Consider the following 57671-nt stretch of genomic DNA (forward strand, 5'->3'; position numbering starts at 1 on the left):
GCACCATCGCCCTGGTCATCACCGTCCCCAGCCTGCTGTTGGCGCTGTTGCGCTACATCTTCGTGGACCGCCTGGACATCTTCGATCAGATCGGCCTGATGCTGCTCGGCATCTTCCCCTTCACGTCGATGTTTCTCATCACCAGCGTCGCCATGCTCCGCGAACGCGTCAGCGGCACCCTCGAACGCCTATTGAGCACTCCCCTGCACAAACTCGACCTACTCTTCGGCTACGCCATAGCCTTCGCCGCCCTCGCCGCGGTCCAGGCCAGCATCGCCTGCGCCATCGCCTACGGCCTGCTCGATCTCCGCACCCAGGGCAACATAGCCACGGTCCTGCTCATCGCGGTCAGCACCGCCATCCTCGGCTGCTGCACCGGCCTCCTGACCAGCGCCTTCGCCCGCACCGAATTCCAAGCCCTGCAATTCATGCCCGCCATAGTCTTCCCCCAAATCCTGCTCTGCGGCCTCATCTGGCCCCGCGCGGACATGTCCACCCCCCTCCAACTCGCCAGCGACATCATGCCCCTGCGCTACGCCGCCGAAGCCATGAGCGAAGTAGGCACCTTCCCCCTCCCCACCACCACCCTCTGGCTCGACCTCCTGATCCTCGCCCTCTTCGCCATAGCCACCCTCCTCGGCGGCGCCGCCACCCTCCGCCGCCAAAGCAACTGAACCGAAAGCACGTCAGCGGACCCAGAGGGCGGTGATCGGGAGTTGGCCGGGTATCAGGCCTCGGCCGCCGAAGCGCGGTCGGGACATACATCCCAGAACGCGAGTTCGTGGTGCATGCCGGTCAGGAATAGTTCCTCCGCGTTGTGCCCGCCCGCTTCGTCGAGCATCTGGGCGCAGCGGGCGGTGAGTGCTGCGAAGCCGGGGTCGGCGTAGGTGTCGATCCAACGTCGGTAGCGCGGGTCGGCGGGCGGGTTCGTGGCGAGGATGGCGCCGAGTGTCGAATAGCCCCACATGCAGGGGTAGAGGGCGGCCAGGCCATCGGCGTAGTTCGCGGCCGAATCCAGCAGGAACGCAGTGTATTTCGTGCACGGCTCGCCTTTGACGGCACCGTCGAGGTCGGCATCGAACTCGGCGGCCAGTTCGCGATGCAGCGAGAGCTCGTCGTGGAAGGTTCCGTGCGCGAGGTCGACCAAGTCACCGAGGTGGGCGGCGGGGGCCTGCCAGGCGAGGCGAGAGAAGACGCGAACGTAGTCGAGCAGGAACAGGTAATCCTGTTCCAACCAGGAGCGGAACACCGGCTCGGCGAGGTCGCCCTTCGCGATTCCCGCCACGGTCGGGTGCGCCAGTTGTTCCTCGACCAATGGTCGGCCGAGCTGCTCCAAACGTGCGGCAAGACTCATGCGAGAGGTCCCTCTTACTCTGTCGTTCACGGTGGCAGCGGTGCTCCGGCTGCCGGGGTCGGCACCCATTCTTGCCGGAATTGGGGGCATGACCGCGCCCAGGGCACCTTGCTACCCTCACGACTCATCGCAGCCACGTGGAGGAACTTTGTACCGTCCCATGCTGAATGTCATTGTCGGCGGCGCGTTCGCAGCCGCACTCGCCCTGCAGCCCGCGCTCGCCGCGGCCGCACCCACCGGGCTCCCGGCAGCACCCTCGACCACCGCCTCGACCCAGATCACCAGGCCGTTCGACCCCATCTGCCCGCTCTGCTTCGTCCGCGAATTCCTCGAAAGCGGTTCCGCGCGCTGACAATCCGTCCGCCGGTGCACGACACGGCTTGATGCCGGACAGCGGGCTGTCCGGCATCAAGGGCATCAGGATCGTCGGGGCAGCAGGAGGGCCGGGATCAGGGCCAGCGCCATCAGGCCCGCTGCCCAGCCGTAGGTGCCTCGGAAAGCATCTGCGAGTGGTTCGGCAATGGCATCCCGATCGGCGTTCGACACCGAATCCAGTGTCTCGCCGGGCAGACCGCGACTCATCGCCGCGGTCAGCAGGACCGAAATAGCCGCTGTTCCAATGGAGTTGGCGACCTGCTGCACGATATTGATCGCGGTGTTGGCGGCGGGGAATTGAGCGGGGTCCAGGCCACGCGACGCGGTGGTGATGGTCGGCATGATGGTGGACCCGACACCGATACCCATGACGACACCGGCGAGCGCGATCCGCCAGTACGGGCTGTCCGCCTGAATCTGGGTGGTCATCGCCGTGAATCCGATTGCCGCCAAGCCGATTCCGCCGAGCACGATGCGGCCGGGCGGGATGCGGTCGATGAGCCGTCCCGCGATCTGCATGGTGATCCCGGTGGCCAGGATCTGCGGGATACCGAACAGCCCAGCCTCGGTGGCCGAGTGCCCCCGCACCAGCTGCCAGTACAGCGGCCCGAGCAGCATGGAGCCGAAGTACGCCCCGTTGAACAGCATCAGGGTCAGTGTCGCGGACCGGAAACGACTGCGGCGGAACAGATTCAGATCAATCAACGGGTTGTCCACCCGCAGGGCACGCACCGCGAATCCGATGATCAGCAGCGCACCGGCGAGGGCGGGCACCAGGGTGGCGACAGCCGTGAAGTCAGCGCGCTCACCTCCGGTGGCGATGCCGTAGATCAGCAGCGCCAGACCGGGCGAGAGCATGGCCACGCCGGGGATATCCAATCGCCGCGAGGGTTGCGGCGCTTCGTCAGGCAGGACGCGCACCGCACCGAGCAGGGCGATGATCGCGACGGGCAGATTGATCAGGAAGATCCACCGCCAGCCCACCTGATCGACCAGCCAGCCACCCAGGACCGGCCCGGCCAACGGTCCGACCAGCACCGGGATTCCCAGTAGCGCGGTGGTTCGCCCCATCCGCGCCGGATCGGCGGCCCGCATCATGATCGTCATTCCGATCGGCATGATCATGCCGCCGCCGAACCCCTGAATCACGCGAAAAGCGATGAGGGAGGGCGCGTTCCAGGCCAGTGCCGCCAGCACCGAGCCGAGCGCGAACACCACGATGGCGGTCAGGTACAGCCGTTTGGTGCCGAATCGCCCCATCCCCCAAGCGGTCAAGGGTATGACCGTTGCCAGCGCGAGGGTGTAGCCGGTGCCGACCCAGGCGATGGTCGCCAGATCGGCGTGGAACGCACCGGCAAGGTGGTTCAAGGCCACATTGACGATCGTGGTGTCCAGCACGGTCATGAGGGAGGCGGTGATCACGACCGCCGCGGTGGCGGCCAGCGACGGTGTGCCCGCCGAGCGGCTCGCCGCGGACGGGGCATATGTCGTACTCATGGCGATGACGCTATGGACCGGGCGCCCCCGCTCTCTTCTGTCGAATGACCGGGTTCGCCCCCGCCACCGCGACCCCGGTCATTCGACAGAAGAGAAGGACCCGTCCTCGTTCCTAGCGTGAGTTCTCGTTCACTCAGCTTGTCCGAGAAGGAGAATTCCGATGTCTTCCAGCCCGTTGCGTGCGGCCGTCATCCTCGCCAGCACCCGTGAGGGCCGCTTCGGTCCCACGGTCGCGCACTGGTTCACCGATCGCGTCGCGGCCCGCACCGACTTCACCGTCGACCTCATCGATCTGGCCGAGCATCCGATGCCGGCTGTGCTGACCCGCGAACCCGCCCCCGAAATGGCCGATATCACCGCGCGATTGGACGCCGCCGACGCATTCGTGATCGTGACGCCCGAGTACAACCACAGTTTCCCGGCCTCGCTCAAAACGGTGATCGACTGGCATTACACCCAATGGCAGGCCAAGCCGGTCGGATTCGTCTCCTACGGTGGTTTAGCCGGTGGTTTGCGTGCGGTGGAGCAGCTGCGCCCCGTTTTCGCCGAGCTGCACGCGGTCACCGTTCGGGACACCGTCAGCTTCCACAATGCGTGGGATAGGTTCGGTTCCGACGGCGCACCGCTCGACCCCGGTCCCGAACTCGCCGCCAAGGCCATGCTGGATCAATTGCTGTGGTGGGGACGAGCACTGCGCCAGGCCCGCACGGCAGCGCCCTATGCGGCCTAGACCGCGCTGCTGATGATTTGCCCGCTCGCGTAGAGTTCCGGACCGTGCTTTACGGTCGTGCGCGGGAATCAGCTGTCATCGAGGAACTGCTCACCGGAGGTAGGGCTGGACGCGCCGGGATTCTCGTACTGCGGGGCGAGGCCGGAATCGGCAAGACCGAACTGCTCGGCCAGGCCGCGGCGCACGCGGGTGAACTCGGATATCGGGTGCTGCGGGTCGCGGGCACCGAGGCCGAGAGCGAATTGCCGTTCGCGGGTTTGCATATGCTGCTGGGGCGAACCCGCGACCGGATCGACAGTCTGCCGCCGGGACAGGCGTGCGCACTACGCGCGGCATTCGGTGACGAGGCGGCGGGTGAGCCGAACCGTTTCCTGGTCGGCGCGGCAGTACTGACCCTGCTCGCCGGGCTGGCCGAATCCCAGCCGCTGCTCTGCCTGATCGATGATGCGCAATGGCTCGACCGAGCCTCGTTCGACGCGCTGCTATTCCTCGCCCGTCGTCTGGACGCCGAACCGATCGTGCTGATCATCGCGGTACGCGACGGGCACCTCGCCGAACTGCACGAACTGCCCGGGCATCAGCTGGAACTGGAACGCCTCGACTCCGCCGCGGCCGCGGCACTGCTGGCGGACGGCCCGGTCGAGCTGACGCCCGCCGCCACACAGTGGATTCTCGGTGAGGCGCAAGGCAATCCGCTCGCGCTGTCGGTACTTCCCACCTTGCAACGCTCCGATCGCATGTACGCGTCGCCCTACAGCCATGGTGAGTTCCGAACGCAATATCGGATCCAGCAGGCGTTTTCGGACCGCATCGCGGCACTGCCGGAAACGACCCGGCAGCTGTTACTGATCGCCGCGATCGACGACAGCGGCGATCCGGCGCTGATCCTGGCGGCGGCCGCAGGTTCGGCAGCCGGGCACACCGATATCTCCGTCGCCGAGGCCGCCGACGTGCTCCGCGTCCAGGATGGCCGGATCGCGTTCGCCCATCCGCTGATTCGCACGGCCGTTCAGGGTGCGGTGTCGGCGGCCGAGCGCCGCGATGCCCACCGCTCCCTGGCCGCGGCGCTGCTCGGTGAGCCGTTCGGAGATCGCCGGGCCTGGCATCTCGCCGCCGCGGCCACCGAACCCGACGACGAGGTGGCGTGCCTGCTCGATCACGCCGCCGAGCGGGCGGCCGCGCGCGGCGGCGTCTCCGAGGTCTGCGCCACCTATCGGCGCGCGGCGGATCTGAGCGTGGACTCGGCGGGCAAATGCCGTCGGCTGATCGCGGCCGCGCAGGCGGCGGTCGATCTCGGTGATCTCGACCAGGCCGCGCAACTCACCGAGCAGGCCGTGCCGCTGACAACCGACCCCGGACTCCTGGCCACCCTCACCGCGCTGCGCGCGCACATCTCGCGCGAACAGGACCGCCCCGATGTCGCACACCAATCCCTACTTGCCGCAGCGTCTTTCGTGACCACCCAGGACCCGGAAACCGCGGGCAGACTGTTGTACCTGGCCGCAGACGCGGCGTGGGGAGCGGGCAACCTACCGGCGGTCGACCGCACCGCCGCCCACGCCGAATCGCTCGGTCTGCCCGGCGCGGACCGGGTGCGCGCCCTGGCCGAACTCGCGCACGGCGTCAATCCCGGCCCGGACATCAGCGCCGAGCAGGCCACCGAGGCATTGCGATTGCTGCTCGCCGCAACGCCTTCCGACCAACTGCGGGAGCGCTCGGACACCGCGTACTGGCATCTGATGCTCGCCGACATCACCGCGGCGAACGACCTGTCCACCGCCCTCGCGGCCGATTGCCGTGGCCGCGGCGCGATCGGCGTCCTCGCCCGGGCTCTCATGCTGCGGGCGCGCGCCGAATTCCTGCTCGGCCGATTCACCGCCGCGACGGCCACCGCGACCGAGGGACTGCGGCTGGCCGCCGATACCGGCCAACGCTTCATCGTCATCTACCAGTCGGCGACCCTGGCACTGCTGGCCGCCGCGCGCGGCGACGAACCGGGCTGTGCCGAATACGCGAGCGAACCCCTGGCTCGCGGCATAGCGCCCGGCAACGTCCATGCGGCCGTGGCACTGAGCCTGCTCGATCTGGGCCTGGGCCGCCCCGATGCCGCCGCCGATCGTCTGCTGGCCATGCTGGCGGGCGCCAATCGCAATGGAATCACTTCCGCCATACCGGATCTCGTCGAGGCCGCGCACCGCGCCGGACGTCTCGACGAGGCTCGCGCGGCCTTCGAGTGGTATTCCGCCTGGGCCGAGCACGTCGGCCAGCACTGGGTGGTGGCGATCGCACATCGGTGCCGAGCACTGCTGTGCGCCGATTCCGTGGACGCCGAGGACCATTTCAGCACCGCCCTACGAATCCACAACGGCCACACCGACTTCGCGTTCGAACGTGCGCGCACCGAGTTGCTGTACGGCGAATGGCTGCGCCGCGGCAAACGGCGTATCGAGGCGCGCACCCACCTGCGCACCGCCGCGGAGACGTTCCGCCGCCTCGGTGCCGAGGCCTGGGCGGATCGTGCCGACGGTGAACTCCGTGCCAGCGGCGAGACCTTGACCGCGGCCCCCGCGGCGTCCGCGGTTCTGGACCGGCTCACGCCGCAGGAGCTGCAAACCGCGCGCCTGGCAGCGAATGGACTGTCCAACAAGGAGATCGGCGCACAACTGTTCCTGAGCCCTCGCACCGTCGGGTTCCACCTGTCCAATACCTATCCGAAACTGGGCATCACCTCCCGTCGCGAGCTGGCCGCCGTTTTCCGCGACTGAGCGGTTACCACAGCATCGATGCCGGACAGTGGGCTGTCCGGCATCGACTGGAGTTATTCGGCTACGGGTTGACGACCGCTCGGGCACGGGATTTTCGAGCGGTGTATTTGCCATGTAGGTGGAAGTACAGCTTGATGTACTGGCCCACCAGAATGGCGTTGATGATCGTGCCTTCGCGGATGAAATGCGGTGCGCCCAAGCAGATCAGGCCGATGGTGGCGGACAGAGCCAGCAGGGTGCAGTCGAACGCGGTCTTGATATTGCCCCACTTCCAGCCGGTCTTCTGCTGGAGGGTGTTGACGAACATGTCGATGGGCATCAGGACCAGGTTGGCGCGGATCATCAGGAACAGGCCGAAGGCGAGCATGGCGTCGGCGAAGAACAGCAGGACGAGTTTGGGCGGGTAGGCCCCGAGGTGGATCCATGTGGTGAGCGAGAGGTTGAAGTCCAGTAGCAGGGCCAGAATCAGGGCCGGGATCATCGCGAGCAGGTTGGCGGCGCGAAATCTCTTCGGGCTCACCAGGAATGTCGCGATGAGCATGATGACTTCGAGGATGAGATTGAAGTTGCCCTGGGTGAGCGGAGGCAAAACCAGTGTCATCGTTCGAGTGAGGCTGCTCTGCGGCGAGATGCCGATACCCGCCCGAACGGCAAGGCTCAGACCGAGGGTCAGGATGTAGATTCCGGCGACGTAGGTGATCCATCGGCGCACCTTGTTTCCGTTGTCGACGACTCCGGTGTTGCTATCGTGCTGCATAACCGTTGCATCCCTTGCTATTTCATGAACCCGAAGCGGTCCAGCGAAATGAACAGCGTCAGTAGCTTGTTCACCACCGGCTCACCCTCGTTGTGATTGCCCAGCTTCGCGAGCGCGTCGTCGATGGAGCGGGTGGCCTCGACCAGTTCGGCCAGGTTCATATCGGCCATGACGCCGTAGAAGTCGAGGGGCAGAACGGCCTTCGACTCCCCGTCCTCGGTGACGATGCAGCCGCCGACCAGGGAATCGAGCTGAGCGAGGTTCTCGCGCATCTCGGCACTGTCGGAGCCCACCACCACGAAATAGGCCGACGGAGCCGGCCAGAAGGTGGAGACCGCGCCGCGATCGATCGAAACGCCCTTGAACAATCCATTGACCAGGTGCCGCTCACCCTCGGCGTAGCGCTGCACCACCGAGATCCGATTCAGCAGCGCACCTTCGTATTCGGGCACGACCACACCGTCGCGGTAGGGAACCCAGACCTCCTGGGCGAACTTGAGATGTCCGCGCCCGTACACGTCGAACAGCAGCACCTTCGCCTGCGCGCCATCCTCGGAGATCTCGAGCGGCACGAGATCCAGCTGCTCCGAACGCAAATCGCCGAGCCCGGGCCGGGCTTGCTTGGTCAGCACCGAATAGTCGATATCCGCCGGGGCCAGCAGTGCGCGATCCTTGGCGACGAGCTTGCCACCCTTGAAAACGAAGCGCGGGTTGATCTTCGAAAGACTGTCCGTCAGCACGATATCGGCGAACCGGCCCGGGCTCAGCGAGCCGAGGTCGCGATCCCGGTGGAATGAGCGCGCGGTGTATAACGTGCCCATCTTGATCGCCTGAATCGGCGGCATCCCCATCTCGATGGCCAGTGAGATGACCCAGTCGATATGCCCCTGCCGCAGTACCCGATCCACCGAGATATTGTCGGCGCAGAGTTGGAAGTTCTCGGCGGGCCAGCGCCGTTTCACGATGGCGCGCAACATGGTTCGGATCACCTCGGGGCTGCCGACGCCGAACTTGATCTGGGTATTGAGGCCGTAGCGGACGCTTTTCTCGATATCGTCCTCGTTCCAGACATCGTGGTTGTTGTCGACGCCGATGGCGGGCATGTAGTTCAGCAGCGTGTCCGAGAGCGCGGTGACGCCCCAGTGGCAGTTCACCACTCCCGCATTGGCACGGCCGAGCGCGGATTTGCGGAAGTCGTCGGCATTGCCGGTCATATACGACAGGTGCGCCAGCTCCCCCAGTCCGATGACCGGATCCATCTCCAGCATCGCCTCGGTGACCTCGGTGGAGGTCTTCTTTCCCGGCGCGAACGCGTAGAGCCGATAGGGCAGCTTGTGATGGTCGGCGAACAGCGCCCGCGCGGCCTCGACCGCCTCACCCCCTGCGGCACTGGCGAAATCGAGCGTCTCACCGAACACCGTCGTGGTTCCGCTGGGCACGATCGCCTCACCGAACGCGGCCGGATGCGCCAGCTGGGATTCGAAATGCAGATGCGCGTCGATCAGACCCGGAATCGCGTACAGGCCCTGGCCGTCGAACACTTCCCGGAACCGCACGATCGACTCGTCCGGATTCAACGCGATAATGCGCTCGCCGTGCACCAAAAGCGCTCCGGGATAGACGCTTTCAGTGTGCACGTCGAGAATGTGGAGATTGCGCAGCAGCAGGTCCGCCTCCTGCTCACCCTCCAGGATGCCGAAGATGGTGCGTACGTGATCATCCTGGGCCGCCACGGCGGCGGCGCCGGTGAGCGGGTTGTCGGTCGTCGAATCGAGCATTGGCGGTCCTCACGTCGTGTTCACGTACTTGCGGTTACGGGGCCGCATGCGGTGTCCCGTGCCTGGTACTGATGGAACTCGACCACACCGTTGCCGACAAGCATCCGTTTTCGCGCAATGTGTGCGCTTTTTTCGTACACTTCCGCGCAGGAGGTGCGCCATGCTCCATTCACGATTGCTGGAATACATCGACGAGGTGGCACGCCTCGGCTCCATTCGCGCGGCCGGGGCCCGGCTGCACGTCGCGCCGTCGGCCATCAACCGGCAAATCCTCATGCTCGAGGCCGAGTTGGATCAGCCGCTGTTCGAGCGGCTGCCCCGCGGAATGCGGCCCACCCCGGCGGGTGAGGCCCTGCTCGCGCATATCCGGGGCACGCTGCAGCAGTACCGCGAGACCGTCGCGGACATCCGCGATCTGCACGCGCTGGGCAGCGGCGAGGTCGTGATCGCCACGATGACCGGGTTGGCCAGCGGTGTGGTCGCCACCGCCGCGGCGAGTTTCCGCGCCCGCCATCCCCGGGTGCGGATCTCGATTCGCACCATGGGAACCCAGGACATCCTGCACGCGGTCGAGAACAGCGAAGCCGACCTGGGTTTGGGCTTCAACGTGCCGTCATCGACCCGGGTCGAGGTCTGCTGGCAGATGAATACCCGGCTGGGAGTCGTTGTCTCCCCGCATCATGCACTGGCGCAACTGGATACGATTCCCCTCGCGCGCTGCACCCCGTACCCGCTCATCTTCGCCGACCGCTCGATGCTCATGCACGGCATCGTCGCCGAGGCCTTCGCCAAGGCCGAGCTCGATATCGAACCGGCCTTCCACACCAACTCGATCGAGACCATGAAACGCCTGGCTACATCGGGCGAGGCGGTGGCCTTCCTCAGCGAATTCGACGTCGCCGAGGAACTGCGCGACGGCCGCCTGGCGTTCCGTCAGGTCCGAGACGCGTTCAGCAACAACGTCATCTCCCTCGTCCGCCGTGACAAGCACGGCCACGGCCTGGCCACATTTCTGCTCACCGACGAGATCATGGGCGTGCTGCAACCGGGTTCCGGCGAAGCGAACGCGTGAACCGAACGGCTCACCGCCCTATCTCGGCGTATTGCCGAGTGCGCCCAGCGCGCCGACCACCTGCCCGCCGACATCGAGCAGCAGTCGGAACACATCCACGGGAACCGGTTTTCCATTGCACCACAGGATGTTGCACGCGGTGGAGGCGTACGGACCCACGCCCAGCAGAATGCTCACGGCGGTCACCGGGTCGATCACCCTGCCGAGATCCTCGAGCCCGTGAATGGGCAGCGGCGGATCGCTGAGCGTGTACGGGTTCACGTACGGCTCGGCCGGAATGTCGGTGACCGCGGCGGTGATTCGCTGATAGAGCTCCTTGTTATCTGGGTTGCCGCTGCCGGTCAGCATGCCCACCGGATTCGCCAGATTGACCCGCAACGGCACACCCATGCGGATGATCACCATGTCGCGGCTGGGCACAATGGTGACGAACTGTCCGAGCGCACCCTCGAACGAGAACAGGTCGCGCGGTGAACCGGGGAATTGCGGGCGATCGTATTCGACCGCGGACGGCACCTCGGTGCCCCGGTAGGTGTCGCCGGAATTGAGCCAGGTCAAAAAGCCGTAGCCGGGATTGGCCGTAGTCCCGGTGGTGGCTTGGCGGATGTACTCCGCGTCGATCAGCTGCCGATCGCCCCATACGCCCTGCTGCAGCATGAGACGCCCCAGCCGCGCCAGATCGTCGGGCCGCATGGCGAGCCCGCCATTGAGCGCGGTGTTCCCGCTGCGATCGCGCAGCCACACCCAGTTGTCGCGGGCGATTCCCAAGGGCGTGAACAACTCTCGCTGCGCGAAGTCCTGGAAGTCGCTGCCGGTGGTGAGCTCCACGATCTTGGACAGCACCGCCATCACGTTCTGCGCGTATTGGAACGTGGTGCCGGGTTCGAAGTCGGCGGGTTCGGCCAAGGTTTGCAGCACCGGATCGGTGTACAGCCCGGCGATATCGGCGGGCCAGCTGAAATGCAGGCCGGTGCTCTGGGTGAGCACTTGGCGCACAGTGATATTCGCGTGCGCGGGATCGGCGCCGGGGAAGAACTTGCCGAGCGTATCGTCCACCCCGAAATACCCCAGCGTGACCGCGCGCCCGATCACCGTGGCGCTGACGCCCTTGCTGGCGCTGGCCAGCGGCAGCGGCGTATTCCCGGTGGGTGTGCGGTCACCGACGAGGCAGCCGTGCCGATAGATCTGCACCGCGACCCCGCCCGCCCCGGCTCCGAAATCCAAGGCGGCGTCGACGGCGGCGGGATCCATACTCACCTGGGCGGGATCGGCGCGCGGCAGTGACTGTCCCGCAAGGGGTTCCGCACAGGTGGTGTCGCCGGTGGCCGCGGTCGCGGGCACGGCGACCGGCGCGAACGCGGTCATCATCGCTGTGGCCACACCGGTGAACATGACAGCGCGACGGCTGGTCATCACGAAACTCCTTGTAAACGAGGGTAATCAGCGCAGCGCGTCGGCGGCCGCGTTGCGTTCGACACTGAAATAGGCCGGGTCTTCCCTGAGCCGCCACTGCGGTCCGATGAAGAATTCTTTTGCTGTCTCGTCACCGAATGCCAGATACCGCAGCCATGCCACGGCGGTCCCGGCGGATCGGTACGCGCCCGGGCCGTCGACCGGTGAAAAGTGGCTCACCCCGCGGGCGTTCGCGATCCACGCCGGAGTGCCACCCATGAGGTTGTATTCCCACCACCGCACCCAGGCGAAGTCCGGCACCACGAAATCGTTGTAGCCGGTGAGGAATAGCGTCGGCATCCCGATCAGAGCGCCGACCCCGAGCGGCCCGGGCTCGATGGCCAGCAGCCCGATGATCCGCAGCGCCGGGTCGACCAGTCCCGCGATGGGCGGGAACATCGCCGCCGCCTGCAACGTGGCCTGTCCACCGCCGGAATGCCCGGCCAATACGGTGCGGCTCAAATCGATCCTGCCGAACAGCGGCGAACTCGGATCGCGGTTCTGCGCCACCGCCGTCGCCAATCCGATCGCGGGCACATAGGCGAGCGAGTTGAAGAAGTCGTAGGCGACCACGACGACAAAGCCCTGACTCGTCCACTGCCGCACCAGGGTGTCGTAGTTTCCGGGATTCGAGGTGATGCCGCCCTCGAACAGAATCAATGGGGCACTACCCATTTCGGCGATATCGGCCGGGTAATAGGTATTGACCCCGATCGGCGACTGCAATCCGTACGGAAACGCCTGGGTGCACTGCAAATCATCGCGATTGCCGAGCGTGTGGACCACGATGTGCGCGATCATCCCCGCGACGGACTCCTGGCACGGATTGGTCACCGTCGGCGTCGCGACCTGATGCGGGCCGGAACCGTCGAAAAGGCTCTGCGCCGTTGCGCCGGAAGCGATTTCATCCGCTGCCGCCGGCGCGACAGCGAGCCATGACGCGACGACGGCGGCAATACACGCCATCGCGCCCACTCGGGCAATGGACTTCGTCATTGATGTCCCCTCGCCGGGGTTCGACGCCCCGGGCCTTACGTTCTGAAACTAAACAGTCTCGGATTCGGTACAGTAGCGCGCTGTGGTCTGCGACACAAGGGGCCGGAACTCCGCGCTGGGTCACCCGAATTCGAGCGTCGGCATGACTCATGGCATGCCCTATGCGGTGCGTGACTCACCTCGCTACTGTCGCTATCCGTATTGCTGGACTGTTGTGATCAAGATTGGGGGAGCAACGATGCTCCGGACCGTGACGCGGTCGATATTGGCCGCGCTGTCGGTGGTGCTGTTGAGCGCCGGGACCGCCGCCGCCCAGCCCGCGGACCCGAACGACCCGCCCACCTCGACCGGCCCGTTCGGCATCTGGCCCAAAACCGCGCAGGGCGATATCCACCGCGAATTCACCAGTCCCGGTACGCATCCCGTTGTCGTATCGCAGAAGCTGCATGCCTGTGACGACCTCTACGGCACCATGCAGCGCATCGGCTTCTGGCTCGCGGGCGGCAACGATGTCGACAAGATGCGTTGCACCTACGCATTCCCGCACGGGCTCGAGTCGCCGATCGGAATGCTCTACTACTACCCGGGCGATCTCGATCGGATGGCGCCCGCGCCGGTGCTGGTCTGGCTCCCCGGGCTCGACGGCGACGCCGGGCAGTACGACGCGCTCGCCCGGCTGTGGGCCAGTCGCGGATTCGTGGTCGCCATGCCCTACAACTTCGTGAATTCCTTTCCCACGGATGACCTTTGGGGCGTTCAGGCGTTGTTGGCGGAGGAGCAGCGCCCGGATTCGGCCCTGCACGGGCATCTGGATCTGAGTCGTACCGTGCTCGGTGGGCATTCCGGTGGGGCGGGCGCGACGTTCTGGGGTGCGAGTTATCTGCCCGGGCTGGCCGCTCAACTGGATCCGCGGCTGCGCATTATCGGCGGTCTCAGTGTCGGTACGGGTATCCAGGCTCCGACCGGCTTGGCGATCGACGTACCGATGCTGACCATCACCGGAAATCTCGATGTCATCACGCCGGATATGTTGTGGCCCAGGCTGATCGACTACCGGACGCTGTTCCGGGCTCCCGCCTACATCGCGTGCGCGCTCAATGGAACCCACTTCGCCGTCAACGCCGATCTGCGCAACAATCCCCCGGCGGGTTTGTCCATGGCGTGGCTCGAACACCTCGCCGGGGCCAACCCCGCCGCCGACGCGGTATTCGTCGGACCGGACTGGAGCCTGCCGCGCGATGCGGCGTTCATGGCGGTCGAGCGCAACGGGGTCGCCGACGCGCTGCGCTGAACCGTATTTCTGCGAGCCGTGACCTGCGCAGAGTTTCTTCGCCGGGGCATCAGCGGTCTGTATCGGTGGGTCGAACCCGACCACTCCCCCACCGGAAGGCCACGGCAGCATGAAATTCAGCCTCTACCTACCCACCGGACTCGGCCACAATTTCGCGAGCTTCACCGATCCGGTGGCGGCCTTCGAAACGATCACCGAACTGGCCCGGGCAGCCGATGAATCGGGATACGAAACAGTGTGGGTCGCAGACCATTTCGTATCGTTCCCGGCGGCCCCGGGCTATCTGTTCGAGAGTTGGACGACGCTGACCGCACTGGCCCGCGACACCGGGCGGATCCGAATCGGTCAGATGGTGACCGGGAACAACTATCGCAATCCTGCCCTGCAAGCCAAGATGGCTTCCACGCTCGATGTAATCTCGCACGGGAGACTGACTTTCGGCATCGGCGCGGGGTGGTACGAGGACGAATACCTCGCCTACGGGTATCCGTTCGAGGATGCTCCCACTCGACTGCGCCAGCTCGATGAGGCCGCGCACATCATTCGATCCATGTGGACTCAGCCGGAAACGACCTTCGAGGGCAAGCACTATCGAGTTCGCAACGCGCTCAACGATCCCAAAGGTGTTCAGCAACCTCATATTCCGCTGTTGATCGCCGGGTCCGGTGAGAAGGTGACGTTGAAACTGGTAGCCAAACATGCCGATGCGTGCAACGTCCAGGTCGCTCCGGAGGAACTACGGCGCAAGTACGGCATTCTCGAAACTCATTGCGCCACAATGGGTCGTGACTACTCGGGTATCACCAGGACCTCCACCAGCTACTGCATCATCGCCGACACCGACGCCCGGGCTCGCGCCCTGGTCCCGCCGTGGGCTCCCATGGTCTTTCCGGGCGAGCTGGCCGACTACGGCCTCATCGGCACCTTGGACACCATCCGCGAACGGATCGATGCCTACCGGGCCGCGGGCGTCGACGAACTACTGATCAGCTTCCACGACTCGCTCGACCCGAACGCGATCCGGGACTTCGCCGAGGAGTTCATTCACCCCTGAGACCTGCGCGAAGTTACCTTTCACCGCTCGGCCGGGTCGATACTGACGATGGCCTCGATCAGCGAGGCCCGGCCAGGGCAGGAGCAGTGATGACCCGCGCACACCCGCGTGCCGACACCGGCGCACAGAACGACAGTTTCGTCACCGACACCGAACCGCATCGGCGCGAACTGCTGGCCCACTGCTACCGCATGGTCGGCGCGATACACGAGGCCGAAGACCTGGTGCAGGAGACGTACATTCGCGCCTGGCGCGCCTATCGGAAGTTCGAGCATCGCTCATCGATCCGAACCTGGCTCTACGCGATCGCCACGAACGTCTGCCTGGACGCGCTCGGCGACCATCGCCATCGCGTGCTGCCCTCCGGCCTCGGTGACCCGTACCAAGGGCCCGCCACCCCGCCCGACCCTGATTCGACCGGCGAATTCTCTTGGCTGCAACCGCTTCCCGACGCACTGCTCACACCCTCTGCGAGCGACCCAGAAGCGCTCGTCATCGACCGCGAATCTCTGCGCCTGGCACTGGTCGCCAGCCTTCAGCACCTGCCGCCGCAGCAGCGCGCGATCCTCATGCTCCGTGAAGTCCTGGCCTTCAGCACCGCCGAGACCGCCCAAATCCTGGGCACCACAAGGGCTTCGGTGAAGTCCGGGCTCCAGCGAGCTCGCACTCGGTTGGCCGAGCTACAGCCCAACCCCACCGATCTCATCGAACCCTCCGACCCCAGAACCCGCACGCTGCTGGACGGCTACATAGCCGCCTTCGAACACTCCGACAGCACGCTGCTCGAACAGGTCCTGCGCGCCGACGCCACCCTCGAGGCGACCCCGTTCAAGAATTGGTACGCGGGCCGAATCGCCTGTATCCGCCAACTGTCGACCTACATCCTCGGCAATCCCGGCGACTGGCGCATGCTCCCCACCCGAGCCAATAACCAACCGGCCGTCGTCACCTACCACCGCAACGCGGGCGGCGTCCTGACCCCCTACGGTGTCGCGGTCCTCACCGCGACACCGACCGGCATCACCGGGGTTGTCGCCTTCCAGGATCCAAACCTGGTGGCCGCCTTCGGTTTCCCGCCGGAGCCACCGCACTGACTCGCTATCCGGGTCGCTTTACCAGGACCGTCGGTGGCTCGGCCAGGGACCGGCCCACCACGCAGTAGCGCTCGGTCACCTTCGCCAGCCGGGCCAGGGCGGGGTCGTCGGCGTCGGTGTCGACGATGAATGTGACCACTACGTCCCGCACGCCGACCGGCGCCTCCCGATCGACGCCCAGGGTGCCGCGAGCGTCGAAGAATCCCTCGGCCCGGCCCGCCACCGAACGAAGCTCGATACCGGACGCGGTCGCCACCGAATGCAGCGTCACCCCGGCGCACGCGAGTAGCGCCTCGAGCAGCATGTCGCCCGAGCACGCGTCCGATCCATCACCGCCGGTCGCGCGGTGCAGGCCCGCGCGACTGACGCCGGAGAACTGGTCGACATCGAAAGTGATTCCCGCCGAGGCGATCCGGCCCGTCGCTGCCAGCGGGGTGCGCGCGGACTCGGGGTCCCGACGGTACTGGTCCTTCAACGGCGCCTGAGCGGCGCGCAGCTCGTTCGCGTCCATAGCTTGACGCTAATCCGCGGGACGCGGCGATGGGCGAAAAGAGCGGTGCCGGGTCAAGGACTATCGAGGTTCGTTCTTGCTGCTCAACGCTTGATTCGCGGCCGCCATCGCGAGGATTTCCGGTACATCCTCGGCCAGCAGGAAGCCTGCGGCGACTGTCTTCTCGGCTGCCGCTCGGAATGCGGCGAGGTAGTCGGCGGGAGGCGGGCCGGGCAGCGGACGTGTGCAGCCGAACAGCACCGCGGGGCCGCCGCCCTCCTGGCCGAGCCCGGACAGGACCGCCAGCGGTACGTCCAGCCACGGTGTGCGAACGCCGCCCAGCGCGTTGCCGTGATCGTCCAGCACCAGCTCTCCGCCGGATACCGTGAGCCGATCGGCCTGCGCCGGGGCGGATCCGCCAGCGGCCCAGATGGACAGCGCGGCAATGGCGCGCTGCACGACATAGTGGTGTTGCGGGCCGGAATTGATCGGCTCGGGAAAATCGACGCCCAGGGGATTGCGTCGCGGTGCCATCCGTTCGGCAAGTTCGGCCGCGCTCAGCGCACCCGAGTCCGTGAAGGCCGCGCCGACGAGATAGGTATCCCCGTGCGCCGCGCCCGCCAGCTCCCAGAGCCGGAATCGATCGGAATCGGGTTGGCGGGAACCGATCGAGCGCATCAGACCGACCACATCGGTCTCGGTTTGGAGCACGAGCACCGGCGCGGCCGAATCCGCCCGCACCCGCGTGGCACCGTCCAGCCCCTCCGGTTCGCCCCAGCCGGTCAGCGTGGCGGGACGCCCCGGGCGTCCGTCGATGAGGTACCCATCGTACGGCGAGCCATGCGGCGCAACGGCATTCACGAATGTCACCAACGTGGCGGCGGACTGAGACTGCCCGGCCGCAAGCACCTGCCGCGTCCCCGGCACCACCGTCCGAACCAACTCCCCCGCCTGCCGATAAATGTCATAGCTGTAGGCGTCCCCGGGATGCGACAGCTCCGCGTACCGCACTGGATCCGACTGTTTCAGCGGCGGCAACAGAATCGAATTCCAACTCGCGTCCCCCTCCGCCTCCGCCGCCATCACGCTGCCGCCATGAACAGGCGCGTACTGCGCCGTAACCCCCACCCACGCCATCCGAGCCCGAATCAAATGCCGATGCGCCAACAACCAAACCGGCGGCGTATCCGCCCCCGACGACGCATTGAGCCACTCCACAACAGCCGTCCCCGAATAACCCTCCACCGGCCGATACACCACTAACCGAGTCGTGAACGGCGCACCCCCATCAGCCTCCGTCACCCACTCCCCATCATCCCGACCCTCCCCCGTAAGCCGATACGACACAGCCGTTCCAGCCAGGAAATACTCCTCAGCGACATACCCAACATCGGCCAGCGAGAAGAACGTCGAAACCAGATTGATCGGACCAGCCACCACCCCGGAAAGCTCCATCCCCCGACCCTAACGACTGCTTGGTTCCCAAACAATCCCCACCCGAATCGACGGCCGCACTTGATGATTCGCCAATCGGCATCTCGACCGGGCGGGGCACGGTGTGCTTGAATACTGCGGTTCACAGCTCAATCTGGGGGATCATTCAGTCTTGGCCACAATCTACTGTCAGTTCTGCGGGTCTGTGCCGGCCGCGGATCTGGATTTCCGCGCTCATCGCGGGATGATCATCGTGATGCAGTTCCGGAAGTTGGAGGGGCCCTTCTGCCGTGACTGCGGGGTGGCGGCGTTCCGGCATCTGACCGCGGAGACGCTGGTGCAGGGCTGGTGGGGGCCGTTTTCGTTCTTCATCGCCAATCCGTTCACCCTTTTTATGAATCTGATCAATCGCGTTCGGGTCGGTGCGCTCGCGGCTCCGATCCCGGGATCGCCTGCGCTGGCGGACTATTCGGCGAAGGCGTTTCCGCGGCGATGGGAGATGGTCGGGCTGCTCGTACCGCTGATTCCTATCCTGCTCATCCTGTCCGCGGCGAGCCGCAGCGATTCCACCGCACACTCGTCGTCGTATCCGTATGTCAGCGCCCCGGCGCCGATCTACTCGGCCAGCGATCCCCGCAATGCCAAACCCGGGGACTGCGTGCGAGACAAATTCAAGGGCAACCTGAACGCCAAGTATCCCGAGTTGGAGATCGTGCCCTGTTCGGATGCCCGGGCACAGTCCGTGGTGCTCGGGCAGGTGAGCGGGCTGATTCCAGATTTCGAATGCGGGCAGAAGTATCCGGCGGCCGATCAGGTTTACAGTTTCACAACCTCGTACGGCAATGGTTATACGACAACGGATTTCGCGCTCTGCCTGGCTAAGCGGAATTAGCTTGCTCGGAGGCTCAGGCAGATCGGCTGGCCATCGGGGTCGAGCAGGACCCGCCAGCGGGCGGCGCCGGGTTGGAAGTCGGGTTGGCTGGCTCCGAGCGCGCACAGGGTCTTGGCCGCGAGGTCGAGGTCATCTACCTGTAGATCGAGGTGGAAGCGTTTGGCACCGGCCGCATCCGGCCATTGGGCGGGCCGGAATTCGTCGATCCTGCCGAAGCCGATCTTCTGGCCGTCGCCCTCGACCATCCCGTAATTGTCGTCGCTGTAGGTGATTTCCCAGCCGAGCGCGTTGGCATAGAAGCGCGCTTGCCTGGCCGGGTCGCCGCTGTCGATATTGAGCATCGCCAGGGTCGCCGCCGGCTTCGAGTCCACCCCTGGGGAATGTGTATGAGTCATGCATATAAACTAGAGCCGTGACCGAAACCCAGTCAAGCCTCCAACACGCCGCCAACGTCCTGGGCGCCTTGAGTCTCGTGATCGCCGACCGGATGAATACCGCCGTCGACGCGGTCACGGCGCTCGGGCCGTCGGCCCCCGCGGCTCTGACCGCGATACACCAGTTCCTCGACGGCGGATCGGTAACCCAGCTGAGTTCCGTTCTCGGACTGACTCATTCGGGTACCGTCCGGCTCGTCGACCGCCTTGTCGCGGAAGGTCTCGTCGAACGTGGCGCGGCTCGGGACGCACGAGCCGTCTCCGTTGCCCTCACCCCGCACGGCCGGGACACGGCCGAACGAATACTTCAAACGCGCGAGACATCCCTGACAAGCGCGCTATCGGCGTTGTCCGCCAACGAGATCGGCAATCTGGTGACGGCGCTGGACACCATGCTGACCACCGTCACTCTCGCTCGAGCCGAGCAACGCGCCACCCAGAGCGTCAACCGTCCACAGCCCTGGCTCTGCCGCCTCTGCGATTTCGCCGCATGCGGCCGCAGCGAGGGCGACTGCCCGGTCAACAACGCCACCACGACCGGCAACGGGAGCTGACGCCGGTCGGGCCACCGCGTGCGTGCGTGCTAGCGAGCCAGGTCCGGGTGTGCCCGGCCGGTGACAACGGGCATGTCGACGAAGGTCAGCAGGCCCGGTTCGGCGGCGCAGACATAGGGGATCGAGTTGACGCAGTGCGCGGCGGTGACGACGATGCCGGGGTTGCGTTCCAGACCGGCCGCGACGGCGGTCGGATGCCAGCCGTGGATCGTCACCTGGCAGTCGGGGTCGCCCTTCACCTCGACTTCGTATCGGACGCCGCCGTCGCCGTACTTCCAGGGCGGGTCGAGGTGGTCATCACCCATCAGCCAGTTGACCGCGACTCTGACCACCTTGGTGTCGCCGATGAATGCCTCCCAGGCGAAGCGCTGGGCGGCGACCTGGCCGGGCTGGATCTCGCCGATCGGCGAATCGATGGGTGCGGTCGCGACCGCCACCTCGCGGCTGCTGCGGATCTCGGCGTCGGCGAAACCCAGTGTGTCCAGGCACATTCGGACTGACTGATCGAAGCCGTTGTTCAGCAGCGCCAGCATCGGACCGTTCATCGCCTGCTCCGGCGATTGCCCGAAACCCATGATGTGGCGCACGACGTCGGGGGCGTTGTAGGTGCGGATGTCGGAGTACTCCTCACCGCGGACGAATGTGATCGCGCTGGACAGGCCGGTGAAGAACAGCGGCTGCTGCTCGGACGCGCCGCCGGGGTCGATCCCGGTCCCGTGCAGCGTCACGCCGCCCTCGCGAGCCGGAGCCGCCATCCGCTCCTTCTCCTCGGCGGTCGGCCAGAACCAGCCGAGCGGCGTGACCACGTTCTTGCCCGAACGCAGCAGCGCGGCAACCTCTTTCGGATTCGGCATGAGTGGTGCGTACAGCACGCAGTCCGCATCCATCGCGAGGATCTCGTCGACGCTATTGGTGGCGATGACGCCGATGGGGCCGATTCCGGCGAGCTCACCGGCGTCTCGACCGGCCTTGGCCTCCGAGTGCACCCAGCATCCGACCAGCTCGAGATCCGGGTGCAGCTGGATCTGGCCGATCGCGGCCTGGCCGAGCCCACCGGTGGCCCACTGGATCACTCGCAGAGTCATGCCTGGAATAGAACAGGTTCTATTCCATGAGCGTCAAGACCTGGCAGCCACCACTTCGGCCGCCACCTCGAGGAATTTCAGGTCGGTGACCGCCGGGACCAGGATGAACTCATCGCAACCGGCTCGCTCCGCACCGTCGAGAATTTCGGCGAGCACCTCCGGGCTGGAGGCTCGCGTCGACGCCGCCACCATGTCGGCCAACTTGGGCCCGAGGAAGCTGAGATAGCGAGCGGTGAAGGAACGCAACGCTTCCGGCGCGTCGGCGATGCCCAGGGCGGTGAAGCAGCCGCTGACCTTGCGTGGGGTCGTCGTGCGACCGGCCTCGGCCCAGCACCGGTCGGCCAGCGCACCCGTCTTGGCGATCTCCTCTTCATCGCCTCGAATACTGAAGCCGGAGATGCCATCCGCCCACTTCGCAGCCCGTCGCATTGCCTTCGGACCCATCGCACCGGCCAGGATGATCGGCCCGCCCGGCTGCACGCACGCCGGGCCGACCGGGTCCGCGCCCTCGAACGGCGGCTCCCCGGCGAGCAGCGACTTCAGTTCGGCCACTTTGTCATCGAGCCGCTGATGCCGTGCCTTGAAGTCCGCGCCGAGAGCGCGATAGTCATGCTCGCGACCGCCGACGCCGACCGCCACCTCGAGACGCCCGTTCGCGAGCTGATCGAGAGTGCCGATCTGCTGCGCGACCATTGCCATCGGATGTTGCGGCAACACCCACAGATTCGCCAGCACCTGAACCCGCTCCGTGACCGCCGCGCACGCGCCCAACGTCGCCACCATCTCCGGGTTGGCGAACGTCACCCGCTCCCCCACCGAGACACTCGAGAACGGGCCCGCGTCGATGCGCCGAGCCCAGTCGACCGTCGTACCCGGTCCGTAGCCGGGAGCCATTTGTGGAAGTGCGACACCGATCTTCATGTCGCGACCCTCTCAGATCCACCCGGATTCGGTCAGGCGATTGCGAATCCGGGAGGCGAGGGCGCTCCCTGGGGCCGTACCGGCCGGGCTAAGGGACGGAGCGCCCACAAAAGCCGAGCCACCACCAGCCACCCGCGAGTTCCATTGTGGGGCAGAGGGGTTCACCGAACCCGTCGTACGGTCCAGGCTCGGGTGTGCCGACAAAATGCCCGTAACCGTGGGCATCGTCCGGGATCCCGATGTAATCGGGCACGAACCGCACCGGGTGTCCGCCACTGGTGCCGATCACGGCCACCTTGCAGTTCACCGATACGAAGCACAGCTGCCGAGGCAGGTCGACCCCGTAGTAGTCGATGGCGCGACGGTCCGGCAGCTCCATCGCCGCGATGGTGTCGAATGCCGGACGCTCGAGCCAAAACCGGGTCCACGCGGTGGCGTGCGGGACGAAGAAGAGCAGCACCGACCCGCCGACCCCGATCAGCGCCAGCACCGCGGTCGCCACCAGCGGAACCCGTTGTGCGCGGCGCGCGGTCAAGAACAGCAGCAGTACGAAGCCGGCAATGATTGTCACGAACACTGCCAGCAGCAACGGCAGGGCGAGAATCCAGAGCCAGGTGACCATCCAACCGCGATACAGCGTCACACCGAGCGCGATCGTGGCCAAGACCAATGCGCAGAGCGGGGCGGCGGCGGGCCGAGCAGCGTTGACGAGCATCATCGCAACCTATGTCGGCGATGTGCACGCGCTGCGCGGGAATTGTGTGGATCCCGTGAGGCTCTGGGGCGGATCTCATCGGGTTCCGGGCGGGATAGTGGTCATAAGTCCAGTTGACGTCTCAATCTGACTCATCATCATTTCGGAATCCGGTACAAGGGGGTTCTCATCATGATCTAATCGCGCCAACTCGGATGCATCAGCGCCTCGATGACGAGGTCGAGGGGCATTCGAATTACGTGGGAGTACATGATGGTGGATAAGAGAATGAAGCAGGTGGGCGGGTCGCTCGCGGCGTTCGCGGTCGCGGCGGGGTTCGCGGTGGCGTTGATTCCGGGTACGGCTTCGGCCGCGCCCGGAACGATCACCTGGAGTGACGGGAACAGCAAGTTCACCCGCACGGTGTCCAACACCAACCCGGTCGTCGGGGACATCGTCACCGTCACAACGACATTCGAGCGCACCGGGATTCCGGTGGAGTACATCTACAACATCAAGGATCTGCACCCGGCGTGCCTGACCCCCGTCGCGGGCTCGGCCAAGATGGGTGGCGATCAGGTTTCGCTCGACACCTCGTCCTCGGACTGGGTGAAGGCCGAATTCGGGATCACCAAGTACCCGGTGTACCCGAACATCAACCCCAAGTCGCAGACCTTCGAGGTGCAGTACACCGTGGGCGTGAACTGCGCCCGCGACACTCCGCTGCCGACCTCCATGAACTACGGCGGGTCCCTGGGCAGCGGCACCTACGCCAACAAGGGACCGAACATCACGGTCTCCAGCGATGCCGTGTCGACCACCTCCATCACCGATGTCAGTGGCGCACAGACCGGTAAGGCCATCACCCTCGAGGCGAGCGTGTCCCCCGCCGCCGCCGGTGGCACCATCCAGTTCAAGGCGGGCGACCAGGTCCTCGGCGACATCCCGGTCGCCGCGAACGGCAAGGCCACCATCGTGTGGACCCCCGGCGCAGCGGGCTCCTACAACATCGGCGCGACCTTCTCCGGCCGCAGCGGTGTGGCCGGCTCGACCACCACCAAGGTGGTCACCGTCGCCGACCAGCCCACCACCCCGACCACCACCCCCAAGCCGAGCACCGGATCCTTCTGATCCCGTTGTCCGCCTGAGGATTCGACGTCGGCGGCCACTGCGTGGTTATCGCAGCGGCCGCCGACGTCTGTGCGGTGCCGACCTCCGAATGTTGCGGTGATCGCCTGTCGTTGACAGGATCGTCCCCAGCATGCCGAATATCGAAATCGCATTTGACAGCCTTCAGGGTCTATCCGTTGGCGATGCGCTGGGTGCACAATTCTTCGTCCCCGGTCGCTCCCTTTCCAATCTTCTTGCCGGGCAACCACCCGCACCCCCGTGGCAGTGGACCGATGACACCGAGATGGCCTGTTCGGTGTATTCGGAAATCCGCGACCGCAGCCATATCGACCGTGATGCGCTCGCGGCCGTGTTCGCCGATCGATGCGAGCCCTACCGCGGCTACGGTGCGGGCAGCGTCGTTGTGCTGCACGAGATTCGGGACGGCCGTCCCTGGATCGACGCCGCCGGTGCGGCTTTCGGCGGTCGTGGGTCGTGGGGAAATGGCGCGGCAATGCGAGTCGCCCCACTCGGAGCATATTTCGCCGGGGATTCGGATCGAGCGGCAACGCAAGCCGCACTTTCGGCCGAGGTCACCCACCGGCACCCCGAAGCAATCATCGGTGCCATGGCCGTCGCAGTCGCCACATCCCACGCCGCCGCCACTCGCGGAAAGACCTGCGCACCAGATGAATTGCTGGATTCGGTGGAACCCTATCTGGTCGATGGGCGAACCGCGACGGGCATCCACCGTGCTCGAAAGCTATTAGGCCGGTCCGTGGTTGAGGCCGCCTATGAACTCGGCAATGGCGCGCAAGTCAGCGCCCAGGACACGGTTCCATTCACCCTATGGACGGCCGCGACCTTCCTCACCGACTATCCGGCAGCCATCACCGCATGCATCGAAGCGGGCGGAGATGCGGACACCACAGCCGCGATCGTCGGCGGAATCGTGGCCGCACACACGGGCATCGGCAACCGAGATTCGATTCGCGGGATCCCGGACAGCTGGCTCGCGGCACGCGAGCCCCTCCCCGCCTGGCTGACGGACTCACCGAAACCCTCTTCATAGCGCCAGTCCCGCATGAGCTTCCATCGAAGTGGTTCGTTGAATCAGCGGTTCGGGTTGCCCAGCAGTGTATTCAGGGTGGTGATTGTGGTGGTGTTGTCGGTGTGGTGGATTGTGGTCATTCCGGCTGCGGTGGCACCGTCCAGGGCGATTTGGGCGTCGTCGATGAAGATCACCTCGTGGGGGTCTACTTCGAGTCGGGTGCAGGCCAGGGCGTAGATGGCGGGATCTGGTTTGGTGGTGCCTACTTCGTGGGAGTAGATGATGTCGTCGAAGAGGTCTTCGAAGCCGTAGGCGTGTTGTTCGCGGGCGCGGGCGCCTACGAAACTGTTGCTGATGATTCCTGTTCGACGTTCGCGGCGAAGGGATTTCGCGTAGGTGATCAGTTCGTCGTTGGCTACACCGAGGTATTGGGTCCAGATGTCGGCGATGAGTTCGTCGGCGGTGTGGGGAGCTAGGGCTAGTCGTTGAATGATCGCGTCTCGGAACTCGGATTCGGTTATGGTGCCGATACTTCCGGCCAGCCAGACATCGGCGAGGCGGCCGATGAGCTGGCCGCGTTCGAGGCCGAGTCGGTGTTCCCAGGCGATGTCGAAATCCATCTGTTCGGTGACTTCGAGAACGCCTCCGATATCGAAGATCACCGCGCGGAAAGTCATGTCCTCCAGGCTATCCGGGCTGGGGTATGGCGGGGAGGTCGGAGAAGCGGACGGTGCGGGCGATGGCGGTTACGTGCAGGCCGTCGGCGGCGGGTTGGATGGCAGTCAGGCGGGCGCCCAGGGGTAGGGACTGTAGGGGGACGGTGAAGGTCAGGGATTGGCTGATCAGGGCCAGGGGGATGGTGGGGCCGCCCGCTCTGGCTTGGACGGAGATGGGGGTTACCTCGAAGCCGTCGTCGGTGGGGGCGACGGTGACCACGACGGTCGCGGGGACCGGGATGCCCTGGACCGAGAAGGTGCCGGTGACGCGCAGGCCGTCGGCGGCGTAGCTGATCGATTCGACTTCCGAGGGCGCGAAGCGCTGCACGGTGTCATAGGGGACGACGCCGGTGGCGGTCGCGGTGTCGGCGACCAGGTTCGAGGTCCGGCTGGCTAGTAGATCGGACAGCGGGGCGGTGACGTCGGTGAGGTGAACCTCCAGGTTGTGGACCGAGATCTGCTGGTCGCTCCAGTCGCCCACCCGCACGTTGATGTCGCGATAGGTGCCGTCGACCGCCTGGGTCAGGAACGGGAAGCCGCCGATCGACACACTCGGCTGCTGCGCGAGGCTGTATTCGGTGGCGATCCGGCTGCCTATCTCCTTCTGTGCCTGTGCCACCGCGACTCGGTCGCCGACGATCAGCGCGATCGCCAGCACGATGATCAATATCAGTAGTGCGCGCATGCGCTCACCCGCTTGGACATCCCACCATCATGCTGTGGAAACCGGGTGATGCCACCGAACACGGCGACCGTCACAGTGCGCGGTGTCGCAGCCGCTTCACCCTTTCGAGGTGAGGCGGGCGCGCGCGACCGGCGCGATAGTCGACGAGTCGGCGAAAGCAATTCACACGGTGAGGTGCTCGATGGACATTGTGACGCGCGGAAACAATATGTCTGCCAAGCGATTCGACCACTCGCGGGCCGATGCGCTGGTGATCTTCGGAATCACCGGGGATCTGGCGACGAAGATGACCTTCCGCGCGCTGTATCGCCTGGAGGCGGCCAGTCGCCTGCACTGCCCGATCATCGGATTGGCACAACCGGATTGGTCTCATGATCAACTGGTCGCCGCGGTGCGCACCGCACTCACGACCTCCGGCGAGACCGTCGATTCGGAGGTCCTGAACCGGCTGGCCCGCCGCATGAGCTATCTGCGCGGCGATTTCACCGACCCCGAGACGTACCGCCAGCTCGCCGAACTCCTCGAACACGCCCGGGCCCCGCTGTTCTATCTGGAGATCCCACCCGCACTGTTCGCCCCGGTCGTCGAGGCCCTGGGTCAGGCCAAGCTCACGACCGGCGCTTCGGTGCTGATCGAGAAGCCGTTCGGACATGATCTGGTCTCGGCGCGCGCCCTCAACGAACAGCTGCATCGCACCCTCGATGAGGATCAGATCCTGCGCATCGACCATTTCCTGGGCAAGCAGCCGGTACTCGATCTCACCTTCTTGCGCTTCGACAATGTCCTGTTCGAGCCGGTGTGGAATCGCGATCATGTTGCGGCCGTGCAGATCACGATGGCCGAGGATTTCGGTGTCGAGGATCGGGGCGCGTTCTACGACTCGGTCGGGGCGGTGCGTGATGTGGTGCAGAACCACCTGTTGCAGGTGCTCGCACTGCTGGCCATGGAGCCCCCGACCGGGCCGGATTCCCGTGCGCTGTGGGACAAGATGGTCGCGGTCTTCCGGGCCACCGCCGATGTCGAGCCCGCCCGCGCGGTGACGGGCCAATACGCGGGCTACCACGATATGGATGGCGTGAGGCCGGATTCGGTGACCGAGACGTACGCGGCACTGCGCGTCCAGGTGAATACCCCGCGCTGGGCCGGTGTGCCCTGGTTCATTCGCGCGGGTAAGGCGCTGGCCACCCGCGCTACCGAGGTCAGGGTGATCTTTCGCCGCCCGCCACCCCCGGCGTTCCTCCAGCAGCCCAAGCACATCGACGCCAACCAGTTGATATTGCGTATCGACCCGGACCCCGGGCTGCGCCTGATCCTGACCTCGCAAGGCTCCGCCGGCACGTCCACGCGACCGGTCCACATGGACCTGCCGTTCGCCGCCGAACTGGGCCAACCCCCCGAACCCTACGAACGCCTGCTGCACGATGCGCTCACCGGCGATCATTCACTCTTCCCGCGCGAGGACGTGGTGGAGGAAACCTGGCGAATACTGCAACCGCTCATCGAGCATCCCCCCGCACCGGTGACGTATCCGCGCGGTTCGTGGGGACCGGGCGGCGCGGGCGAGCTGCTACGCGGCCACCCCGGCTGGCAGACCCCATGGCTACCCACCGATAACCGCTCATGACCGAATCCCCCTGCACCAGAACGGAGTACCGATGATGGCGACAACCGATCCGCGGCAACTCGGCATCATCGGCCTCGGCCGAATGGGAGGCGATATCTCCCGGCGACTCATGCGCGACGGCCACCACTGCGTCGTCTACGACATCGACGCCCGAGCCGTCGACTCACTCGTATCCGACGGCGCCACCGGGGCCGATACCGTCGCCGACCTGGTCGGCAAGCTCGCCCAGCCGCGCGCGGTCTGGGTGATGGCACCCGCCGGAACGGTCACCGGCGCGATCATCGACGAACTGGCCAAGCATCTCGCGCCCGGCGACACGATCATCGACGGCGGCAACTCCTACTACCGCGATGACATCCGGCGCTCGGAAACCCTGGCCGAGCAGCGAATTCACCTGATCGACTGCGGAACCAGCGGTGGGGTGTGGGGCATCGACCGCGGATACTGCCTCATGATCGGCGGCGATGACGCGGTCGTCGCACGCCTGCGCCCGATCTTCGCCACCATCGCCCCGGGCATCGACGCCGCGCCGCGAACACCCGGGCGCACCGATGCACCGGACCCCGCCGAATACGGGTTCCTGCACTGCGGGCCGAGCGGCGCAGGACATTTCGTGAAGATGGTGCACAACGGCATCGAGTACGGAATGATGGCCGCGCTCGCCGAGGGACTCAATATCCTGCGCCATGCCGATGCGGGCAGCGCCCAGGCGAGCGCGGACGCCGAGACCGCACCGATGGAAGAGCCCCGGTTCTACCGGTTCGATATCGACACCACCGCCGTGGCCGAGGTCTGGCGGCGCGGCAGCGTCATCGAATCCTGGCTGCTGGATCTGACCGCGGCGGCGCTGTACGACTCCCCCGACCTGACCGAATTCACCGGCCGCGTATCGGATTCCGGCGAAGGCCGCTGGACCTCGATCGCCGCGATCGACGAGGGCGTGCCCGCGCCGATTCTGAGCGCGGCGCTGTTCTCACGATTCAGCTCGCGCGGTCTCGACGACTTCGCGGATAAGGCACTTTCCGCCATGCGCAAAGGTTTTGGCGGCCACGACGAGAAGAAGGAGTGAGTTCATGGACATCGGCCATCCGCTATACCTGCTGCCGTTCGATCACCGCGAGTCGTTCACTTCGGGCCTACTCGGCGTCGCCGGACCACCGGATCGGGCGCAGCGCCGCGAAGCCGAGGATCTGAAAATGCTGATCTGGGATGCCTTCGAGGACGCGCTCGATCGCGGTGCGCCGCGCGAGAGTTGCGGTGTGCTGGTCGACGAGGAATACGGGGCCGACGTCGCCCGCTTCGCCCGGGCGGCGGGGGTCACCTTGGCGATGCCGGTCGAGAAGTCCGGGCTGGAGAAGTTCGAACTCGCCTACGACGACTTCGCCGACCACATAGCGGATTTCGAGCCGGATCTGGTGAAAGTGCTTGTCCGCTATAACCCCGAGGATGATCCCGCGAGCAACCGCCCGCAGGAGACCCGGCTGGCCTGTCTGTCGAGCTGGCTGCGCGCCCACCATCACCGCCTGCTCTTCGAATTGCTGGTCCCGCCGACCGCGGCGCAGCAGGCGCGAGCCGGTGACGAGCTCACCTACGAGCACCGCATGCTGCCCGGGCTGATTGTCGATTCCATTGCCGCACTTCAGAATGCGGGAATCGAACCGGATATCTGGAAGATTCAGGGGATCGATGATCGCGGCGGGTGCGAGGGCGCCGCCGCCCAGGCTCGCAGTCAGGGACGCGACGATGTCACCTGCATCGTGCTCGGTCACGGAGCCGATGTGGAGCGGGTGCGGGGCTGGCTGTCGGTGGCGGCCGGGGTGCCCGGTTACGCCGGGTTCGCCGCGGGTCGCACGATCTGGCATGACCCGCTGGCCGACTATCTCGGCGGTCGACTCGATCGCGACGCGGTCCGGCATCGGATCGCCGACAACTACCTCGCCATGATCGACACGTATCGGAACGCGGCGAACCAGCCCGTCGCCTCGACGACAGGTGCCGTGTCATGAGCGCGTCCCAAACCCCGCTACTACGAACAGCTTCCGAAGATCTCGGCGCACTGGGCCTGCCGCGCGGGATCCGGGCCTGCCTGTTCGACCTGGACGGGGTGATCACCGAGACCGCCAAGGTGCACGCCGCCGCGTGGGCGGAAATGTTCGACGCCTACCTGATGACCCGAGCCGAGCGCGGTGATGAACCCTTCGTGGCCTTCGATCCGGTCGAGGATTACGACACCTATGTCGACGGCATGCCGCGCGCCGATGGCACGAGAGCCTTTCTGAAGTCCCGGGGAATCACAGTGCCCGAAGGGAATTCGGATGATCCGCCCGATGCCGAAACCGTACAGGGCCTCGGCAATCGCAAGAACGCGATCGTATTGCGTCGCATCCACAATGACGGGGTGCAGGCGTATCCGGGCTCGGTCGCCTACGTGCGCGCGGTGCGGCAGGCCGGGTTGCGGCGGGCGGTGGTGTCCTCGAGCACGAATTGCCGTGATGTCCTCGCCGCCGCTCATATCGAGGATCTGTTCGAGGCGCGCATCGACGGAATCACCGCCAAGCGAGAGCATTTGGCGGGTAAGCCCGCTCCGGACATGTTCCTCGCCGGTGCGCGGGCGCTCGGGGTCGATCCGGCGGAAGCGGTCGTGTTCGAGGATGCGCTGGCCGGAGTCGCTGCCGGTCACGCGGGCGGCTTCGGCTACGTGATCGGAGTCGACCGGGTGGGTCAGGCGAGGCAGCTGCTGGCGCACGGGGCCGATCGGGTCGTGACCGATCTGGCAGATCTGGCGGGTGCGAAATGATCGATCATCCTCGGTTTCAGGTCGAGCCCTGGTGCCTGCGGGCGACCGGGCTCGATCTCGGCGTGCTCGCACAGGCGGAGTCGGTATTCGCGCTCTCGAACGGAAATATCGGCTGGCGCGGCAATCTCGACGAGGGCGAACCGCACGGGCTGCCCGGGTCCTATCTCAACGGGGTGTACGAACTGCGCACCCTGCCGCACGGCGAGCCCGGATACGGCTACGCGGAGTCCGATCAAACGGTCATCAATGTGACCAATGGCAAGCTGATTCGGCTGCTCGTCGATGACGAGCCGTTCGATCTCACCTCCGGGCGGCTCGACGCGCACGAATGGTGCCTGGACTTCCGGGACGGCGTGCTGCGACGGCAAACCGATTGGGTGTCACCGGCGGACTGCCCCATTCGGGTGTCCTCGACCCGGTTGGTGTCGCTGGCGCAGCGTTCGGTCGCCGCGATTCGCTTCGAAGTGCGGGCCTTCGACCGGCCGGTGCGGGTGGTGGTGCAGTCCGAACTCGTTGCCAACGAGGAACTTCCGGCACCGGCCGCCGATCCGCGCGCCGGACAGATCCCGTCACCGCTGGTGGCGGAGCAGCACTCCGCCAAGGGCACCCGCGCCGGGCTGGTGCATTCGACCGAGCGCAGCAGGCTGTATATCGCCGCGGCGATGGATCATATCGTCGACGGACCCGAGCCGACCCGGGTCGAATCGGAGAGCTTCCCCGATCTGGGGCGGGTCACCGTGACCACGGAATTGCAACCGGGACAACGGCTTCGGATAGACAAGTTCGTCGCCTACGGGTGGTCGGGCACCCGTTCGCTGCCCGCCGTGCGGGACCAGGCCTATGCCGCTCTCGCCGGTGCGCGCCGGACCGGATGGGTTGGCCTGTGTTCGGAGCAACGCGCCTACCTCGACGAATTCTGGTCGCGGGCGGACGTTCTGCTCGAGGGGGATCCGGAAATACAACAGGCGGTGCGGTTTTCGCTATTCCACGTATTGCAGGCCGGAGCCCGAGCGGAGGGCCGGGCGATTCCCGCGAAGGGTCTCACCGGTCCCGGCTACAACGGGCATTGTTTCTGGGATACCGAGTCATATGTCCTGCCGGTGCTGACCCAGGTGGTTCCCGATGCGGCGGCGCACGCATTGCGCTGGCGGCACGCCACGCTGCCCATGGCCAATGCGCGGGCGGCTCAGCTCGGACTCACCGGCGCCGTATTCCCCTGGCGCACAATTCATGGCGAGGAGTGTTCGGGCTACTGGCCCGCGGGAACCGCCGCATTCCATATCAACGCCGATATCGCCGACGCGGTGCTGCGCTACCTCGACACGACCGGCGATCAAGCCTTCGAACGCGAGATCGGGGTGCGGCTGCTGGCCGAAACCGCAAGGCTCTGGGCCGGTCTCGGGCATCATGACGCCGAAGGCCATTTCCGGATCGACGGCGTGACCGGGCCGGACGAGTACAGCGCTGTCGCCGACAACAATGTGTACACCAATCTCATGGCGCAGCAGAACTTGCGCGCCGCCGCCGATGCCGTTGCACGCCAATCCGATATAGCACGCGAGCTCGGCATCGACGAGGAGGAATCCGCGCGCTGGCGCGATGCCGCCGACGCCATGTACATCCCGTATGACAAGGCGCTCGAGGTGCATCCGCAGGCCGAGGGGTTCACCGAGCATCAGGTGTGGGATTTCGCCGCCACGCCCGCCGAACACTATCCGCTGCTGCTGAATTACCCCTACTTCGACCTGTACCGCAAGCAGGTCGTCAAACAGGCGGACCTGGTGCTGGCCCTGTATCGCCGCACCGACGCGTTCACCCCGGATCAGAAGGCACGCGACTTCGAATACTACGAACGGCTCACCGTGCGCGACTCCTCGCTGTCCGCGTGCACGCAGGCCGTGATCGCCGCCGAGGTCGGACACCTCGACCTCGCCTACGACTACCTGGCCGAGGCCGCGCTCATGGACCTCGACGATCTCGAACACAACACCCGCGACGGTCTGCATATCGCCGCCCTCGCCGGATCGTGGATCGCCCTGATCGCCGGGCTGGCCGGGATGCGAGATCAGAACCGCGCCTTGACATTCGCGCCCCGACTGCCCGACAAGGTGACCCGGCTCGCCTTCACCTTTCATTGGCAGGGATGTCGCCTCGCCGTCGACATCACCGCACCGAGCGCCACCTACACCCTGCATGAGGGTGGGCCACTGCATTTCACCCACCACGGGCACTCGGCCATCGTCACCACCGAACATCCCATCACCCGGCCCATCCCCGCCGCACCGCCGATGACACCGGCACCTACCCAACCGTCCGGGCGCGCACCGGCTCGACGCGGTTCGTGATTGCGCCCGTGGCGTTTCCGCACTTCGCGGACGAGCGCGGTTAGGTTGGTGATCCATTCGGCCGGTGATCGAGGAGGCGTTGTGAGGCGACTGTGAAGTCGGCGGCCACCCTGCTGTCCGAGTGCCGCCGGCGGATCCCGGCGAGTATCGAAGCACTGCAACGCTTCTGGCGACCCCAAGCCCCACCCGATATTCCGGCGGGGGTGGCCGCGGGCATCGCGCTGCTCACGCCGCTGCTCGCGATGTACTGGGCCGGTCACGCCGATATCGGCGCGTCGATGTCACTGGCCGCGCTGCTGGTGGTGATGCCGCTGGGAACCACCGACCGTGCCGAGCGCGCGCGCCTGCTGGCCACACGCACCGTGTCATTGACCGCCGCCGGTGTGGTGGTGTGGCTGATCGGACCGCACACGTGGCTGCTGGTCATCGCCGTCACCGCCGCCGCCGCGCTCGGAGCCTTCCTGCCGCGCGTGGGAGTCACGGCCGCGCTCGGCGTGCTGCTGATCGGCATCACCGGCTCGGGGGCCGCAACCGTGGTGCCCGGTCTCGATCAACTACTCGGCAGCCTCTGGGCCGCGCTCCTGATCTTCCCGAACTGGGGCCACCGGAAGAGCACACCACCCGCTCAGGCCATGTCACCGCGTGCCCGCCTGTCGTCACCGAAAATCCGTCACCACGCCGCGCGCCTGGCCCTGCTGACCGCCGTCGTCTCGAGCACCCTGCTATCCGGCGGCCTGCTCGGCGGCGGCGCACACTGGCTGGTCACCTCACTGCTGCTGACCTTGCAGCCCACCTCGGAGCAAACACGCGCCAAAGGACTACAGAGAACCGTCGGCAACTCCCTCGGCGGCGTGGTAACGGCACTGATCCTCATCACCAACCCCGGAACAATCACCGTCGCAATCGGAGTCGGCCTGGCAGCCGTCTTCGGCTACGGCTGGCGCCCCGCGAACTACCTCTACTGGTCCCTCGCGGCCCCCGCACTCCTGCTCCTGCTGGCCGACTACTCCACCCCGATGCCCTGGTACGACGGAGCCCTCCGCGCCGCCCTCAACGCCCTCGGCGCCCTCATCGCCTACCACTCAACCCGCTGGCTCTGGCCCGAACCCGCCACACCGAGTTGAACCACACACCCAGTACCCGTTCACCACGGCAGGGGTTGGCGGTCGCGGAAGAATCCGCCGGTCGGTCCGTTGTCGGGAAGGGTTGCCGCCCAGACGATTCCGGCGGCACCGTCGGCGACCGGGCGGCCGCCGGGGCCGCCCATATCGGTGGCTACCCAGCCGGGGCAGATGGCGTTGACGAGGATGCCCGCCGGGCGGAGCTCGGCGGCGAGCATTCGAGTGAGGGCATTGAGGGCGGTTTTGGTGGTGTTGTAGGCGGGGGTACCGCCGCCCATGCTGGTCAGGGAGGCGGCCTCGCTCGAGACGTTCACGATTCTCGGATGGGCGCTGGCACGCAACAGCGGCAGCAGGGCTTGGATCAGTCGCCAGGGACCATAGAGATTGGTTTCGGCTGCTTCGCGAACGACGTCGAGATCCGCGGAGGCAGCGCGCTGCCAGGTGTCGTAGGTAATGGCGGCATTATTGACGAGGATGTCCAACCCACCGAAGCGTGCGCCGATATCCGTTGCGGCGGAGCCGATATCGCGCTCGCTCGTGATATCGAGTTGCAGTGGATGGGTATCGCCTCCGATATCCGCAGCCGCCTTCGTGGCCGCGTCCAGAGACCGAGCGGAAACGATTACGGTATGCCCGCCGGCGGCTAGCTGGCGCGCCACCTCATGCCCGATGCCTCGATTGGCTCCGGTGACGAGAGCGATCATTGGTTCCTCTTCGCGGTGAGCGGTCAGGGGTGGGTGTTTTCCAGGACGCTGACGCACATGCGCGCGCATTCGGCGGCAAGTTCGGCGGCGGTCATATCGATGGTGCCGCCGAGCCAGCCTTCGATGAGTTGGTTGACGCCACCGGTAATGAAAAGCGCTGCGCGGTGCAGCCATTCCGGTTCGATCGAGATGCCCAGCGCGGCGGGAGCGTGTTGGACGACCAGGCCGGTGATCATCGTCAGTACGTCGTGGCGACGCTGAGTCAGCTCGGGCAGGTCGCCCGGGTCCGTGGTGGTGACGATGCGATGAATGTGGCGGTCCGCCGCAATGATTTCCAGGAATGCCTGTAGCGCGGATTGGAGTCTTCGCTCGGCCGGACCATCCGCGGAGACACCCGCCTCGACCATGGCCGCCAGCATCTGATCGCGCACCTCGTCGCTGACGGCGAGCAGCAACTCCTCGCGGTTGGCGAAATGTTCGTAGAAATAGCGGTCGGTCAGGCCCGCGGTTTTACAGACGCCCCGGACTGTGACGGCACCGATTCCGGATTCGCCCCAGGTGGTGCGAGCGGCGACAAGCAGGCGCGCGCGGCGCTCGGCGCGGCGCTCGGTCGCGCTGACGCCGCCGTAGCTGCGAGTGGCCGTATTCGTCATTGACAACACTTTAGGCGCGGCTGTCGGCGTTGGGGATCACGCCTGAGTGACATGGACAGGACCACCGCGTCAGGTGTGCTGCGATCGACGAGTTCACGAAAAGATCCGAAGTCGTGCCAGGTCCATCAGGCGATCAGGCCACCTTCGCTCAGGAGCGGACTGTAATGGCTGAGTTCGGCCCTGATGGATGCGGTTTCCCACGCTTCGCGGTCACGGATGTAGGTGGGATGCTCGGCGATTATGGCGGTGGTGACGGCACCGCCGAGGTGCAGTCGCCACCGCACCGAGCCGGTCACCCGTGCGGCGCAACTGTCGATGAAGGCTTCGGCCGCTCGTTTGAGTGAGCCGAGCCATCGTCCTTCCAATGCTTCACGGACCCATAGCTGTTCGAGATCGAGCTTGACCCGGAGTGTTTCGGCGGTCAGGCACGCGCTCTCGAGGTGGCGCGCGGTCATGAGTATGAGCCATGCCGCCGGCATCTCCCGCACCTCGAGCACCTTCTCGCCGTGGTCCAGATGCTCGAGTCCGGTGTATCGGCCGACGCCGAACCGGCCGACCCGGACATTGAGCTGTCCGATGAGTTCGACCAGATCCATTCGCTCGCCGTCGACCGCGGTGGGTATACCTTCCTCGAAACTCAGCGACAACTCCTCGGCGACGAGGTGGTCGTCCTGCGGTGTGACGCTCCATCGATAGATGGAGTCCGGAATACGATGCGACTCTGGATCATCGAGCGATCCGGACTCGTACTCCCGGCACCACAGGTTCGAATCGCCGCTCATGGTGCGGTCGCTCGAGAAGGTGATGCCCGCCGCGGACAGATCCTCGATTTTCTGTGTTCTGTCGACCGGCTGCAGGTCGTATGGGCTGCCGTATCGACCGGGAAACCCCAGCATTCCCAACGCGCCGTTGAGCCGTCGCAGCGTGTTCTGTGAACGATTGGCGGTGTGGATGACGCATCCGGCCTCGACCTGGTGCGCCAAATCCACTGCGGTACGGGCGATCAGGGGACGGCTCAAGGTCGAGCTGACCGGATGTAGACCGAGGTATACCGCGTGCGCTTTGATCGCGGGCGCTACGAACTCCGCGGCGAACACCTGTTGTTTGTCAACCGAATGAAACACAGCGCCGAGTTCCGAAGCGATATGTTTCTGCTCCTCCACGGTCTCCAGTCCACCGATATCCACTGACAGGGCGTGCACCTGCGTGAATCCGAGTTCTCGCAGCCGCAACAGCAAATAGCTGCTGTCCAGACCACCGCTGAACAGGGTCACCACTGGCGCGGATCGGTCGATGGTCCGGTCGATTTCTTCGAACGACCTGATCAGTTTCGGTTTGATGGCTCTGCTCCTAATCCGCTATCGCAGTGGCCAATTGGCGGCGCAGGATCGCGCACACCTCGGACAGGCCCTGCCGCTCGACAATTGCTTCGTGGGTCGCATCGATCGGGTGCTCCTCGATGTCGCCGTCGACGAACTCGCGCCACGACGGAATCAGCGAGTCCAGTCGTCCGCCGTCCGGCGACCGGACGGCCCGGAAGATGACGAGGTCGCCGTCGTACACCGGCGACCGGTGGGCCGCCAGGATTTCCGCGTTGTTGATCGAGACCGGGACCAGTGAATCGATGACCGAGGCGACCATCGAGCCATCGCCGTCGCCGGTCCGGGCGTGTGCCCACTGCTCCATCGCTGCGCGCAGGTCACGTTCGGCAGCGCTGAATTCCACCGCCGTGCGGTCGATTTCATACGGCACGGCCGGCCCCGAGTCGAGCAGGGTCAGGCTCGCCACCGCATGGCCGCGCCGTCGCAATTCCACGGCGATCGAATGCGCGACGGTACCGCCGAACGAATGCCCGAGCAGATGGAAAGGGCCGTCCGGCTGTACGGCCAGCATGTGGTCGGCGTAGTGGTTCACCATGGCCCGCATCGATGGTGCCGGCGGCGCGGCTCCATCGATGCCGCACGCCTGGATGGCATAGATCGGCCGATCGGTGATCTGGGTGGCGAGACCGAAATATGCCCAGCCGACACCGGTTCCGGGGTGGATGCACCACAGCGGCGCTTGTTCGCCGGTGGTTCGGATGGGCAGGACCGCGGCGAATGGATCGGTGCTCTCCTGCTCTCCGAGTCGAGCGGCCAGGCCCGCAACCGTCGGGGTTTCGAACACGAAGCGCACCGGCAACTCCACACCGAGTTCGGCACGCACTCGCGCGAGCACCCGCATCGCCGAGAGCGAGTGCCCGCCGAGTTCGAAGAAGGAGTCGTCGGCGCCGACGCTGCCCACCCCGAGTATCTCGGCGAAGATTCCGGCCAGGGCACGCTCGGCCGCTGTCGATGGATTCCGATATGCCGCACCGGATGTCATGTCCGGATCGGGCAGCGCCGCTCGATCCAGTTTGCCGCTCACCGTCACCGGGAACCGATCCAGCACCAGCACTGCGGCGGGGACCATATAGCCGGGCAGCGCCGCGGCCACGATATCGCGCAATTCCTCTGGGAGACCTGATGTTTCGTTCCGGCACACCACATAGGCCAGCAGTTGCCGGCCGACCACGCCGGGTATCTCACGGGCGATGACGGCCGCCTGGTCGACCGCCGGGTGAGTAGCCAACACCGCCTCGATCTCGCCCAGCTCGATCCGGAACCCACGCACCTTCACCTGAAAGTCGGTGCGGCCCACGTAGTCCAACTCACCGGAACGAAGCCAGCGCACCACATCACCGGTCCGGTACAACCGCTCGCCTGAGCCGAACGGATCGGCCACGAATCGCGCCGCGGTCAGTTCCGGCTGTCGCTGGTATCCGCGGGCCAGTTGCACCCCGGCCAGATACAACTCGCCCGCCACTCCGGGCGCGACCGGGCGCAGCCTTTCATCGAGCACATACACCCGGGTATTGGCCTCGGGCCGCCCGATCGGGACCGACACCTCATCGGTCTCGCTGGTTTCGTAATGGGTAACCGACACTGCCGCTTCGGTCGGTCCGTACAGGTTGTGCACGCCCGCTCCGGTGATGGCCCGCAGCCGACGCGCCACCGTAACCGGCAAGGCTTCACCGATGAGGAAGAGCTCACGCAGCGTCATGCAGTTGGACTCGGTTGCCTGCGAGAGGAATTCGGCTGCCACCGACGGTACGAAATCGGTGAGCGTCACACTGTGCCGAGCCATCAGCTGCGCCAACCGATGCGGATCGCGGTGGTCATCGGCCGCTGCAAGCACCAGTTTCGCGCCCACCAGCAGGGGCAGGAAGTAACCCCACAGCGATACGTCGAACGAGGCGGCGGTCTTCTGCAAATACACATCCCCGGCGCCCACCCGGTACCGCTCGGCCATCCAGAGCTGCTGGTTCACAATCGCCTCGTGCGAGACCATCACCCCTTTTGGGCGACCCGTCGATCCCGAGGTGAACATGACATACGCGGCGTTCGCAGGGCGCAACGGCAGGTTCCGCTCGCCCTGACTCACCGCCGAATCGGGATACCGGGATAGGTCGATTCCGTCGAGGGCGACCGCATCGGGGAAGCGTGCCGCATCCTTCTCGGTCGTCAGCACACACACCGGCCGCGCCACCCGGCGGATGTGCTCGACGCGCTCGGCCGGCAGATCGGGATCCAGCGGTACGAACGCTCCACCGGCCGCCAGCGTCGCGTACATTCCGATGACCAGCTCGGGCGATCGCCGCATCCCCAGCGCCACAGTCGATTCCGGGCCGACCCCTTGATCGATCAGCCACCGTGCCAGGCGGCGTACCCGCGCGGCCAAGTCGGCGTAGGAAAGCGCGGTCCGGTCCGAGAAGATCGCGGTCGACTCCGGCGTCGCGGCAGCCTGCGCCTCGAACAAGGACACCAGCGTTGCATCGCCCGCGATCGGCACCGCGGTGGCATTCCATCGCTCGAGCACCAGTGCGCGTTCGGCGAGATCGAGCACCGGCAATTGGGACAGTCGCGTATCGGCGTTCGCGACAGCTCGCTCGAGCACCCGGACATACCGAGCCGCCAGCGCCTCGACGGTGTCCCTGTCGAACAGGTCGGTGGCGAACTCGATGCTCGCGCTGTAGCCGCGCTCGGCCGGGCCCGCGGCATCGATATTCATCCACAGATCGAAACGTGCTGTGCGGTTGGGGATCTCGACCGATGACAGCGACAGGCCCGGCAGCGCCACGGCGAGCTGATCGCCATCGGCGGCGGGACCGTTCTGGAAGCCCAGCGAGACCTGGAAGAGCGGATGATGTCCCGCCGACCGCACCGGGTTCAGCACGCTCACCAGCTGTTCGAACGGCACGTCCTGATGCGTGTAGGCCGCCAGCGCCTTCTCTTTCACCCGCGCCAGCAGTACACCGAACTCCGGATCACCGGAGGTATCCACGCGCAATACCCAGGTATTGACGAAGAATCCGACCAGAGCGGTCAGCGCCTCATCGGCACGCCCGGCGATCGGCACGCCAATGGCGATCTCCGCACCCGCCCCCATTCGAGACAGCACCGCCGCGAGACCCGCCTGGGTCACCATGGACACGGTTACGCCCCGGGAGCGGGCAAGGCGCTCCAGCCCGGCACGCAAGGTCGCCGAGATGGTGAACCCCAGGGTGTCGCCGCGGTGTGACGCGACCGGCGGTCTCGGGCGATCCACCGGCAGCTCGATCACCTCGGGCAGCTCGGACAATTCCTGTCGCCAGTACGAAACCTGTTCGGCGATCACCGATGTCGGATCATCCAGCGTGCCCAATCGATCGCGCTGCCACAGTGTGTAATCGGCATACTGCACCGGCAGTGGTGTCCACACCGGCGCGATACCGTGACTGCGCGCGGCATAGGCGGTCAGCACATCGGTGACCAGCGGCACCATCGAGGCGCCGTCTCCGGCGATGTGATGAACCACCACGCCCAGGATGAAATCGCCCGCACCACAGTCGAGGATCGTGGCCCGCAGCGGAATCTCGGCCGACAGATCGAACCGATGCCCGGCCACCGCGGCGAGAGTCGCGGACACGGTGTCCGGGTCGGCGGCGTCGACGATCTCGACTGGGATCCGCACCGATTCGACGGGCAGAACCCGTTGCGTGCCAACGCCATCGACCTCGGCGAAGATCGTCCGCAATGCCTCGTGCCGCCCTACCACGTCCGTGAACGCCGCACGCAATGCCGCGGTGTCCACGGCCCCGGACAATCGGACCGCGAACGGCATGTTGTACGTCGCGGAGGGTCCCTCCAGCCGGTGCAGGAACCACAGGCGCTGTTGTGCGAAGGACAGCGGCACCAACTCCGGGCGTTCACGCCGGGTCAGCGGCGCACGCGCGGTAGTGCCCTCGTGCAGTCGTGCCGCGAGCATGGCCGGGGTCGGCGCGTCGAATATCAGCCGCACCGGCAGTTCCACACCGAGTTCCGTGCGTACCCGAGCCAGCACCCGCATGGCGGACAGCGAATGCCCACCCAGTTCGAAGAACGAATCGTCGATGCCGATCCGGTCCACGCCGAGCACATCGGCGAAGATCGCGCTCAGCGCGCGCTCGGCATCGGTTGTCGGTGCCCGATAGGCAGCACTCGAGCCCCACTCCGGGTCCGGCAGCGCCGCCCGATCCAATTTGCCATTGCCGGTCAGCGGCAACCGATCCAGCACCAGCACGACCGGCGGCACCATGAATTCCGGCAGTACCTCGGTGAGATGGCGGCGCACGGCCACCACGTCGAGCGTTGCGGACGGGTCACTCGCATATGTCGCCGGATCAGCGAACTCCCGGGCGAGGGTGCCGACATCGTCGATAGCCAAGCCGCTGTCGGTGCGCGCGCAGAACGACGCATTCATATACCCGGGCGCGCTCGCCGGGGTGACCGCCACCTCGAAGCCGAATTCGATTGCCAGCTGGGACAATTCGCTCGCGGTGATCCCCTCTCCGGTCGATTGTCCGACCGGCATTTCACCGGCGGCCAGCGCCCGCACCGCCAGCACATCCTCGATCACGCCGCGCTGCGGCACCCCGGTCACGGTGATCCGGTCTCGCTGCGGATCGCGGCCGCCGAGTGCTCGCGCCACCTGCGCCGGATCCGCATAGGGGACGGACTCGAAGGCGGGCAGCGGTGGCGTCGCGTGAGTGCCTCTGGTCAGCACGACGTCGTAGCGGTACCGATTCATCTCGGTATCACCGAAACCAAGCTTCAACCGGACCCGGCAGCCGTCGATACCGTCGAGTCGCGGCACCGCGGCTCGGAAGAATTCGGGTGCCAGCAGCAATTCCTTGTCGTCACGAATCGCGCGGTCGATGCGACGGCGCAGCTCGCTCGCATCATCACCGCCGTAGTGGGCGAGTTGAACGCCGGTGTGGAATTCGCGCAACAGCGCGAAGTTACGAATGTCCCCGAGGAAGATCGCGCCCTGCGGGGCCAGCAGCCCCGCCAGCTTGGTCAGGACCTGCAGCAAATAGTCCGCGCTCGGGAAGCATTGCGCGACAGAATTGATCACGATCGTGTCGAAATAGGCCTTGGGCAGACCGGTGATGTCATCGGCCGGGAGCGCGTGCAGGCGGACTCGCGATACCCAGTCCGCGTCGATTCCGGTCAACGCCTGCCGCATCGATTCGATCGCTACGGGTGAGAGGTCGGTGCCGTGGTATTCCCGCACCTTCGGTGCGATCTGCGACAGCAGCAGTCCGGAACCGACACCGACCTCCAGCACCCGGCGCGGCCGGAGCGATTCGATCGAAGCGACCGTGGCGTCGCGCCATTCGTGCATATCCGGTAGCGGAATGGCCTGGCGGGTATAGCTGCTGTTCCAGCTACGGAAGTCCGCGCCGAATTCGACCCCCACCACACCGTCGAGCTGTGGAATGTCTTCGCTGTCCGAGTAGACGCTGTCGTAGATCTGCTGCCAGCGCCCGACCAGATCCTGTTCCCGATCGCCATCGCGCCCGGCGTCGGAGCCGGGCACCACATATCCGATCAGCTGCGGATCACCGGATTCACCTGTGGCACGGGCGATGACGGCGGCCTGGGCGATCCCCGGATAGGACAGGAGCGCCGTTTCGATCTCGCCCGGCTCGATCCGCAGACCTCGAACCTTCACTTGGAAGTCGGACCGCCCCAGATACACCAGTTCGCCACTACGAGTCCACCGCACCACATCGCCGGTGCGATAAAGGCGGGCACCGGTGCCGAACGGGTCGGCTACGAAGCGCTCGGCGGTCAGGTCCGCACGACCGCGGTAGCCCCGAGCCAATTGCACCCCGGCCAGGTACAACTCGCCGGCTACCCCGGGCGCGACCGGGCACAAACGATCGTCGAGCACGTACACGCCGGTGTTGGCGACCGGCCGCCCGATCGGGACCAGCAGCGCATCAGCTGCACCCACTTGGTGATAGGTGACATCGACGGCGGCTTCGGTGGGACCGTACAAATTGTGCACGGTCGCGCCACTCACCGTTCGCGCTCGCTGCGCGACGCCGACGGGCAGCGCCTCACCGGATGCGATGATCTGGCGCAGCGAGCTCGACTCACCGGGTAGATCGTTCAGAAATTCGGCCAACATGGACGGCACGAAATGTACGGTCGTCACCCGTTCACGCCGGATGGTCGCGGCGAGATAGGCGGGGTCGCGATGCCCGCCGGGCACCGCCAGCACCAGCCGCGCACCGGTGATCAACGGCAGGAACAACTCCCAGACCGATACATCGAAGGTGATCGGAGTCTTCTGCAGCACCACATCGGCGGTGTTCACCCCGTACTGCCGGGCCATCCACAACAGCCGGTTCACCACCGAACGATGCTCGACGGCAACGCCTTTCGGGCGTCCAGTGGAACCGGAGGTGTAGATGAGGTAGGCCAGGTTCGAGGAGCGGAGCACTCCGGCGCGCTCGTGAGCGGCGATATCGCCCGAGTCGGCGCCCTCGTGATCGGAGGATCCGATGATCAGGCTGGTGGTACCGACCGGCAGTGCGCCGGCGAGTGCGCCCGCCATCTCGCCGGTGGCGATCACCAGGGTGGGAGCCGCATCCCCGATTATGTGGGCGATGCGGTCGGCCGGATACTCGGCATCGATCGGCAGGTACGCCGCACCCGCCTTGTGCACCGCCAGCAGCGCGATGATCAGTTCCGGTGAACGGGGCGCCGCGACCGCGACCACATCATCGACCGCGACACCGGTGGCCAGTAGCTTCCGGGCGAATCGATTCGCCGCCGAATTCAATTGCGTATAGGTCAGTTCCGCGTCTTCGAACACCACCGCGACCGCATCCGGGGTCGCCGCCGCCTGCGCTTCGAACAGTGCCGTCAGCGTCGCATCGCCGCTGTCGAATCGCATTCGGGTGTCGTTCCACCCATCAAGCACCAGCGATCGTTCCGCCGAGTCGAGCACATCGAGCTGCGACATCCTGGTACTCGCGTCGGCACTCACCTGTCCGAGCACCCGCACATACCGCTGAGCGAGGGCATCGATGGTTTCACGATCGAACAGATCGGTGGCGTACTCGATGCCGCAGCTGAATCCGTCCGCGACCGGGGTCGACGCGTCGATGGTGATCACCAGATCGAATCGCGCCGTGTGCGTTGCGGTCCGCACCGGTGTCACGGTCAATCCGGGCAGCAGTTCGGCGGCGGCGTCCACGGTGATCGTGGCGTTGTTCTGGAATGCGAGCGAGACCTGGAACAGGGGGTGATGCCCGGCCGATCGCACCGGATTCACGATGCCCACCAGCTGCTCGAACGGCACATCCTGGTGGGTGTAGGCGGCCAGCGCCTTTTCCTTCACCCGGGCCAGGACCCTGCTGAATTCCGGATCGCCGGAGGTGTCCACCCGCAGCACCCAGTTATTGACGAAGAAGCCGACCATGGCGGCCAATGCCTCGTCATTGCGCCCGGCCATCGGCGCGCCGAGCGCGATATCCGTGCCGGCGCCCAGCCGCGACAGCAGCACCGCCAGTGCTGCCTGGGTGGCCATCGCCACCGTCACACCGTGTTCGCGGGCCAACCGTTCGATTCCCGCGCGAACCGGCGCCGGAATCGAGAAGCTCACCGTGGCGCCCTGATAGGTCGCCACCGCGGGGCGCGGCCGATCCAACGGCAGCGAAATCACCTCGGGTAGCCCGGCCAGCTGGTCCCGCCAGTACGAAACCTGTTCGGAGATAACCGATTCCGGATCGTCGAGCTCACCGAGCAGCTCCCGTTGCCACAGTGTGTAGTCGGCGTACTGCACCGGCAATGGCGCCCACACCGGGGCGGTACCGCACTGCCGCGCCGCGTACGCGGTCAGCACGTCGGCCACCAGCGTCACCATCGAGGTACCGTCGCCGGCGATATGGTGCACCACGACCGCGAGCACGTATTCGCCTGCGCCACAGTCGATGATCGTGGCCCGGACCGGAATCTCGGTGGCCAGGTCGAAGGCGTGCGCGGCCGCGCCGGCAACCACCTGTGCCACGAACTCGACGATGGATACCGCAGTGCTCGCATCGACGACTTCGACCGGGACACAAGTTCTTTCGCTATCCAGGACGCGCTGTACGCCGACACCGTCCACCTCGGCGAATATGGTGCGCAACACCTCGTGGCGAGCCACCACATCGGTCAAGGCGTCGCGCAGTGCCGCCACGTCGACCGAACCTGTCAAGCGAACCGCGAACGGCATGTTGTAGGTCGGCGACGGCCCGTCGAGCCGATAGAGGAACCAGAGCCGTTGCTGCGCGAACGAGAGCGGGATCAGCTCCGGACGTTCGCGCCGGGCCAGCGCGGCCCGGGCGGTCGTACCCTCGTGCAGGCGGGCGGCGAGTCCCGCCGGGGTCGAGGTCTCGAAGATCATCCGCACCGGCAGTTCCACACCCAGTTCGGCGCGAATCCTGGACAGCACCCGCATTGCGGACAGGGAGTGCCCGCCGAGTTCGAAGAAGGAATCGTCGACGCCGACCCGGTCGACGCCGAGGATGTCGGCGAAGGCCGACACCAGTGCATGCTCGGCTGCCGTGGAGGGTGCCCGATAGGCGATCCCGGATACGAACTCGGGCATCGGGAGCGCGGCACGATCCAATTTGCCGTTGGCCGTCAAGGGCAGACGATCCAGGGCCACCAACGCCGACGGGATCATGAATTCCGGTAGTCGCTCGCCCAGGTAGCTCCGCACCGCGGCGACCTCCGCCTCGGCTGCGACGAGGTAGCCGACCAGGTGTTGCTCGGCGGTACCCGGCAGCTCACGAGTGATCACCGCGGCCTGTGCGACCGCCGGGTGGCCCAGCAGCGCACCCTCGATCTCTCCCGGCTCGATACGGAAACCACGTACCTTCACCTGGAAATCGGAACGCCCCACATACTCGAGCTCACCGAAACGGTTCCAGCGCACCACATCACCGGTGCGGTACATGCGGCCACCAGTGCCGAACGGGTCCGCGACGAACCGCGCCGCGGTCAGGCCGGACCGGCCGCGATAACCGCGTGCCACTCCCGCACCGGCGATGTAGAGCTCACCCGGAACACCCCGCGGCACCAGACGCAACCACTCATCGAGCACGACAAGGCGCGCGTTCGGCACCGGCACGCCGATCGGCACCGACCCACCACGCGAGGTACGCCCGGCGGTGGCGAAAACCGTTGTCTCGGTGGGACCATAGCCGTTCACCAATGCCACGCCGGGCCACAGATCGCGGGCTCGCTCGAACAGGCCGTCGGGGATTCGCTCGCCACCGGCCCAGATTTCACGGACCCCTGCCAATGCGATGGTGCGTTCCTCGACGAATACCTCGAGCAGTCGCGCGGTAAGCCACAGCGCACTCACCCGTTGTGCGGCGATCAACTCACCCAGTTCGCGCACACCGGCCCGATCGGGCGAGATCACCAGGGTCCCACCCGCCGACAGCGGTGCCCAGATCTCATAGGTCGAGGCGTCGAACGCCACCGACGAATGCAGCAGCACCCGCGTATGACTGTCCCACAACCCATTTCGGGACAGGTTGACCACATTGCGGTGCTGCACGGCCACGCCTTTGGGATGGCCCGTGGACCCGGAGGTGTAGATGACGTACGCCAGGTTCGACGAGCACAGGCTGCCGCTGCGCTCGGCGTCGGCGATGTCCACCGGATCACCGGACTCGATGGCGTCCGCCCCGACGATCACGATGCCGGTTTCCGTGGGCGGCAATGCACTTGCTCCGGTGTCGGTGGTGATCAGCAGCGCGGGTGCGGCATCGGCGAGGATCAGGGCGATCCGCTCACCCGGATAGGTGGGATCGACCGGTAGGTAGGCGGCTCCGGCCTTGAGTGTGGCCACCAGCGCGATGATCAGCTCCGGCGATCGGCCGATGACAACCGCGACCACATCGTCGACCCGCACGCCCTTGTCGAGCAGCACCCGGGCAAGTCGGTTCGCCGCCGAATTCACCTGCCCGTACGTGTATTTCACGTCCTCGAACACCAGCGCGACCGCATCGGGGTCAGCGGCTGCGCGGGCTTCGAACAGCGACACCAGTGTCGCTTCGCCATCGACCGCGTTATCGATCCCCCGCCCAGCCTCCAGCAGCAGCTGCCGCTCCGGTGCGCCGGTGACCTCGAGCTGGGACATGGTGATTCGGATGTCCGCCACGACACGTTCCAATATCCGAACATAGCGTGCGGCGAATTCGACCATGGTCTCCCGATCGAACAGATCTGTCGCGTACTCGATGGTGCAGCCATAGCCGTCGGCGGCGTGGGTCGAGGCGTCTATGTTCACCCACATGTCGAAACGTGCTGTCTGCGTGCTGTATTCGACCGGCGACACGGAAAGGCCGGGCAGCAGTTCGGCCATCAGGTCCGCACCGGGTGCGGGGTTGTTCTGGAACGCCAGCATGACCTGGAACAGCGGATGATGCCCGGCCGACCGCGCCGGATTGAGCTGGCTGACCAGCTGTTCGAAGGGCAGGTCCTGGTGGGTGTAGGCGGCCAGCGCCTTATCCTTCACCCGGGCCAGCAGTTCGCCGAACTCCGGATCCCCGGCGATGTCCACGCGCAATACCCAGGTGTTGACGAAGAATCCGACCAGTCCGGACAATGCCTCATCGGTGCGTCCCGCGATCGGTGCGCCGATCGCGATATCGGTACCGGCGCCCAGCCGTGACAGCAGCGCGGCCAGCGCCGCCTGCGCGACCATGGCGGGCGTGACACCACGGCGCCGGGCCAGATCCTCGAGGCCGATCCGCAGCGCCGCCGGGATGGTGAATCCGATCAGATCCCCGCGGTGTGACGCGATCGCGGGACGTATCCGATCCGCGGGCAGCTCGAGCACCTCCGGCACACCGTCCAGCTCCTGTCGCCAATACGAAACCTGTTCGCAGGCGACCGATTCCGGATCACTCGGATCACCGAGCAACTCACGCTGCCACAGGGTGTAATCGGCATACTGCACCGGCAGTGGCGACCACACCGGAGCGGCACCCGATTGTCGTGCCGCATATGCGATGAGCACATCGGTCACCAGCGGCAGCATCGACGCACCGTCGCCGGCGATATGGTGAATTACCACCGCGAGTACGTATTCGCCCGCACCGCAGTCGATGATCGCCGCGCGCAACGGAATCTCATCGGTCAGATCGAAGGCATATCCGGCGAGGGCGGTCACCGCTGCCACGGCACTGCCGGGGTCGGTGGTGGCGTCGATCGATTCAACCGGAACGCGCACGGTATCCGCGTCCAGAATCCGCTGGGCGCCAACGCCTTCAATTTCGGCGAAGACCGTGCGCAAGGCCTCGTGCCGCACGGCCACATCGGTCAGCGCGGACCGCATCGCGTCCAGATCCAGCGGGCCCGACAACCGCACCGCGAAGGGCATGTTGTAGGTAGCCGAGGGACCTTCCAGCCGATGCAGGAACCACAACCGCTGCTGGGCAAACGACAGCGGCACCACGGCCGGACGCTCCCGGCGGGTCAGCGCGACCCGCGCGACCGCGCCTTCGCCCAGTCGCGCCGCCAGACCGGCGACCGTGGGCGTTTCGAACACCATGCGCACCGACAACTCCACACCCAATTCGGTGCGCACCCGCGCCAATACCCGCATCGCCGAGAGCGAATGGCCGCCGAGCTCGAAAAAGGAATCGTCGGCGCCGACGCGATCGGCGCCGAGCACTTCGGCGAAGATCTCCGCCAGCACGCGCTCGGCCCCGCCCACCGGTTCCCGATATGCGGCACTTGTGCTCACTTCCGGATCCGGAAGTGCCGATCGATCCAGTTTTCCGTTCGCGGTCAGCGGTAGCCGGTCGAGCACCACAACCGCTGCGGGCACCATGAATTCGGGCAGCCGGTCCGCCGCAAAGCGCCGAATATCGGCGGCTCTGCTCACTGCGGCCGGATCGCTGACGTACCCGGCAAGGCGCTCGCCGACGTGGGCAGGCGCGAAGATCCCGGTCAGCGGTGCCTCGGTCGACCGCACCAGCACCAGGTCCACACAGCCCGGTGTGTGCGCCCAGGTGACCAGCAACTCGTACCCGGCATCGGCGAGCCTGGACCGAATCGACTCCGGTACAACGGTTTCCGTCAGGGCCGTCGGCGCCGCGGTGAGTTCCTGTCCGGTGCGCAGTGCCTGCGCCAGGGCCGCGTCGTGGTGTAGCAGCGCGTGCGCGACGTCCCGGATGCGCACCGCATCAGGACGCCGCGCAGCCAGGTGCTCGAAAAGCCCGGCGACAGTGCCGATTTCCGGCCAATGCCATGCGGGAATCGCGGCCAGGTCCCGCACCTGGTCCGGATGCTTCCACAGCACCGCTTCGTAGCGGTAGCGGCTCAATTCGTTGTCGGCGCCCATTTGCTTGAGCCGGATGTCGACAGCGCCGATATCGGCGCGAGAGCGGCTCAGCGCAACGAAATACTCCGGGCTGACCAGCAATTCGGTCTCGCCCTGGATCTCGCGCCGGACACGGTCGCGCAGTTCCGGCGTGGTGAGGTTGCCCGCACCCCCGGCCTGTGCGACCTGGACCCCGGAGCTGAACTCGGTCAACAGTGCCAGGTTGCGGATATCACCGAGGAACAGCCGCCCACCGGGCGCGAGCAGGGTGAAGAGTTTGTCGATGACCTCGGTCAAGTAGGCCGCGCTCGGAAAGTACTGCAGCACCGAGTTGATCACGATGGTGTCGAAACCACCCGGGGGCAGGCCCGCGACCACATCCGCCGCCTGCACCGACAGGGTGACGCGTTCGGTCCAGTCCCCGGACTGTGTTTCCAGTGCGGCGCGCAGTGTGGCGATGGTTTCAGCCGAGAAGTCCGTTGCCCAGTACTGCGCGGCCTGCGGTGCCAGCTCCGCCAGCAGCAGACCCGATCCCACACCGACCTCGAGGATGCGCGCCGGATGCAGTGCCCGGATCCGCGCAACGGTGGCCGCACGCCACTCCCGCATCTGCGAGAGCGGAATCGGGGCGCCGGTGTAGCTGCTGTTCCAGCCGGAGAAGTCGGCACCGAACGCTGTGCGTTCGGTCGCGGCTTTGGCGTAGAGCTCATCGTAGAGTCGCTGCCACTCGGTGACCTGTTCGGCTTCGCGGCGATCTTCGCGGAGCTCGGCGTGGTCGGCGTCGAGCACCACGTAGCCCAGCAGGTGGGCACCGGAGTCACCGTCGGCCCCGATCTCGCGGGTGATGACAGCGGCCTGCGCGACCGACGGATGCGCGAGCAACACCGCCTCGATCTCACCCGGCTCGATACGGAAACCACGCACCTTCACCTGGAAATCGGAACGCCCGACATACTCGAGCTCACCGAAACGATTCCAGCGCACCACATCACCCGTGCGATACACCCGATCGCCCGAACCGAACGGGTTCGCCACGAACCGAGACGCAGTCAGATCCGAATGTCCGCGATACCCCCGCGCCACACCTGCACCGGCGATATACAGCTCACCCGAAACACCCTGGGGCACAAGGTGCAGATGCTCATCGAGCACGAAGGCGCGCACGTTCGGCATCGGCACGCCGATCGGCACCAGCCCGGCTCGCGACGTGCGCCCGGACGTAGCGAAAACCGTTGTCTCCGTTGGCCCGTAGCCGTTGACGAATTGGGTCGACGGCCACAGCGCCCGAGCTCGCTCGAACACACCACCGGAAATCTGCTCGCCACCGGCCCACACCTCGTCGACCCGAGCCAGCGCGGGGCTGCGCTCCTCGACGAATACCTCGAACAGCCGCGCGGTCAGCCACAGCGCGCTCACCCGCTGCGCGGCGATCAACTCGTCGAGTTCCCGCACGCTCGCACGATCGGCGGACAGCACCAGCGCCCCGCCGGCCAGCAGCGGCACCCACATCTCATAGGTCGAGGCGTCGAACGCCACCGACGAATGCACCAGCACCCGAGTATGCCTGTCCCACAACCCGTTTGCCGCCAGGTTCACCACATTACGATGCTGAACCGCGACGCCTTTCGGCCGACCGGTGGATCCGGAGGTGTAGATGACATAGGCCAGGTTCGACGAGCACAACCGCCCGGCACGCTCGGCGTCGGTGACATCGAACGATTCCCGCGTGCCCGGCCCGGCCGATCCGATATCCATCACGTCGACGCCGGTTTCGGGCAGGTGTACTCGCACCGCAGCGGTGGTGAGCAGCAGCGCCGGTGCGGCATCGGCGAGTATGTAGCTCAGCCGCTCGGCCGGATAGGTGTAGTCCAGTGGCAGGTACGCCGCCCCGGCTTTCAGAATCGCGAGCAGCGCCACGACCATCTCGGCCGAGCGGCCCGCCGCGACGGCGACGACGTCGTCGGCCGCCACACCCCGACTCAGCAGCACCCTCGCCAGTCGATTCGCCGCCGAATTCACCTGCGCGTAGGACCATTCCACATCCTCGGACACAATCGCGACCGCGTCCGGGGCCATCCGTACCCGGGCCTCGAACAGCGATACCAGCGTCGCGGTGCCGTCGACCGGAGCGACGGCTCCGTTCCACGACTCCAGCAACAGCCGCTGTTCGGCCGCATCCATCATCTCGAACCGCGACAGGCGGATTCGATGATCGGCGGCCGCTTGTTCGAGCAGGTGCACATAACGTGCCGCGAAGGCCTCGATCGTCTGCTCATCGAATAGATCCGTCGCGTACTCGATGCCACAGACGAAACCGTCGGCGGCCGGGGTGGACGCGTCGATATTCACCCACAGGTCGAATCGAGCGGTGTGTGTCGCGGCCGTCAACGGCGCAACCGTGAGTCCCGGCAGCATTGCGGTGACCAGATCGGTGTCCGGGGCGGGGTTGTTCTGGAATGCCAGCATCACCTGGAACAGCGGATGATGTCCGGCCGACCGCACCGGATTCAGCAGGCTGACCAGCTGTTCGAAGGGCAGATCCTGATGGCCGTACGCGGCCAGTGCCTTCTCCCGAACCCGGCCGAGCAGGTCGGCGAACTCGGGGTCTCCGGAGGTGTCCACCCGCAGCACCCAGGTGTTGACGAAGAACCCGACCAGCGCGTTCAACGCGTCATCGGTGCGCCCCGCCATCGGTGTGCCAATGGCGATGTCGGGCCCCGCACCCAGCCGAGTCAACAACGCCGCCAGGGCGGCCTGTGTCACCATCGACACGGTCACGCCCTGCCCGCGAGCGAGCTCTTCCAGTCCCGCGCGCACCGAGGCGGGAATGGTGAACCCCAGCATTTCGCCGCGATAGGACGCCACCGCGGGGCGCGGTCGATCGGCCGGCAGCTCGAGTACTTCGGGCACACCGTCGAGCTCTCGGCGCCAGTACGAAACCTGTTCGGATATCACCGATTCCGGATCATCGAGCATGCCAAGCAGTTCGCGCTGCCACAGCGTGTAATCGGCGTATTGCACCGGCAGCGGCGACCACGCCGGGGCCGTGCCGGACAACCGCGCCGCATACGCGGTCAATACATCGGTCACCAGGGGGACCATCGACGCGCCATCGGCGGCGATGTGATGCACCACCACCGCGAGCACGAATTCACGTGCGCCGCAGTCGATGATCTCGGCGCGGATCGGGATTTCGGTTGCCAGGTCGAAACGATGGGCCGCCATGGACGCGATGGAGGTGGCCACCGCCGCGGCCGCGGATTCGGCCGTGCCGACCGCGTCGACGATCTCGACGGGCACCGAAATCGTTGCCGCGTCCAGAATCCGCTGGGTGCCGACGCCGTCGACCTCGACGAAGATCGTCCGCAGTGCCTCGTGCCGCACCGCCACATCGGTCAGCGCCGCACGCATCGCATCCAGATCCACGGCACCGGACAGCCGCACCGCGAACGGCATGTTGTACGTCGCCGACGGCCCCTCCAGCCGATGCAGGAACCACAACCGCTGCTGCGCGAACGATAACGGCACCACCGCCGGACGCTCCCGGCGCATCAACCGCGCACGGGCCGCCACGCCCTCCCCGAGGCGAAGCGCGAGTTCGGCGACCGTCGGCGCCTCGAACACCACCCGGACCGAGAGCTCCACACCCAGCACCGAGCGCACTCGTGCCAGCACCCGCATGGCCGAGAGCGAATGCCCACCTAATTCGAAGAACGAATCGTCGATGCCGACCCGATCCGCTCCGAGCACCTCGGCGAAAATGGCGGTCAGCGCACGCTCAGCATCGGTCGATGGCGCGCGATAGGTCGCGGTTGAGCTGATGTCCGGCGTCGGCAACCCGGCACGATCGAGCTTGCCATTCGGGGTGAGCGGGAACTGCTCGAGCACCACTACCGCCGCGGGCACCATATAGCCAGGCAGCGTTCCGGCGGCAAAGCGCCGAATATCCTGTGGCAGAGTCTGTTCCGCCGGATCGGCGATCACATAGCCGACCAGCTGTGTGCCGCTGACCGATTCGTACGCCATGACCACCGATTGCGCGACGCTCGGATGCCGCGACAGCGTGGCCTCCACCTCGCCGAGCTCGATGCGGAAACCACGAACCTTCACCTGATCATCGACGCGGCCCAGATACTCGAGCACACCCCGGGTAGTCCAGCGGACCACATCGCCCGAGCGGTACAACCGTTGTCCCGCAGGACCGAACGGATCGGCCACGAACCGGCCGGCGGTCAGGCCCGGCCGGCCGAGATAGCCGCGCGACAGACCCGGTCCCCCGATATACAGCTCGCCCGCGACTCCCACCGGCACCGGGCACAGCCATTCGTCCAGCACGTATCCGTGCTGGTTGCCGATCGGGCGTCCGATCGGCACATCTCCGTCGCCCTCGCCCACCTCGTGCACCGATGCGCAGATGGTCACCTCGGTCGGCCCGTAACCGTTGAGCACCCTAACGCCGGGCAGCGCCGCCCTGGTCCGTTCGACCAGGCTGCGCGGCAGCGCCTCGCCGGTCAGCACCACCACCTCGATATCGGGTAGTTTTTCCGAGATGTTGGGCACCGCAAGCACTTCGGCGAAGGCCGACGGTACACCGTAGAGCACTCCGCACCCCGGATGAGCGCGTTCGACGACCGCCAGCAGATCGCGGATGATCTCGAGGCTGCCGCCCAGGCACAGTGGCATGAAGAATTCCCACACCGCGACGTCGAACGAGACCGAGGTCCCCGCGAGCAGTCGTGTCGGCGAGCTGTCGCCCCATACCCGGCGCGCCTGATCTCGCAGACGGTCGGTGACGCCGCGATGCGGTACGGCGACCCCCTTGGGCCTGCCCGTGGAACCGGAAGTGTAGAAGACATAGGCCAGGTCGGCAGGGCGCAATGGCCCTCGACGTTCGAGGTCTGTCAGGTTCACTTCGTCTGCGGCGTCGGCGGTTTCGCCCGGGTCGAGCAGGATGCGCGGCAGCGGTCCCGCGGGCAGCACAGGCTCCGCGATCGAGGTGGTCACGACCGCCACCGGGGCGGCGTCGCCGAGCATATAGGCGATTCGCTCAGCCGGATGTTCGAGATCGATCGGCAGGAACGCTCCACCGGCCTTGAGCACCGCGAGCTGCGCGACGATCAGATCGATCGATCGTTCAACGGCGACCGCGACGACCGCGTCGGGTCCGACTCCGGCCTCGATCAGCCTGCGCGCCAGCCGATTAGCCCGTGCGTGGAGCTGCCGATAGGAGCACTCCGTGCCCTCGTGCACCACCGCGATGGCATCCGGGGTGCGGACCAGCTGATCCTCGACCATCCCGACCACGGTGGCATCGACAGGCCACGGTTGGGCGGTATCGTTCCAGCGCGCCAACAGATCTCGCTCCGCGGTATCGATCACCCGCACCCGGGTGAGCGGGATGCGGGGGTCGGCGGCGACCTGCTCGAGCACGCTGACATATCGTGCCGCCAGCTGTTCGACGGTGCTCCGGTCGAACAGGTCGGTGGCGTACTCCACCCAGGCGTCGAATGCGCCGTCACCGTGCTCTCCGAGGTTGAAAAGCAGGTCGTAGCGCGCGGTCCCGGTCGGCGCGGTCAATGGTTCGACGGTCAGCTCCGGCAATGCCGCGGTGAGCAGTGCCGCGTCGGGCAACGAGGTGTTCTGGAAAGCGAGCGAGACCTGGAAGAGTGGATGATGCGATGCCGAACGGATCGGGTTGAGCACCTCCACCAGCCGCTCGAAGGGAGCGTCCTGATGGGTGTACGCACCGACCGCGGCGTGCTTCACCCGTGCCAAAAGCTCGTGGAATCCCGGGTTTCCGGACGTATCGACGCGCAGAACCCAGGTGTTGACGAAGAACCCGACCAGATCGGCCACGGCCTCATCGGTGCGGCCCGCGATCGGCGCGCCGATCGCGATATCGGTTCCCGCGCCCATCCGGGACAGCAGAACCGCCAGCGCGGCCTGTGTCACCATCGATACCGTTACCCCCTGCGCACGGGCCACATTCTCCAGCTGGGCGCGCACCGGCGCGGGAACGGTGAAACCGACGATATCGCCGCGATTGGACGCGACGGCCGGGCGCGGGCGATCCAGCGGCAGCTCGATTACCTCCGGGAGTCCGGACAGCTGCGCGCGCCAATATGCGATCTGTTGGGAGATCACCGATTCCGGATCGTCCGGTTCGCCAAGTGCCTCTCGCTGCCAGAGGGTGTAATCGGCGTACTGCACCGGCAGCGGCATCCATTGCGGCTCGGTGTTCCGACGCCTGGCCGCGTACGCGGCGAGCACATCGGTCACCAGCGGCACCATCGACGCACCGTCGCCGGCGATGTGATGGACCACCAGCGTCAGCACGTATTCTCTTGCGCCACAATCAATTATGGTGGCTCGGATCGGAATCTCGGCGGTCAGGTCGAAGGCGTACGCTGCTGCGGCGGCCACTACGGTCGTCACCGTGGCCTCGGGGTCGGTGCCATCGGCCTCGATGATCTCGACCGGCACCCGAACCGAGTCCTGATCCAGAACCCGTTGCACCCCGATACCATCGACATCACCGAACACCGTCCGCAACGTCTCGTGCCGAACGACGACATCGGTGAGCGCCGCACACAGCGCGGGAATATCCACCGTACCGGTGAGCCTGATCGCGAATGGCATGTTGTAGGTCGCCGACGGCCCCTGCATGCGATGCAGGAACCACAGCCGCTGCTGCGCGAACGACAGCGGAATCACATCCGGACGCACCCGGCGCGACAACGCGACCCGGGGCGTCGTGCCCTCGGTCAGCCGGGCTGCCAGCGCCGTGACGGACTGTGCCTCGAACATCACTCGCACCGGCAGGTCGACATCGAATTCGACGCGGACCGCGGCCAATACCCGCATCGCCGAGAGTGAATGCCCGCCCAACTCGAAGAACGAATCGTCGGCGCCGACCCGCTCCACCCCGAGCACCTCGGCGAAAATGGCCGCCAGCGCGTGCTCGGCATCGGTTTCCGGTTCCCGGTACACACCCGCGGCGACGACTTCGGGTTCCGGTAATGCCGCACGATCCAGTTTCCCGTTCGGAGTCAGCGGCAGGCGATCGAGCACCACGATCGCGGCCGGAATCATGAACTCCGGCAACCGGTCCAGTGCGAAACTCCGCAGGCGGGCGATATCGATACCACCGCCCACCACATAGGCGACGAGCTGAGTACCCGAAACGCCCGCGATCTCCCGCGCGAGCACCGCGGCCTGCGTCACCCCGGGGTAGCACGTCAGCGCTGCCTCGACGTCGCCCGGTTCGATCCGGAATCCGCGCACCTTCACCTGGAAATCGGAGCGGCCCACATAATCGAGCTCACCGAAACGATTCCAGCGCACCACATCTCCGGTGCGATACATGCGACCGCCGGGCTCGAGCGGATCGGCCACGAATCGTGCCGAGGTAAGGTCGGCTCTGCCGCGATATCCGCGCGCCACACCCGTGCCCGCGAGGTACAGCTCACCGGCGACGCCGCGCGCCACCGGCCGCAGCCATTCGTCGAGCACGACGGCTCGCACACCCGACAGCGCCCCGCCGATCGGCACCGGGCCCGTAGCGGTCGGTTCGCTCACCCGGAACGCGGTGGCGAAAACCGTTGTCTCGGTGGGTCCGTACACGTGCACGAAGGTGGTATCCGGCCACTGCCGCACCGCACGTTCGAAGACCCCCGCGGGCATGTTCTCACCGCCGGTCCAGACCTCGCCGATCCGGCCGAGCAGTTCGCCGCCCTGCTCGACGAGCAGTTCGAACAGCCGGGTCGTGACGAACAGGGTGCTGAGATCGTGCGCCTCGGCCAATCGGCTCAACTCCGCCGGGCCGACAACGCCCGCGGGGGCGAACACCACGGTGCCACCGGAGGCCAGCGGCGCCCACATCTCATAGGCGGCGGCATCGAAGGACACCGACGAGTGCGCAGGGACGCACCGGTTCGATTCGTGCCCCCACACCGCGTTCCGGCACAGATTCACCACATTGTGATGGGCAACGCCGACTCCTTTGGGGCGACCGGTGGATCCCGAGGTATAGACGACATAGGCCAGGTTCGCGGGGCGGAGTCTCCCGGTCCGCTCGGCGTCGGTGATATCGCGTGAATCACCGGCGGCAGTGAATGATTCGATATTCGACCGGCCGAGCGACAAGGTGGGAACCACTGCCTCGACGCGGTCCGTCTCAGCGCAGAGCAACAGCGCGGGCTCGGCGTCGGCGAGGATGTCGGCAATTCGGGTAGCCGGATAGCCGGGATCGATCGGCAGGTACGCCGCACCCGATTTCAGTACCGCCAGCAGCGCGACGATGAGTTCGGGTGAGCGAGCCATCGACACCGCTACGACATCATCGACGGCGACTCCGCGGCCGAGCAACACCCGGGCGAGCCGGTTCGCCCCGCGGTTCAATTCCGCATAGGTGAATGTGCTCGCCTC

General features: G+C 66.2%; 36 protein-coding genes (2 of these 36 running past the window's edge). 18 read left to right on the plus strand and 18 right to left on the minus strand.

Annotated elements, in window-relative coordinates; all coding sequences use genetic code 11:
* On the plus strand, positions 1-674 hold the 3' portion of the coding sequence (locus tag ACFVUS_RS25770; RefSeq protein ID WP_387771460.1) for an ABC transporter permease. It extends 64 nt beyond the left edge of the window; 674 of the gene's 738 nt are visible here — the last part of the coding sequence; its start codon lies off the left edge, out of view; its stop codon occupies positions 672-674.
* A 53-nt stretch (positions 675-727) separates the two neighbouring features.
* Here ACFVUS_RS25770 and ACFVUS_RS25775 read toward each other — a convergent pair whose 3' ends face one another.
* Positions 728-1354 carry a TenA family protein gene (locus tag ACFVUS_RS25775; protein ID WP_387771463.1) on the minus strand — a complete coding sequence of 209 codons (627 nt, stop codon included), beginning with the start codon at positions 1352-1354 and terminating at the stop codon, positions 728-730.
* 160 nt (positions 1355-1514) lie between these two features.
* On the opposite strand from ACFVUS_RS25775, the gene ACFVUS_RS25780 reads away from it, so the two are divergent.
* Entirely contained in the window at positions 1515-1706 is a 192-nt protein-coding gene (locus ACFVUS_RS25780) for a hypothetical protein (RefSeq protein WP_387771466.1), read from the plus strand.
* Positions 1707-1771: 65 nt separating this feature from the next.
* On the opposite strand, the gene ACFVUS_RS25785 is transcribed toward ACFVUS_RS25780, so the two are convergent.
* Complete coding sequence (locus ACFVUS_RS25785; RefSeq protein ID WP_387771469.1) at positions 1772-3226, minus strand: DHA2 family efflux MFS transporter permease subunit; 1455 nt, start codon at positions 3224-3226, stop codon at positions 1772-1774.
* 160 nt (positions 3227-3386) lie between these two features.
* Here ACFVUS_RS25785 and ACFVUS_RS25790 point away from each other — a divergent pair, with 160 nt between their 5' ends.
* Positions 3387-3956 carry an NADPH-dependent FMN reductase gene (locus ACFVUS_RS25790; protein ID WP_387771472.1) on the plus strand — a complete coding sequence of 190 codons (570 nt, stop codon included), beginning with the start codon at positions 3387-3389 and terminating at the stop codon, positions 3954-3956.
* A 44-nt stretch (positions 3957-4000) separates the two neighbouring features.
* The gene (locus ACFVUS_RS25795; protein WP_387771475.1) at positions 4001-6721 is read left to right on the plus strand and encodes an AAA family ATPase; all 2721 of its coding nucleotides are present in this window, start codon (positions 4001-4003) and stop codon (positions 6719-6721) included.
* A 61-nt stretch (positions 6722-6782) separates the two neighbouring features.
* On the opposite strand, the gene ACFVUS_RS25800 is transcribed toward ACFVUS_RS25795, so the two are convergent.
* Entirely contained in the window at positions 6783-7478 is a 696-nt protein-coding gene (locus ACFVUS_RS25800; protein ID WP_387771478.1) for a YitT family protein, read from the minus strand.
* 17 nt (positions 7479-7495) lie between these two features.
* Positions 7496-9256 (minus strand): adenine deaminase C-terminal domain-containing protein, encoded by a 1761-nt coding sequence (locus ACFVUS_RS25805; RefSeq protein ID WP_387771481.1) that lies wholly within the window; start codon positions 9254-9256, stop codon positions 7496-7498.
* 160 nt (positions 9257-9416) lie between these two features.
* Here ACFVUS_RS25805 and ACFVUS_RS25810 point away from each other — a divergent pair, with 160 nt between their 5' ends.
* Complete coding sequence (locus ACFVUS_RS25810) at positions 9417-10328, plus strand: LysR family transcriptional regulator (RefSeq protein ID WP_387771484.1); 912 nt, start codon at positions 9417-9419, stop codon at positions 10326-10328.
* A gap of 18 nt (positions 10329-10346) precedes the next feature.
* On the opposite strand, the gene ACFVUS_RS25815 is transcribed toward ACFVUS_RS25810, so the two are convergent.
* Positions 10347-11741: a serine hydrolase domain-containing protein gene (locus ACFVUS_RS25815; RefSeq protein WP_387771487.1), complete on the minus strand. Its 1395-nt coding sequence runs from the start codon at positions 11739-11741 to the stop codon at positions 10347-10349.
* A 27-nt stretch (positions 11742-11768) separates the two neighbouring features.
* The gene (locus ACFVUS_RS25820; RefSeq protein WP_387771490.1) at positions 11769-12776 is read right to left on the minus strand and encodes an alpha/beta hydrolase; all 1008 of its coding nucleotides are present in this window, start codon (positions 12774-12776) and stop codon (positions 11769-11771) included.
* Positions 12777-13026: 250 nt separating this feature from the next.
* Here ACFVUS_RS25820 and ACFVUS_RS25825 point away from each other — a divergent pair, with 250 nt between their 5' ends.
* The 3 genes from ACFVUS_RS25825 to ACFVUS_RS25835 all read left to right on the plus strand — a co-directional run bounded on the left by ACFVUS_RS25825 (position 13027) and on the right by ACFVUS_RS25835 (position 16215).
* Positions 13027-14067 (plus strand): alpha/beta hydrolase, encoded by a 1041-nt coding sequence (locus ACFVUS_RS25825; RefSeq protein ID WP_387771493.1) that lies wholly within the window; start codon positions 13027-13029, stop codon positions 14065-14067.
* Positions 14068-14176: 109 nt separating this feature from the next.
* Complete coding sequence (locus tag ACFVUS_RS25830) at positions 14177-15121, plus strand: LLM class F420-dependent oxidoreductase (protein WP_387771495.1); 945 nt, start codon at positions 14177-14179, stop codon at positions 15119-15121.
* A gap of 89 nt (positions 15122-15210) precedes the next feature.
* On the plus strand, positions 15211-16215 hold the full coding sequence (locus tag ACFVUS_RS25835; protein WP_387771498.1) for a sigma-70 family RNA polymerase sigma factor: 1005 nt from the start codon (positions 15211-15213) through the stop codon (positions 16213-16215).
* Positions 16216-16219: 4 nt separating this feature from the next.
* Here the strand turns inward: ACFVUS_RS25835 and ACFVUS_RS25840 are convergent, their stop codons facing one another.
* Complete coding sequence (locus ACFVUS_RS25840; protein WP_387771501.1) at positions 16220-16726, minus strand: OsmC family protein; 507 nt, start codon at positions 16724-16726, stop codon at positions 16220-16222.
* A 60-nt stretch (positions 16727-16786) separates the two neighbouring features.
* Entirely contained in the window at positions 16787-18160 is a 1374-nt protein-coding gene (locus tag ACFVUS_RS25845; protein WP_387771504.1) for an alpha/beta hydrolase domain-containing protein, read from the minus strand.
* A 235-nt stretch (positions 18161-18395) separates the two neighbouring features.
* Between ACFVUS_RS25845 and ACFVUS_RS25850 the strand changes: the two genes are divergently transcribed.
* Positions 18396-19031 carry a hypothetical protein gene (locus ACFVUS_RS25850; protein WP_387771507.1) on the plus strand — a complete coding sequence of 212 codons (636 nt, stop codon included), beginning with the start codon at positions 18396-18398 and terminating at the stop codon, positions 19029-19031.
* Here the strand turns inward: ACFVUS_RS25850 and ACFVUS_RS25855 are convergent.
* Entirely contained in the window at positions 19028-19402 is a 375-nt protein-coding gene (locus ACFVUS_RS25855; RefSeq protein WP_387771509.1) for a VOC family protein, read from the minus strand. The two genes, ACFVUS_RS25850 and ACFVUS_RS25855, sit on opposite strands and share 4 nt — an antisense overlap.
* Positions 19403-19443: 41 nt before the next feature.
* Here ACFVUS_RS25855 and ACFVUS_RS25860 point away from each other — a divergent pair, with 41 nt between their 5' ends.
* Positions 19444-20019 (plus strand): MarR family winged helix-turn-helix transcriptional regulator, encoded by a 576-nt coding sequence (locus tag ACFVUS_RS25860; RefSeq protein WP_387771511.1) that lies wholly within the window; start codon positions 19444-19446, stop codon positions 20017-20019.
* A gap of 29 nt (positions 20020-20048) precedes the next feature.
* On the opposite strand, the gene ACFVUS_RS25865 is transcribed toward ACFVUS_RS25860, so the two are convergent.
* From ACFVUS_RS25865 to ACFVUS_RS25875, 3 genes are all read right to left on the minus strand, one after another.
* Positions 20049-21104: a dihydrodipicolinate reductase gene (locus ACFVUS_RS25865; protein ID WP_387771514.1), complete on the minus strand. Its 1056-nt coding sequence runs from the start codon at positions 21102-21104 to the stop codon at positions 20049-20051.
* 33 nt (positions 21105-21137) lie between these two features.
* Positions 21138-22025: an LLM class flavin-dependent oxidoreductase gene (locus ACFVUS_RS25870; RefSeq protein ID WP_387771517.1), complete on the minus strand. Its 888-nt coding sequence runs from the start codon at positions 22023-22025 to the stop codon at positions 21138-21140.
* Positions 22026-22113: 88 nt separating this feature from the next.
* A complete protein-coding gene (locus ACFVUS_RS25875; protein WP_387771520.1) occupies positions 22114-22740 on the minus strand; it encodes a hypothetical protein in 627 nt (208 codons plus the stop codon).
* A gap of 252 nt (positions 22741-22992) precedes the next feature.
* On the opposite strand from ACFVUS_RS25875, the gene ACFVUS_RS25880 reads away from it, so the two are divergent.
* A complete protein-coding gene (locus ACFVUS_RS25880; RefSeq protein ID WP_387771523.1) occupies positions 22993-23850 on the plus strand; it encodes an Ig-like domain-containing protein in 858 nt (285 codons plus the stop codon).
* A gap of 130 nt (positions 23851-23980) precedes the next feature.
* Positions 23981-24901 carry an ADP-ribosylglycohydrolase family protein gene (locus ACFVUS_RS25885; RefSeq protein WP_387771526.1) on the plus strand — a complete coding sequence of 307 codons (921 nt, stop codon included), beginning with the start codon at positions 23981-23983 and terminating at the stop codon, positions 24899-24901.
* Between the two features lie 41 nt (positions 24902-24942).
* On the opposite strand, the gene ACFVUS_RS25890 is transcribed toward ACFVUS_RS25885, so the two are convergent.
* Both ACFVUS_RS25890 and ACFVUS_RS25895 read right to left on the minus strand, forming a co-directional pair.
* Positions 24943-25557 carry an HAD family hydrolase gene (locus tag ACFVUS_RS25890; protein WP_387771529.1) on the minus strand — a complete coding sequence of 205 codons (615 nt, stop codon included), beginning with the start codon at positions 25555-25557 and terminating at the stop codon, positions 24943-24945.
* A gap of 10 nt (positions 25558-25567) precedes the next feature.
* Positions 25568-26281 (minus strand): DUF2993 domain-containing protein, encoded by a 714-nt coding sequence (locus tag ACFVUS_RS25895; protein WP_387771532.1) that lies wholly within the window; start codon positions 26279-26281, stop codon positions 25568-25570.
* A 208-nt stretch (positions 26282-26489) separates the two neighbouring features.
* Here ACFVUS_RS25895 and zwf point away from each other — a divergent pair, with 208 nt between their 5' ends.
* The 6 genes from zwf (at position 26490) to ACFVUS_RS25925 (ending at position 34171) form a co-directional block, all read left to right on the plus strand.
* Complete coding sequence (zwf, locus tag ACFVUS_RS25900) at positions 26490-27905, plus strand: glucose-6-phosphate dehydrogenase (RefSeq protein ID WP_387771535.1); 1416 nt, start codon at positions 26490-26492, stop codon at positions 27903-27905.
* A 34-nt stretch (positions 27906-27939) separates the two neighbouring features.
* Positions 27940-28974 (plus strand): phosphogluconate dehydrogenase (NAD(+)-dependent, decarboxylating), encoded by a 1035-nt coding sequence (gnd, locus tag ACFVUS_RS25905; protein ID WP_387774684.1) that lies wholly within the window; start codon positions 27940-27942, stop codon positions 28972-28974.
* Between the two features lie 4 nt (positions 28975-28978).
* On the plus strand, positions 28979-29911 hold the full coding sequence (locus tag ACFVUS_RS25910) for a 2-deoxy-5-keto-D-gluconate 6-phosphate aldolase domain-containing protein (protein ID WP_387771537.1): 933 nt from the start codon (positions 28979-28981) through the stop codon (positions 29909-29911).
* A complete protein-coding gene (locus ACFVUS_RS25915) occupies positions 29908-30702 on the plus strand; it encodes a beta-phosphoglucomutase family hydrolase (RefSeq protein ID WP_387771540.1) in 795 nt (264 codons plus the stop codon). Before ACFVUS_RS25910 ends, ACFVUS_RS25915 begins: the two co-directional genes overlap by 4 nt.
* Entirely contained in the window at positions 30699-33047 is a 2349-nt protein-coding gene (locus ACFVUS_RS25920) for a glycoside hydrolase family 65 protein (RefSeq protein ID WP_387771543.1), read from the plus strand. Before ACFVUS_RS25915 ends, ACFVUS_RS25920 begins: the two co-directional genes overlap by 4 nt.
* Positions 33048-33139: 92 nt before the next feature.
* Positions 33140-34171 (plus strand): FUSC family protein, encoded by a 1032-nt coding sequence (locus ACFVUS_RS25925; protein ID WP_387771546.1) that lies wholly within the window; start codon positions 33140-33142, stop codon positions 34169-34171.
* Between the two features lie 20 nt (positions 34172-34191).
* On the opposite strand, the gene ACFVUS_RS25930 is transcribed toward ACFVUS_RS25925, so the two are convergent.
* The 4 genes from ACFVUS_RS25930 to ACFVUS_RS25945 form a co-directional block, all read right to left on the minus strand.
* On the minus strand, positions 34192-34872 hold the full coding sequence (locus ACFVUS_RS25930; protein ID WP_387771549.1) for an SDR family oxidoreductase: 681 nt from the start codon (positions 34870-34872) through the stop codon (positions 34192-34194).
* 23 nt (positions 34873-34895) lie between these two features.
* Complete coding sequence (locus ACFVUS_RS25935) at positions 34896-35525, minus strand: TetR/AcrR family transcriptional regulator (protein ID WP_387771552.1); 630 nt, start codon at positions 35523-35525, stop codon at positions 34896-34898.
* Between the two features lie 125 nt (positions 35526-35650).
* Positions 35651-36880, minus strand: a complete 1230-nt coding sequence (locus ACFVUS_RS25940; RefSeq protein ID WP_387774687.1) for an argininosuccinate synthase-related protein — start codon at positions 36878-36880, stop codon at positions 35651-35653.
* Positions 36876-57671, minus strand: the 3' portion of a protein-coding gene (locus ACFVUS_RS25945) for a non-ribosomal peptide synthase/polyketide synthase (RefSeq protein WP_387771555.1). Its footprint extends 171 nt past the window's final position; 20796 of the gene's 20967 nt are visible here — the last part of the coding sequence; the start codon falls outside the window, past its right edge — the gene reads right to left on this strand; its stop codon occupies positions 36876-36878. Before ACFVUS_RS25945 ends, ACFVUS_RS25940 begins: the two co-directional genes overlap by 5 nt.

This window comes from Nocardia sp. NPDC058058 (assembly GCF_042885355.1).
Lineage (GTDB): Bacteria > Actinomycetota > Actinomycetes > Mycobacteriales > Mycobacteriaceae > Nocardia.

Coding starts and splice junctions, on each gene's coding strand:
- ACFVUS_RS25775 (WP_387771463.1), bottom strand. CDS start 1,354: ATGAGTCTTGCCGCACGTTTGGAGCAGCTCGGCCGACCATTGGTCGAG.
- ACFVUS_RS25780 (WP_387771466.1), top strand. CDS start 1,515: ATGCTGAATGTCATTGTCGGCGGCGCGTTCGCAGCCGCACTCGCCCTG.
- ACFVUS_RS25785 (WP_387771469.1), bottom strand. CDS start 3,226: ATGAGTACGACATATGCCCCGTCCGCGGCGAGCCGCTCGGCGGGCACA.
- ACFVUS_RS25790 (WP_387771472.1), top strand. CDS start 3,387: ATGTCTTCCAGCCCGTTGCGTGCGGCCGTCATCCTCGCCAGCACCCGT.
- ACFVUS_RS25800 (WP_387771478.1), bottom strand. CDS start 7,478: ATGCAGCACGATAGCAACACCGGAGTCGTCGACAACGGAAACAAGGTG.
- ACFVUS_RS25805 (WP_387771481.1), bottom strand. CDS start 9,256: ATGCTCGATTCGACGACCGACAACCCGCTCACCGGCGCCGCCGCCGTG.
- ACFVUS_RS25810 (WP_387771484.1), top strand. CDS start 9,417: ATGCTCCATTCACGATTGCTGGAATACATCGACGAGGTGGCACGCCTC.
- ACFVUS_RS25815 (WP_387771487.1), bottom strand. CDS start 11,741: ATGACCAGCCGTCGCGCTGTCATGTTCACCGGTGTGGCCACAGCGATG.
- ACFVUS_RS25820 (WP_387771490.1), bottom strand. CDS start 12,776: ATGACGAAGTCCATTGCCCGAGTGGGCGCGATGGCGTGTATTGCCGCC.
- ACFVUS_RS25830 (WP_387771495.1), top strand. CDS start 14,177: ATGAAATTCAGCCTCTACCTACCCACCGGACTCGGCCACAATTTCGCG.
- ACFVUS_RS25835 (WP_387771498.1), top strand. CDS start 15,211: ATGACCCGCGCACACCCGCGTGCCGACACCGGCGCACAGAACGACAGT.
- ACFVUS_RS25840 (WP_387771501.1), bottom strand. CDS start 16,726: ATGGACGCGAACGAGCTGCGCGCCGCTCAGGCGCCGTTGAAGGACCAG.
- ACFVUS_RS25845 (WP_387771504.1), bottom strand. CDS start 18,160: ATGGAGCTTTCCGGGGTGGTGGCTGGTCCGATCAATCTGGTTTCGACG.
- ACFVUS_RS25850 (WP_387771507.1), top strand. CDS start 18,396: ATGCAGTTCCGGAAGTTGGAGGGGCCCTTCTGCCGTGACTGCGGGGTG.
- ACFVUS_RS25865 (WP_387771514.1), bottom strand. CDS start 21,104: ATGACTCTGCGAGTGATCCAGTGGGCCACCGGTGGGCTCGGCCAGGCC.
- ACFVUS_RS25870 (WP_387771517.1), bottom strand. CDS start 22,025: ATGAAGATCGGTGTCGCACTTCCACAAATGGCTCCCGGCTACGGACCG.
- ACFVUS_RS25875 (WP_387771520.1), bottom strand. CDS start 22,740: ATGCTCGTCAACGCTGCTCGGCCCGCCGCCGCCCCGCTCTGCGCATTG.
- ACFVUS_RS25880 (WP_387771523.1), top strand. CDS start 22,993: ATGGTGGATAAGAGAATGAAGCAGGTGGGCGGGTCGCTCGCGGCGTTC.
- ACFVUS_RS25885 (WP_387771526.1), top strand. CDS start 23,981: ATGCCGAATATCGAAATCGCATTTGACAGCCTTCAGGGTCTATCCGTT.
- ACFVUS_RS25890 (WP_387771529.1), bottom strand. CDS start 25,557: ATGACTTTCCGCGCGGTGATCTTCGATATCGGAGGCGTTCTCGAAGTC.
- ACFVUS_RS25895 (WP_387771532.1), bottom strand. CDS start 26,281: ATGCGCGCACTACTGATATTGATCATCGTGCTGGCGATCGCGCTGATC.
- zwf (WP_387771535.1), top strand. CDS start 26,490: ATGTCTGCCAAGCGATTCGACCACTCGCGGGCCGATGCGCTGGTGATC.
- gnd (WP_387774684.1), top strand. CDS start 27,940: ATGGCGACAACCGATCCGCGGCAACTCGGCATCATCGGCCTCGGCCGA.
- ACFVUS_RS25910 (WP_387771537.1), top strand. CDS start 28,979: ATGGACATCGGCCATCCGCTATACCTGCTGCCGTTCGATCACCGCGAG.
- ACFVUS_RS25915 (WP_387771540.1), top strand. CDS start 29,908: ATGAGCGCGTCCCAAACCCCGCTACTACGAACAGCTTCCGAAGATCTC.
- ACFVUS_RS25920 (WP_387771543.1), top strand. CDS start 30,699: ATGATCGATCATCCTCGGTTTCAGGTCGAGCCCTGGTGCCTGCGGGCG.
- ACFVUS_RS25930 (WP_387771549.1), bottom strand. CDS start 34,872: ATGATCGCTCTCGTCACCGGAGCCAATCGAGGCATCGGGCATGAGGTG.
- ACFVUS_RS25935 (WP_387771552.1), bottom strand. CDS start 35,525: ATGACGAATACGGCCACTCGCAGCTACGGCGGCGTCAGCGCGACCGAG.